Genomic DNA, 53554 nt, shown 5'->3' with positions numbered 1-53554 from the left:
CTGGTTTCTATTGGGCACAACCTCTATAAATATCATAAAAAAAAGTTACGTTTGAAGAAAGCCGCATAATCTGTAGAAATACTGTTTTATGGGGAAAGGGGCTTTGTGCCCATTTTTCAGCGGTTATTCTCTAAAAAGTAAAAATAGGCATGAAAAAGAAGGTGGACAAAATGCTTTTGCATTTTGTCACACCCTCCTCTTTTTCTACTATAACACAATATGCTATGGATGAGAAGGGGAAGTGCTGGTTTACAAAGTAACACTTTTTTAATTGACAGATGTTCGCATTTCCTGTATTATATAAAAAAAGCATATGAGCTATAAAATATAATATATATATACACAAAGGGGTGCATCATGCCGAAAGGAGAAGTTCTTGGGCGTGGTGTGCCCTTTTATGTTTGAAAGGAAGGCGTATTTATGAGGAAAAAGATTGGCTTGCCATTGGGACTGTTGACTTTGCTGGTGATTCTGCTGCTGCCGACGCCGCCGGATCTGTCGACGACGGGGCACCGTATGCTGGCTATTTTGGTGTTCTCGGTCGTGATCTGGATGTTCGAGACGGTTTCTTATCCTGTCTCAGCGGCCATCATCATCTCCCTGATGGCCTTCCTGCTGGGCACGGCGCCGAATATGATGAATCCCGATAAGGTGCTCGGGACCTCTGGCGCGCTGAAGATGGCGATGGCTGGCTTCTCAAGCCCGGCCTTGGCGCTGGTCGGTGCGGCGCTATTCATTTCGGCGGCCATGATGAAGACGGGGCTGGATAAACGGCTGGCCCTGTTCATCCTGTCCAAGATCGGGGCCAAGACCAAGAATGTCCTGGCGGGGGTGATTCTCGTCGGCTTTATCCTGAGTTTTTTCGTGCCGAGCACCACGGCGCGGGTGTCGTGCATGGTGCCGATTGTCATGGGCATCATCGCGGCCTTTGGTGTGCCCCTCAAGAGCCGGTTCTCAGCGGTGATGATGATTGCAATCGCCCAGGCGGACAGCATCTGGAACGTGGGCATCAAGACGGCTGCGGCCCAGAATATGATTGCCTTGGAGTTCATCGAGAAACAGCTCGGGACAACGGTCAGCTGGCTCGATTGGTTTGTGACGGCGGCTCCCTTCGCAGCTATCATGAGCGTGGTGCTCTATTTCCTGCTGCTCAAGCTCGTGCCGCCGGAGATGGATGAGATCGAGGGCGGCCAGGAGACGGTGGCGCGTGAGCTCCGGGAATTAGGGCCGATGACGCTCAGCGAGAAGAAACTGATGGGGATATCTGTTGTCTTGCTGTTCCTGTGGTCGACGGAGAAGATCCTGCATACCTTCGATACGTCATCGACGACGATGGCGGCCATCACCCTGATGATGCTGCCTGGCATCGGCATCATGACGTGGAAGGAGGCCCAGGCCAAGATCGGCTGGGGCACGCTGGTGCTCTTCGGCGTTGGCATCAGCCTGGGGTCGGCGGTGCTGTCGACCAAGGCGGCTGCGTGGATTGCCCATGTGATTGTCAATCTCTTTGGCCTTTACCATACGTCGGCGTTCATGATCATTGCCATCCTGGCGATGTTCCTGATCGTCATCCATCTCGGCTTTGCCAGTGCCACGGCACTGGCGGCTGCCATGATCCCTATCGTCATCTCGGTGCTGCAGGGAGCGGCGGAGCATTCCCAGCTCAATGTCGTCGGCATGACGCTCATCCTGCAGTATGTCATCTGCTTCGGCTTCATCCTGCCAGTCAATGCGCCGCAGAACATGGTGGCGTTCGGCACGGAGACCTTCGAGGCCAAGACCTTCATCAAGACAGGACTGCCGCTGACGGTGATTGCCTACGGCCTGATCATGTTCATGGCGGCGACTTATTGGAAGTGGCTCGGGATAATCCTTTGAGCTGCTGGATAAAAAATGGTGCTTGCGGGCACCATTTTTTTTATTGGCGCTTGTTTCGGCTGGATTTGGCGCAAAATGGAGGAAAAAAAGAAAAAATGAAGAAATCTTTATAGAAATAGAGAGGCGGCAGGCGGGAGAAAGGAACGGGACTATGAAAAAAGAGTTTTATCTGGGCATTGTCATCATCATCATGCTGGCACTGGGCATCGTCGGCTACGGTGCCTGGCTGAATTACAGCGATGAGAATCAGATTGCCAGACGCATGGATAACCGTGCCCTGCAGGTCACGGGGGCCAAGGCCATGGTACGGGAGCTGCATCCCACGCTGGAACTGCCTGCGGTGCGCTTCACCAGTGATACCATGACCGATGCTGTGGCCCGCATCGATGGACGCATCCTGCAGTGGTATGTGGGGAAGAACAAGACCGTGAAGCGGGGCGAGCCGATCCTTTCCCTGGCTAACGAGCAGCTCCCCTTGAAGATCCAGCAGGCTGGCAGTGCCGTGAGCCGGGCAGAGGCACTGCTGGCGCAGGCATATAGTGCCTATCAGCGGCAGGGACGTCTGCTGGCGAAACAGGCGACCTCGCAGGAAAAGTATGAGGCGGCCGAGGCGCAGTATCTGGCGGCAAGGGAAGCCGTACAGGAGGCACAGGCCCAGCGGGAGCAGTATCTGGTCCAGGAGGGATGGCTTACCGTCACCTCGCCAGTGGATGGCGAAGTGATCCTCGTTTACCAGCACGAGGGGGCCTTTGTCCAGGCGGGGACACCTGTGGCCCTGGTGGGCAATTTTGACTGGCTGACGTTCTCGCTGAACCTGGCGGACAGCGATACCCGTCATTTGGTGGTGGGGGAGAATTCCACCTTGAATTTCCCGGACCGCTGGACCATCGGCAAGGCGTATGATACGGAATATGCCGCGGGCAATCAGGGCTGGAACCAGAAGGTCCAGGCCACGCTCAAGGAAATCGTGCCGCCGCTTGATGAGCCGGCTGATGTGCGCCGGGTGGTTTGGACCGTGGACAACCGGACAAGGCTGCTGGAGCCGATGACCTATACTGAGGTGACGATGCAGACCGGCCGTGCCTACCGTTGCCTGACGGTTCCGCTGGCGGCGATGATCGATAATTCCAACAGCAAGGTCTATGTGGTCGATGAGGAGGGCATCATCCATCTGCGGGATGTGGTGACGGGCACCGATGACAACGAGCAGATCGAGATCCTCCGTGGCTTGGAGCCAGGGGAGGTGGTAGTCGTCGAAAGCTTTGAGGGCCTCACCGACGGCACCAAGGTGGAAGTGACGCTGGAAGGAGATGAGGGCAGATGAAGGCGGAGGAGAAGGACAAGGCCGCGGCAGGCAGCGCGATGGAGCGCTGGAGCCACAGCGGCAGCCAGATTTTCAGCCAGGAAGCGCTGGATAAGATGCGCTCGCCTGAGCAGCTCGATACGGTCCTGCCGATAACTACACCGGTGGGTTGGATGGGCCTTGTCTCCGTAGTGGTGATGCTGCTGGCGATCGTCATCTGGTCGATCTTTGGCTCCTTCACGGTGAAGGCCGATGGGATGGGCCTTATCATGGACCCGTCCGGCGTGATGAAGGTGTCAGCGGTCTCGGGGGGCACCCTGGACAAATTATATGTGCGCCCCGGCGAAAAGGTGAAGAAGGGGGAGCTCATCGCACACGTCAACCAGGTCCAGGTCGAAGCGGCCACGCGCATGGCACAATACGGGGCTGAGATGGCTTCCAACAGCCGGGATGCCGTGAACCGCGTCCACGAATTCGATTCCCGCCGTTACCAGAAGGAAGCGGTGGAATATATCTATTCCCCCTACGATGGCATCATCGATGAGATCATGACGGAGGAAGGCAGTGTGGTAGGCAGTGGGACGGCTGTGGTCAGTGTGCGGGTAGACAATGGCCGCGGCGACCTGAAGGGCGTGCTGTACATTCCCGTGGACAAGGGCAAGCGCGTAGCCAGAGGCCAGACCATCCAATTGGTCCCCAATGGGGTGGATGCCTCGCAGACGGGCAGCCTGTTAGGGACTGTGCGGTCGGTGTCGCAGTATCCTGTCACGCCGCAGACCATGCAGAAGACGCTGGGGAATGAGCAGCTGGCCCAGTGGATCATCCAGACCCAGCACAGTGCCGTCATGGAAGTGAGTTTTGATTTAGTGAAGGACCCTGGCTCTGAATCGGGGTATCTATGGACTTCTTCGGTGGGCGAGCATAAGCCGATCACGGCGGGTAGTTTTTGCCGGGGCTCGATCATCATTGAGCGGCGGCCGCCTATCGAAAAAGTTTTCTACAAGCTGAGCCAATGGTTGAGGAACAGGTGAGGGCATGATACAGAGGATCAAGAACATGTTTTCCCATAGCTCCCGGGTCAAAGTCCCCACGGTCCTGCAGATGGAAGCGACGGAATGCGGGGCAGCGGCTTTGGCGATGATACTGGCTCATTATGGGCTCTGGATCCCCCTGGAGAAGCTGCGCGTCGAGTGCGGCGTGAACCGTGATGGCTCCAAGGCCAGCTGCGTGATCCGCGCGGCCCGGAACCGGAACTGTGATGCGGATGGCTATCGCTGGCGGTTGGACGATATCCTGGAGCTCATACCGGAGAAGCCGTTTCCGCTCATCATCCATTGGGAATTCAATCATTTCGTGGTGCTCGAAGGCATCGAGAAGGGCAAGGCCTATCTCAACGATCCGGCGATGGGCCGCCGTACCGTCCCCCTCGACGAATTCCGCACCTCGTATACCGGCGTGGCGCTGTACATCCGTCCCAATGCGGCCTTCCGTCCGGCGGGGCATCGCTACAACGTCTTCAAGGACATCTTCCGCAAGCTCTTGAAGGACCGCTGGGCGGCACTCTTCATCTTCATCCTGGAGCTATGCGCCATCATTCCTGGCCTGGCAGGCCCTGTCATGAGCCAGATCTTCCTGGATGATATCTTGACGCGCAAGCATCCGGACTGGATGATGAATTTCTGCCTGGCGATGACGGTGTCGTTCATCCTGTCGGGCATCATGACCTGGCTGCGGGCCGTGGTGCTCACCCAGTGGCAGCGGAAGCTGACGCTGGCGGATTCGTCCAGCTATTTCTGGCATCTGCTGAAGCTGCCGATGCAGTTCTTCCAGCAGCGCTATGCGGCAGAAGTAGCCGGCCGTGTGGGCTTCAACGAGTCGATTGCCGGTGTCCTGTCGGGGCCGGCAGCTACGGCGGTGTTGGACTTGTTCGTCGCCACCTTCTATCTGCTGTTGCTGCTGCAATACAACGTGACTTTGACCTTGATCGGAGTGGTGTTCAGCTCCGTAGAGATCATCCTGTTTTTTGCCATGCGCCGCCAGCTGACGGACCTCAACATGCGCATCCAGCAGGATGCAGGCAAGGCCTATGGCGTAGCCATGAACGGGCTGCGCATGATCGAGACCATCAAGGCCAATGGCGATGAGGCCGATTTCTTCACCAAGTGGGCCGGCTACCAGACCAAGGTCCTTACGGCCTCCCAGAAGACGGCGCTGTGGGCGATGACGATCAAGCTCCTGCCGACACTGCTTTCGGGCATCAACGGGGCGCTGATCATGACGATCGGCGGCTTCTCGATCATGGAGGGGGCTATGACAGCTGGTATGTTCATGGCGTTCCAGCATCTGATGTCGAGCTTTGAGGCTCCGGTCAATGCGCTGGTGGGGTTAGGCTCTACCCTGCAGACGACCGAGATGCAGATGCAGCGTCTCAACGATGTGCGCCGCTATGAGGTGGATAGCCTGAATTTCCCGCCGGCAGAGGCGGAGCAGAAGAAGACCTGTTCCGTGGAGCGGCTTTCGGGGGATCTTTGCCTGGAGGATGTGAGCTTCGGGTACAGTCCGCTGGAAAAGCCGCTGCTGGAACATTTCGACCTGCATGTCCGTCCCGGCCGCTGGGTGGCTGTCGTGGGGGCATCGGGCAGCGGCAAGTCCACCCTGGCCAAGATCGTCACCGGTCTCTATGAGGAGTGGAGCGGTACCGTGGCCTTTGACGGTGTGCCGCGGCGCAGATTGCCGCGCCGGGTGATACTGGGCTCGCTGTCGGCGGTGGATCAGGATATTTTCCTGATCACAGGCACGGTGGCGGAAAACATCGCGCTGTTTGACAATACGGTCCGCAAAAGCGATATCATTGCTGCGGCCAAGGATGCCTGTATCCATGACGACATACTGAGACTGGAAGGTGGCTATGGGGCCAAGGTGGCCGAGGGCGGGATGAATTTTTCCGGCGGCCAGCGGCAGCGGTTGGAGATCGCCCGGGCTTTGGCGGTCAATCCCTCTCTCCTGGTGCTGGATGAGGCTACCAGTGCCCTCGATCCCATCACGGAGAAGAAGGTCCTGGAGAACATCCGCCATCGCGGCTGTACCTGCCTTATCGTTGCCCACCGGCTGTCCACCATCCGGGATTGCGATGAGATCATTGTCCTTTCCCAGGGCAAGATCGTCGAGCGGGGCGTCCATCGGGAGATGATGAAGCACGATGGGCCCTACCGGCAGCTCATCGAGGAGCGCGAGCAGGAAGACGGGGAAAATGTGGAGGAGTGAGGCCCATGGGAAATAAGGGAAAGCTGCTGGCAGGGCAACGCCTCCTGCTGGAAGACCATAAATGTTTTTTTCAAGTGTTATCGGGAACCGTGGAAGTATATGCCGCCACCAAGATGGGGGCGGAGGGCCCGGCGCCGCTGTCCTTCCGGCAGACGTATCTGCTGGGCCTGGCGGCAGGGGCCGCAGCCTTTCCGCTGTATGACGAGTTCGGGGAAATCGTCATACAGATCTACGCGGTGGAGGATGCAGAGTACCGCATCTGCACGCTGGAGGAGGTGCCCGCAGCTGACTTGTCAGAGCTCATCGAGGCTTGGTTCAAGGGGCTGATACGGATTCCCTGGCTGCGGGCACTGGCGGACAAAGGGGATGACATGCTGCAGCTGTGGCAGCAGGGCGGCATGATGGCAGAGTTCACGGACTGCCGTGAGGTGCTGGCCGCATGCCCAGGAGCATGAACAGGTGCTGTCCATGTTCCTGGGCATGCGGTTCGGTGCCGAGGATAAGCGCTTTTCCTACCGTCTGCGGCTCCGGGAGAAGGCCAGGAAGATGCTGGTGGAAAACGGCATCCGCAGCCTGCTGGACGAAGAGCCGCTGTACCTGGGCGAGGACGAAGCGGCCATGCAGAACAAGCGGCTCATGGATGCGGTGTTTGTGGTGCGGCAGGCTGCCAAGGCGCTGCATATGCCCGCGGACATCATCAGCATCAATGCCGAGAATGCCAAGGGGCTGGATACGGTGGCGATACTGCGCCGGCTCATCCAGAAGGGCAACATGCAGATGCGGCTGGTAAAGCTGCCCGAGGGGTGGCACAAGAAGGATACAGGCGTGTTCCTGGGCTTTTATACGCCGCCGGGCAGCAGTGAGAAGGAGCTGGCTGCGCTGGTGCCGGAGACGCCGGAGTCGTATCGCATCATCCTGCGCCGCCAGCCTCAGGGCATCCCCCTCACCGACGGGGAGCTGGAGCATCTGGCTAGCGATGCGTTCCAGTGCTATGCGGGCTTTCCGGCCAGAGCCTTGAAATTATGGGATCTCATCAAATTCATGTTCCAGCAATGCTGGAAGGCCGATTACCGGACAATCATCCTGTGCAGTCTGGTGGCAGGGCTGATTCCGCTGGGAACGCCGCTCATCACGGAAACCATTTTCCAGGATATCATCCCGATCTATGACCGGCAGGGGCTGGCGACGGTGACCCAGGCCTGGATGGTCACGAGCTTCACCACTGCGTCCCTGGGCATCGTCCGCGCCATCGCAGTCATGCGCATTTCGACGCGCATCGAGATCGCTGCCGAGGCTGCCATGTGGGGCAGGCTCATGCAGCTGCCGGCCAAGTTCTTCCGCCGGTTCACGGTGGGTGAGCTGGCCAGCCGCATGGCGGGCATCGGCATTGCCAAGAATCTGGCTTCCGGCGAGTTCGTGGGCTCGATCCTGAGCTTCATCTTTTCGTTCTGGAGCATCTTCCTCATGTGCTATTACAGCCTGAAATTGACGGCGGCAGCCATTGCCGTCTGGCTGGTTTACAGCCTGTTCGTGGCCTTTGTCCTGCGGCGGGTGCTGTTCTTCCAGCGCAAGATCATCGAGGCTGGGAACAAGTCTGCCGGTACTGTCCAGCAGATCTTTGCGGGACTGCCGAAGTTCCGGGTGCAGGGGGCTGAGGAGCAGGCATATAACCTGTGGTCGAGAACTTTTGGCGAGCATTGGAATTGGAGCTTGAAGCTGCGTTGGCAGAACAACTACACCTCGATCATTTCCAGCATCCAGCCCTTCGTGCTCACGCTGATCCTCTATTGGATCGCTGTCTACGGCATGAATGAGGTCGGCCCGGATGGCACGACGGTCCAGCAGGGCATCGGCTATGCCCAGTTCATGGCCTTCAATGCCGCCTATTCCAGCTTCAACGGAGTGGTGGGCGGTGTGATCGGCTTGATCAGCCAGTATTTTGCCATCCAGCCCCAGATCGAGAACCTGCGGCCCATCTTGGAGGCCGTGCCCGAGAATACCGCGGAGAAAAAGGAGGCGGGCAAGCTGTCCGGCGCTTTCGAGGTCAGCCACCTGTCCTTTGCCTATCCCGAGATCATCCCCGATAAGAAGGGCGGGGTGACGGAAGTGGAGGGCAAGGAGGTCCTTACCGATGTCAGCTTTTCCGTGGCGGCTGGGGAAAACGTAGCGATCGTAGGGCGCTCGGGCAGCGGCAAGAGCACGCTGGTGCGCCTGCTCCTGGGCTTTGAGGTGCCGAACCGGGGCAGCATCACCTTTGACGGCCAGGATCTTTCGGAGCTGTCACTGCCCTCGGTGCGTGTCCAGATGGGGGTGGTCCTGCAGAATGGCCAGCTGATGACCGGGGATATATTCACGAATATCGTGGGAACCCGGCTGCTCACCCAGGAAGATGCCTGGCAGGCTGCTGAGGCCGCAGGCATTGCGGAGGACATCGCGGGAATGCCCATGGGCATGCAGACCGTCATCAGCGAGGGCAGCAGCAATATTTCCGGCGGCCAGCGGCAGCGCCTGCTGATCGCCAGAGCCCTGGTGGGGAAACCCGCGCTGTTGATCTTCGATGAAGCGACCAGCGCTCTGGACAACCGCTCGCAGGCGATTGTCACCAAAAGCCTCGACCAGCTCAAGGCTACCCGCATCATTGTGGCGCATCGCCTTTCCACCATCCGGAATTGTGACCGCATCATTGTCATGGAGGCGGGCCGGGTGGCAGAGACGGGAACCTTTGACGAATTGGTAGCCAAAGGCGGCCTCTTTGCGGAGCTGGTGAAGCGGCAAGTAGCGTAGTGAGGTGAATCTTTCGATGAAGAAATTAGTTATACTAGCTTTATGGGCTGTGATCTGCCATACAGGCATAGCAGCTGCTGAGCAAACTGCAGATGTGGATGCGGCAGAGGGGCCTTTCCCGCTGACCTTGGCGGACAGCATTGCCATGGCGCTGGCGACGAATGAAAGGATCGACGCGGCAGAGGCCGGCAGGGAGGCTGCGGCCTGGAACCTGTCCGGTGTCCGCCGGGCCACAGGGCCGGTGGTGGCCTGGAACGCGGAAGGGCATCGCGGGGCACAGAAGGGGCTGTTCGGCCTTACGGACTATAATTCTTATGCGCACAGCTGGAGCCTCACGATCCCCTTCTATACCGGGGGACGCAACGAAGGGCGCATCGAACAGGGACGCTACCAATTGAACCGGGCCGATCTCAACCTGGAGAACGCGCGGCAGACGGTGCGCTTCAAGACGGCAGAGGCCTATGCGAACCTGCTGTACCGGAAAGACCTGGCCGCCATTGCCCAGCGGGCCGTGGATATGGCGGACCACCAGATGCAATTGATCAAGGCCCAATACGAAGAGGGGGCCGTAGCCCGGGCGGATGTGCTGGCGATGGAGGTACAGCTGGCGAATTACCGGCAGAATCTTGTCACTGCCAAGGGGGCCGTCGATGTGGCCATGGATTCGCTGGCCAGCCTGATCGGCCTGCCGCTGGATGCTGAGATCCAGCCGACGGATATCTTTTCGTATGAGGCCTATCCGCAGGACATGCATGTCTGCGAGGAGTATGCGCTGCAGCATCGGCCGGATTACCTGGCTGCTATCTACGCAGAAAAGGTGGCCAAGGCGCAGATGGATACGGAAAAAGCCGGCTATCGGCCGCAGGTCTCGGGCTCGGTCAAACGCCAGATTTCTTCGGGGAAGGCGCTGTTCGGCACGGAAGGCGGCGGCTGGGATGCTGGCGTGCAGGTGGCCTGGAACATCTTTGACAACGGCGTGACCCAGGCCGGCGTCCAAAAGGCTGCCGCCACGGTCACGCAAAGCCAGGCCGAAACCGAGGCTGCCAGGAAAACAGTCTGTGTGGAGATACGCAATGCCTATATCGAGATGAAGGCGGCCGAAGAAAGCATCGCGGATTCCTCAGCTGCGGTCGAGACGGCTGAGGAATGCTATGAGATCGCCCAAGTGCGGTACGATGAGGGCGTGGACAACCTGCTGGCTCTCAACGATGCGCAGGAAAAGTTCAACCGGGCGCAGTCGAACTACTGCACGGCGCTCTACCAGTATAATCTGCGCCGCGTGACGCTGGAGAAGGCCATGGGCGTACCCGTGCGGATAGATCCAGCCAGGTATGTGGCGGCGGAGCAACAGGGGGCAAGCTCGGCTAAGGCTTTGGCTGAAGCGGAGCTTGCTCCGGCGACAGAGGAGGATGCACCATGACAGCAAAAATCATAGGGATCGCGAACAACAAGAACAGTGAGTATTGGGGGCGCTTGGCTCAGGCAGCTGTCGCGGATGAAGGTGCTTTTACGGAACTGTATGAGCATTTCTTCCCGCGCATCTATCGCCATCTGCTCGGGAAGACCAAGGACAGCTCGTTGACCGATGAATTGGTCAGTGATATTTTCGTGAAGATGTACCAGCATCTGAAGGACTATGATCCGGCGAAGGGAGCGTTTTCGACCTGGCTCTTCCGCATCGCGCAGAATACGATGAACAAGTATTATGGCAGTAAGGCGTATACGGCCCATGTGCCCTGGGCTGAGGAGTTCGATCCTGCCGACCCGGCACAAGAAACGCCGGAAAACCAGTATCTGACGCAGGAGCGCAGTGAGGAGCTGCAGGCAGCCTTGATGCGCTTGACGGAACGGGAACGCAAGATCCTGGAGATGACCTATTGGCTGAACATGAAATCCAATGAGGTAGGAGAAGCATTGGGCTTGGCACCGAGCTCCGTGCGGGTAGCACTCAGGCAGGCACGGGAGAAGCTGCGGAAGCTGTTGTAGTTTGCCGGCGTTATCGGAAAAAACTGCGATTTTTGCTAACACTTTCCGCTGTTCAGGGATATAATGAATAGAACGAAAGCGAAAAGGGAGGTGTTCAGAATGGAAGAGAAACGTTTGACGGCAGAACTGGAGAGCTTCGATTTTTCCCGCTGCCATCCGGTACGGGAGGAGCTGCTGGATCGTCTGTTGGCTATGCACCGCCGGGACAATGCGGGGCAAAAGAAATGGCAGGGCTATATGGACGATGCAGACCTGGATCTGGTCACTGCAGCAGGCACCCCCCATGCGGGAGCAGCGCCGTACAAAAAGCATCTGGAAAAATAAATCAAAAAAAGCAAAAAATATATAACACTTTGCCCGTCTGCAGGATATAAAGAATAAGAGCAGCGCAGAGGCTGCCGATAGAAATTTTACGAGTAAGCAGGACAGAGCAGACGATAAGCATCAGGCCTTGCGCGGTGCATCGTTCCGGAACGGGGAGCGATGCACCGTTTTTTGTGCGGATTGCCGGTAATATTTTGCCATAGCCAGCGCGGAATGATATAATTAGTCCTGTATATTTTTTTATGATGCGGCTGAGCTGCAAACAGGAGGTGTCTTTTTTGACACAATTTGACAAACGAAACATTACCATGATGATGGACTTTTATGAAATGACCATGGCGAATGGTTATTTCCAGGATCATGATAAGGACGTACAGGTGGCCTTCGATGTTTTTTATCGTGCGAATCCCGACAAGGGCGGCTTTGCAATCTTTGCCGGCTTGGAGCAGATTATCGAGTACGTGGAGAACATGGAGTTCTCGAAGGAAGATGTCGAGTATTTCCGCCAGCAGGGGATCTTCTCGGAGGAGTTCCTGCAATATCTGGAGAACTTCCATTTCTCGGGCGATATCTATGCGCTGCCGGAAGGCACGATCATGTATCCGAATGAGCCGTGCATCACGGTGGTGGCACCTCTGATCGACGCGCAGCTCGTCGAGACGGCAATCCTCGCGCAGATCAACCATCAGTCGCTGATCGCGACGAAGGCGCGCCGCATCGTCAAGGCAGCCAACGGCCGGGCCGTGTCGGATTTCGGTGCCCGCCGGGCCCATAACATGGACGCAGCGACCTATGGTGCGCGGGCTGCCTATATCGGCGGTGTCGTCGGCACGGCTACGGTATCGGCTGGCCAGATGTTCAACATCCCGATTTCGGGTACGATGGCCCATAGCTGGGTCATGTTCTATAAGGATGAGTATACGGCCTTCAAGAAATATGCCGAGACGTATCCGGATGCGACGGTGCTGCTGGTCGATACGTATGATGTCATCCATTCGGGTATCCCGAATGCCATCCGTGTGGCCCATGAGGTCTTGGAGCCGATGGGCAAGCGCCTCGTCGGCATCCGCATCGACTCGGGTGACCTGGCGTACCTTTCCAAGCGCGTGCGCAAGATGCTCGACAAGGCCGGCCTTGAGGACTGCAAGATTGTCGTCTCCAACAGCCTGGACGAGTTCACCGTGACGTCGCTGCTGAATCAGGATGCCTGCATCGACAGTTTCGGCATCGGCGAGCGCCTGATCACGGCGAAATCCGAGCCGGTATTCGGCGCGGTCTACAAGCTGGCGGCTGTCGGCGAGAATGGCGAATTCGCACCGCGCATCAAGGTCTCGGAGAATGTCGAGAAGATCACGAACCCGGGACTCAAGGACCTTTACCGTGTCTACGATGCCGATGGCCATGCCGTAGCAGATATGCTCGCGGTCTGCGGTGAGCCCATCGACCTTTCCCAGCCGTTCCGCTATGTCGACCCGGTCAAGCCGTGGAAGAACCGCGTGTTTGAGGGCTGCACCATCAAGAACCTGCGCAAGCTCTACGTGCGTCAGGGCAAGCGCACGGAGGAGCTGCCGACTCTCGATGAGATCCGCAACTATGTCAAGCAGCAGTTGGAGAATGAGATCTGGGAAGAGGAACAGCGCTTTGAGAATCCGCACCGTCATTATCTCGATATGACGCCGGCTTACTACGAGCTCAAGATGGAGCTCTTGTCCAAGACGCGTGAAGAGCACGCCTGACCTCAGCTTCTTCCAAGGGGCGGAAGATGGTGCCATGATTCGGAGGGATTTGCTATGCTTACAGGAACGACCAAAAATCTTGCGGTAATCGGCTGGCCGATTGCACATTCCTTGTCGCCGGTCTTGCAGAATGCAGCCATCGGCAAAGCGGGGGTTGACTATGTCTACACGGCACTGCCGGTACGCCCGGAAGACCTGCCTGCGGCTGTGGCTGGGCTCAAGGCCCTGCAGTTCCGCGGCTGGAATGTCACGATTCCGCACAAGACGGCAATCATGCCGCTGCTGGATGCGATCGACGAGGACGCGCGCATCATCGGGGCGGTCAATACAGTCGTCAACGATAACGGTCATTTGACGGGCTATAATACCGATGTGACCGGCTTCATCCAGGCCCTGGTGGATGCGGGCTTTGCACCGCAGGGCAAGACGGCGGTGCTCTTAGGCGCAGGCGGCGCTGCCCGTGCCGTGGTCTGGGGCCTCCTCAAGGCGGGGGTGCAGGCCATCCATATCGGCGTGCGCAGTCCCGAGAAGGTGCAGCCGCTGGTGGATGAGTTCAGCGCCTATGGAACGCTTACGGTTAGCCATTGGGAAAGTGAGGATTTTGCCGCTAAGCTGTCAGCCGCTGACTTGCTGGTCAATACTACGCCGCTGGGTATGACGCCTCATGTTGACGCCATGCCACCCGTTGACTGGTCAAAAGTCAAAGCTGATGCCTTTGTCTACGATATCATCTATACACCAGCTGAGACGCGTCTGCTGCGTGAGGCACGCGAGTACGGCCATCGTGTGCTCAATGGCGAGGGCATGCTCGCCGGCCAGGGTGCGGCTGCCTTTGTCAGATGGACGGGCGTCACGCCGGATGCCGGGCTGATGAAGGCCAAGCTGCGGGAAGCACTTGCCAAACGATAAACGAATAGCAAAAGGGACTGTGTGAACAGTCCCTTTTTTTTGCCTAGCGTTATAGATAGCTTAGAGATACGGCTTGATATTGAAGCTTGGTTTCCCCACATACCGTGCTACCAAAATCAAAGCATCGCAGCGTTTGATTTTCTTGCCTTTATAGAAATAATCCGCTTCATCCACCAGAAGATTTCCTTTTACAGTTATGCCGGCTGCCGAAAACACCCGATGCATGGTCCTGGCCCCGTCATATATGTCATTTTTGAACGTTCGGTTCAAGAGCGCTTTTATGAATTCTATGTCACCCAACTGATTGTTTGATCCGCCGCTCACCATTTCCAGTTCTTCTATATTGAGCTTCTGCGCCGCTGTCTTTTTCATGGCTGGCACCTTCCTTTCCCCATAGCTACGTAGCCGGATAATACTGCTTGACCATCTTCATGACATCAGCATGGGATAGATTTACTGTTTTGCCGCTGCTGTCGATATACGAGTAGGTGTTATGCGTGTCAGGCGCGCCGTTCATATTCCGTATGCCGTTATAATAGCAGCGCGCTGTGGCACTTTTGCTGCCGGTTGCCGCCATGATGGCCTTTTCGACGAAAGCCTGTGGCACATGCGGCCAGCAGTTTGCATCCGTGATATCCATCGGCTCTTTCTTCTGAGCGCCGCAAATCCACATCCAGGTCAATATCTCGCGGGTCTCCGTATCATTGCCGCCGGAAACCTGGTCGAGCTCATTATCAGTCATTTGCTTCATCAGCCTGTCCATAGTATTACCTCCATTCCGTCCCGCAGAGGATCAGACTTCGATATCGGGGTTGCGCCATGGTTTGGCATTGTCCTTGCACCCATGGGCAATCCAATATTTCAGTTCCTCATGGCGGATATACCGCCCGGTGGTCTTTTCCCGATACAGGTTATCGTCGAAAGCTCCGGTTTCTGCCGTTATCCCGAGCTTGGCGAGCATCTTTTCGCAATCGCTGCCAATCCCGCCAAAGATAGTCGAGCATTCTTTATATATGCCGGGAAAGTGCTTCATGATCAAGGCCACGATTTCCGTAGACTCTTTCCGCGTGCCACCGGAAACTGCGTCCAGCATTTCGTTATCCATTTTTTTCTGTTCCATTTGCTTGTCCATGGTAACACCTCCTGTGTTTTTGCTTTTCTTACTCTTTATACTGCTAAAGCTATAAAAGTGTTTGTGGAAACGGGAAAAATCTTCTGGCAGGCTTTGGTTCGTGGCAAGCAGGATTTTCATGATCTTTATAGAAAATAGGAAGATGTAGTCAATGCCTTGGATGATGAGGAAGTGGACTGGGCGAAAAGTTGACGGATTAGCTGGCAGAATACATGGAGTGAAAAATATGAGTGAGAACAAAGAAATCGAGGAAATCGAGGAAATCGAAGAACGCAAATCGTCAGAGGAAAGCAAGGAAAATACAGGGGACAAATGCCCCCCCCATAAGGACAATAAGGAGAAAACGCCGGCAGTGATACAGCCGGCAGCAAGCCTGGCTGATCAAGAGCCGCAAGAGTATCAAGGGGAAAAGCGAAAGAATGTTGTCATTGTCATGTGCAAATACAGTGTGGTGGTAAAGGGAATCGAGCGTAAGCTCAAGGAACTGGGCTGCAAGGTTTCCATCATCACGCAGGAACATGACACGATTCCCAAAATCGATGAAGAAAGAGAAACACAGCTGTTCATACTCTATTTGCCAACCAAAATCATGGATGATAGGCTCAAATTCAACTGGCTCGAGCATATTTATAACGTGATTTATGAAATGAAGGGCGAAATCCTTGTAATCGGTGACAAGTGGGATCGGGAAGATCTGGCGGGACGGATTTTCGATATGCTCCATGTCGGTTGGCTCGACAGGCCGCTGAAGATGGAAGAACTGGAACTGGCGGTGACGGAAGGGATATTGCCGCGCTCGGGGGATAAGCGCAAAAAGCATATACTCGTCGTGGATGACGATCCGTCTTATGCGAAAATGGTGCGGGAGTGGCTGAAGGATGTTTATCAGGTAAGCATCGTCACCGCTGGAATACAGGCGATTACATTATTAGCCAAGAATACCGTGGACTTGATCCTTTTGGATTATGCTATGCCGGTGGTCGATGGACCACAGGTACTCCAGATGCTGCGGCAGGAAAAGTCTACCCGGGGGATTCCCGTGGTGTTCCTGACGGGAGTCGGCACGAAGGAAGAGGTAGAACGTGTCTTGCAGCTCAAGCCGAATGGCTATGTCCTCAAATCCACCACGCGCGAGAAACTGCTGAACTATTTGCAGACAAAGCTCTGAGCGCGCTGATGGAGGGGAGACTGGGGACTTTATGGAAACCATTATGCAAATCAATGGTGTGGTAAATAACTTTGTCTGGGGACCTCCGGGGCTTACCCTGCTGGTCGGGACAGGGATTTATCTGTCCATTCTGCTTAAACTGCCGCAGATCCGATATTTTTTTCCGGCATTAGCGGAAGTGATGCGGTTCCGGAAGAAACGTGAAGAGGATAAGGCCATTCCTGCTTTTGCGGCAATGGCAACGGCGCTGGCTGCGACGGTGGGGACTGGCAATGTCGCCGGTGTGGCAACAGCGCTTCATCTGGGAGGCCCTGGGGCGCTGGTATGGATGCTCATTTCCGCGTTCTTTGGCATGTGCACGAAATTTGCGGAGGTCACGCTGGCTGTACATTTCCGCAAAAAGGATGAGCATGGCGACTGGCGTGGCGGGCCGATGTATGTCCTGGAGTATGGGCTCGGGGCATGGGGCGGCATATGGAAACCGTTAGGCAAGCTGCTGGCCGTCCTGTTTGCCGTGTTTGTCCTCATGGCTTCGTGGGGGATGGGGGCGGCCGTTCAGGCAAATTCTGTCGCCGAGGTGCTCTTCATGGGCTGGGATGTGGATCACTTGTACAGCGGCGTCATGATGGCCGTGGCGGTAGGGCTGGTCATCATTGGCGGCCTTACGAGCCTGTCCCGGGCAGCTGTGCTTGTCGTTCCCTTTATGATCGTTTTTTATATGGTAAGTGCTGGCATCATACTGGCGGGGCATGCAGCGCAAATACCTGCGGTTATCGCCAATGCATTCCAGATGGCTTTTCAGCCGGAGCCATCTGTCCTGGCAGGAGGCGTGGCGGGCTGGTGTGTGATGGAAGCCATCCAGCGCGGCATTGCCCGTGGTGTCTTTTCCAATGAGGCCGGGATGGGCTCTGCTCCGATGGCTTATGCCACGGCAAGCAGTGCCCATCCGGTTCAGATGGGGTTCTATGGCATTGTGGAAGTGTTTGTAGACACGTTTGTCATTTGCACGATTACGGGCCTGGTCATTCTTGTGACCGGGACGATGACGTATGCACCGGAGCTTACCGGCGCGCAGCTGGCGCTGCGGTCTTTTGAACTGGCGCTGGGAACGGCCGGCAAGTATCTGCTTTCCATCGGCTTGATACTTTTTGCGGTCACGACGATCCTCGGCTGGTATTGGTACGCAGAGACGGCAGTGACGTATCTCTTGGGTGTGCGGTTTAAGTCGGTCGTGAAACTATTGCTGCTGGTGATGATAATCTTTGGCGCTTCAGGCCTGCAGTTATTTGACGCCTCGGGCTATGAATTCCTGAATAATATCTGGAATATCTCGGATACGCTCAACGGCCTTATGGCACTTCCCAATCTGATTGGCCTGCTGCTGCTTTCCCTGACGCTCCGGCGCATCGTCAGGGATTACGATGGGCAAAAGGCAGAGGATATGCCGGCAGAAAAGCCATGCATCAAGGAATGGAAGGGCAAGCTGGTGCTGGCTGCCTGCGCAGTCTTATTGCCATTTGTCATAGCTGCCTGGAAGGGCAGCGGACAGGAGACGGTTCATAGGCAGGATGTTTCCCTGCAAACGGTAATGGAGAGCGGGCAGTTTGTCTTTGGCGTGGATGCTAGTTTTCCGCCGATGAGTTATACGAATGATGATGGTGAGCTGGTCGGATTTGACATCGATTTGGCCCGTGAGATTTGCTCCCGGATGGGCGTTGCGTGTGTGATGCAGCCCATCGCCTGGAACGACAAGGAAGCGGAGCTGGATAGCCGCAGGATAGACTGCATCGCCAGTATGTCGGTGCTCCCGCAGCCGCTGGAAACTATGTGCCTGTCGGAAGCATATGTCAACGATAATCTGGTTTTTGTCGTTCGTGGCGATAGCCGCATTATGTGGATGCGTGATCTCAAAGGAAAGGTATTGGGGGTACAGATTGGTTCCACTACCTTTGATGCCCTTCAGGCGTCGGAACTATACAAGGAGGTCACCGTCGTTCCACTGGCAGATAATATGGCAGTCCTTCAACAGGTAAGGGAGAAAAAGCTTGATGCAGGACTGGTGGATTCGCTGGCCGCCTTTTATTTTATCCGTTCGAGCAAAGACCGTTATTTTATCCTCCCGGACAGCCTTAGCGAAGAGGATTTGGCGATAGGCTTCCGTATAAATGACAAAGAGCTGCGCAATAAAGTGCAAAAAATCCTCAGTGAAATGAAGGCGGATGGCACGTTGGGAAAATTATCCCAAAAGTGGTTTGAAAGCGATATTATGATTGTCCGCTAGCTCTGTCAGGAGGAAGAAAATGGATGCAAAAAAAAGGAAAAAAGCCGATTCTGTCCTGAAGCGGGTAGACGTGACAACGATTATCCTCTTGTTTTTCCTGGCAGTGGTCATGGCTTATTACACGATGCTTCAGTCGGAGATGAAACAGAATATCATCGCCGAACGGGAACTTATTGCTACCAAATCAGCCAATCAGATCAATGCATATCTTTCCACAGGCGTGGATATCATAAGTGTGGCCTCCTACACCATGGATGACATGATCCGCAAAGGGCGCTCCCACGAGGAGATACTTGAATTCCTGCGGAATCAGTCGGCTGCTACCGAGCATATCACCAAGGGAAATTCGGAGGGGATATATGCTGTCGTAGAGGGTGTTTTCCTCGATGGAACCGGCTGGACGCCTTATGTTGGCTATGTCCCGCAGAAACGTCCCTGGTATGACAGTGCAATCGCAAACATCGGACAGGTCGCTGTCGTCGACCCTTATCTTGATGCGAAAACCAATACGATGATGATTACGCTGGCCAAGTCGCTTTGTGATGTGAAAAGTGTAGCGGCGATGGATTTTTCGCTGGGGTACCTGCAGAATATGACGGAGGAACTGGCGGCGAATGGCGATTCGGATATTGAAATTGTCATTGACCGCAACTACCAGGTGGTAGCCCATTCCGACCGTGGGGAAGTGGGGAAAAGCTATCTTAACGAGGAAGACACGTTCGGCCGGGCACTGGTCGATAAGCTGCGCTCTTCGGAGGAAAGATATTTTTCCCTCCGGTATGGCGATGCGGAGTACATCGTTTATACGATGCCCGTGGCCAACAGCTGGCGCTGCCTGTCGGTGTTTGATGCGACCTACACCTTTGCCCAGCTTAGGAGAACCTTGGTCTTGACCATTTTTGTGCTGTTGCTGGTGGTTTCTATCCTATTGTTTATTATGACCCATTATGAGCAGAAGGCCCGGCTGGCCCAGGAGTATAACCAGAAAGCAGAAAATGCAGCCGCAGCTAACGAAGCCAAGTCGGCGTTCCTGTCGAATATGTCGCACGAAATACGCACGCCAATCAATGCGGTGCTTGGGATGAACGAGATGATCCTGCGTGAGAGCAGTGAGCCGAATGTTATCGAGTATTCAGAAAATATCCGTACAGCGGGCAATACTTTGCTGGGGCTTATCAACGATATCCTTGATTTTTCCAAGATCGAGGCGGGAAAGCTGGAAATCCTCCCGGTCGAGTATGATCTTTCCTCCATGCTGAACGATTTGGTGAATATGATCCATACCCGCGCTGACGCCAAGGGACTTACTCTTGTGGTGGATTTCGATCAGGAAACGCCCAAATGCCTCGTCGGCGATGAGGTCCGCGTCAAACAGGTCATCACGAATATCCTGACCAATGCGGTGAAATATACGGAAAAAGGCAGTGTGACGCTTACCGTAAGTTTCGAGCGCATTGCAGATGCGCCGGACAGTGTGCTGCTGGTGGTGGCTGTCAAGGACACTGGCATTGGTATCAAGCCGGAGGACAGGGCAAAACTGTTTTCCAAGTTCGAGCGTATTGAAGAAAGGCGCAACCGCAACATAGAAGGCACAGGGCTTGGCCTGGCCATCACACTGAACCTGCTGGAAAAGATGGGGTCTATCCTGGAAGTGGAAAGCACGTATGGTGTGGGCTCGACGTTTTCCTTCAAGCTGCGGCAGCGCGTGGTCAAGTGGGAGCCGTTGGGCGACTACAAAGCCGCGTATCAGGCACTGCTCAAAGGCCATAAGAAATATCAGGAGAAATTCACGGCACCCGAGGCTGCGGTCCTGATGGTGGATGACAATCCGATGAATCTGACCGTGTTCAAAAGTCTTATCAAGAAGACGAAAATCAAGGTCGATACAGCGGGCAGTGGCGATGAAGGGCTGCTGCTGGCTCAAGCGAAGAAATACGACATAATTTTCCTTGACCATATGATGCCGCACAAGGATGGGATCGAAACCTTGCAGGAACTGAAGCAGCAAGAAGATGGGGCAAACAGGGATACGCCGGTAATTTGCCTTACGGCCAATGCGATTTCTGGTGCAAGAGAGCAATATATCGCGGCTGGTTTCGATGACTATCTGACCAAACCCATTGATGCAGGCCGCTTGGAAGATATGCTGCTTGACTATCTGCCAGAAGGGAAAATTCGGGCGGCAGGAGCAGAAGCGGCCGTGCAGCAGGAAACGCTGGCGATACCGGAAAGCCTGGCCCCGCTCAAGGGACTAGCCTGGCTGGATCTTGCGCTTGGTATAAAAAACAGTGGTTCTGTGGAAGGTTATCTGCCGCTTTTGAAGATTTTCTATGATTCCATTGAGGAAACGGCTGCGGTCATCGAGGGCTTCTATGCCGAGCGCAATCTAAACGACTATACCATCAAGGTGCATGCGCTCAAGAGTTCGGCAAGGATTATCGGAGCCAAGGACTTTGGCGAAGAAGCACAGCTGCTGGAAAATGCGGGCAAGGCCGGGAATATGGACTATATCCGGGCGCGTCATGCGGATTTTCTTGAGACGTATCGGGGGTTCAAGGCGCAGCTCGCGGTGGTCTTTGGCAGTGGACAGCCTGCGCTGGAGGCGGAAAAGCCAGAGGCAGATAAAGAGCTGATGGAAAGTGTTTACGAAGAATTGCGGGCGGCGGCAGAGGAAATGGACTGCGACCGCCTGGAAGATATTTTTACGGAAATGGAGGCGTATTGCATTCCAGCGAAGGAGGAAGAGCTCTATCAGAAACTTAGACAGGCTGCTGCGCATTATGATTATGATACCATTGTGACGCTGCTTGACGAGCAATAAGACGGGAAGAAGATAGGTGATAGCTATGGGATATTGGATTGTAGTAGTGGATGACGATGCAATGGCGCTGACACATGTCAAAAATATCCTGCGTGAGCAGGATATGCGTGTCAGCTGTCTGCGCTCTGGGCGGGATCTGTTGAAATTCATGACGAAAAACGCGCCGGATCTTGTCCTGCTCGATATTCAGATGCCGGAAATGGACGGGTTTGAGACCTATCAGGCCTTGCGGCACATAGAAACGGATGCGGGGCGGGAGCCGACACCTATCATTTTTTTGAGCGGCATGGAGACCAGTGAGGCGGAACAGCGCAGCCTTGAACAGGGTGCCTCTGATTTTATCCGCAAACCTGTCCATAAGGAGATACTTGTCAAGCGTATCTTGAATGCTGTCAGACATACCAAAGATATCGAAAACCTGAAAGAAGAAGCGGCGGTTGACAAGCTGACTGGTTTTTTGAACAAAGCAGCAGGAACGGTCAAGCTGACAAAGCTCTGTGAAGAGCGGGCCGGTATGCTGATGATTTTCGACCTCGACAATTTCAAGCAGGTCAACGACATTTATGGGCATAGCATGGGCGATAAGTTTTTAGCGGCTTTTGCCGATGTGATCCGGCGCAATATCCGGGCACAGGATGTTATCGTAAGGATCGGCGGGGATGAATTCATGGGCTTTTTCGGCAACATGAACGAGCAAAATGCGCTAAACAGCCTGCATCAGCGACTCAATGGCCAATTGCTCAAAGAAGCCGTGAAGCTAACAGGCGATGGTTTTGCAATCCCGCTGAGCATTTCGATAGGCGCGGCCCTGGTGCCGGAACACGGACGCGACTATGAGATGCTGTTCCCGTTGGCAGACAGTGCGCTCTACAAGGTAAAACAAAGTGGCAAGAAAGACTGCAAAATCTATGGCCAGGGTGAAGATATTGCGTTAGCTGGTGACAGTGATATCAAAAAAGAGTTTGCCCACATCACCCAGATTGTCGAGAACTGGCACAGCCGCGGCGGGGCGTTGCTTTTGAATCTCGAACAGTTTGCGCTGTTCTATCGTTTCATCCGCCAATTCTACAAACGCTATGGCGGCCTGGCCGTCAAGCTGATGTTCATCCTGACAGAGGATGATACTGCCGGGGCACATCCCCATAGTCTGCTGGAGTCTGCGGATAAGTTCGGGCTCTGCTTGCAGGATACGCTGCGCAAAAGCGATATGATTCTTCGGAATAAGCCCAATCAGTTCTTTGTGTTCCTGCAGAATCTCTCGGAGGAAGATTTCCCCATCGTGTTCCAACGCATCATGGCGGCGTGGCAAGACGGGGAGCATCATGAGGGGATACGTATCGAACATCTTGCAGAATTCGTCAGCTATGAGAAAGAAAACTATGATAAGTGAAGCATTGGCGGCTGGGCATTCCTGATCGTACAAACGGCACGGGCAAAAGTCCCGTGCCAATTTTTGTTTTTATGGTAAATGAATGGACAAAATCATAGCCGAATTGATACAGGAATATAGAGTGTGAAACACCTCGAACCCCTATGAAATAAGGGGCTTCGAGGTGTTTTTGTGTTATTAGGAAGTCGCATAAGGCGGTGGGGTGAAGGGAGATATTGAAGCATTTACTTTCTTGCTAATTTGAATTATGATATTAGCAGGAAGGGAGTGGTAGCGTGAAAGCATCAGAAAAGCTCGATTTGCTTTTTGAGAGAAATAATGGAATTGTCAAAACGGCTCAGGTTCTGGAAAATGGCATCACAAAAACATCTTTTTACGCCTATGCCAGACAGCGTGGTATAGAGCAGGCAGCACATGGAATCTATGTTTCGCCTGATGCCTGGACAGATAGCATGTATATGCTGCACCTGCGCTGCAGTCAGGCCGTATTCTCTCACGAAAGCGCATTGTTCTTCCATGACCTGACTGACCGGGAACCAAGTCCATATTCGGTCACTGTAAAAACAGGCTATAATCCTGCCAGCCTGAAGGCTGATGGAATCAAAGTCTATACCATCAAAAAAGAACTGCATGATGTAGGACTTATCATGATGGATACGCCCTTTGGCAATGCTGTCCCTGTCTATGATGCAGAACGCACCATCTGCGACCTGATTCGCAGCCGCAGCAGCATTGAAATGCAGACATTTCAAGATGCACTCAAGCAGTATGCAAGGAGCAGGGAGAAAGATTTGCGTAAGCTGATGCGAAATGCAAAGATGTTTCATGTAGAAAAAATTTTACGACAGTACTTGGAGGTACTTTTATGATAAAGACAGCCTGGCAGCTCAAAGACCGGATTCGCAATCTCGCCAGAAGCAAATCAGCAGATGCGCAAGTTTTGATGAGAAACTACATGATGGAGCGATTCTTGGAACGCATTTCAGTTTCAGAGTATCGTGACAAATTCATTCTCAAGGGCGGAATGCTGGTAGCGGCAATGATTGGTCTTGAGTCCCGCGCAACTATGGATATTGACGGCACCATAAAAGGCATCAATGTCAACGTTGAGGATGTAGAGAAAATGATCGCTACTATTGTTTCAGTGCCAATGGATGATGGCGTGGAATTTCAGGTCAAGCGAATCTCGGAGATTATGGATGAAGCTGAATATCCTGGCATACGTGTAAGTATGGAAACAAGGTTTGATGGCGTAAGGACACCGCTTAAAATTGATATCTCAACCGGCGATGCAATTACGCCCCGTGAGGTACGGTACAGATTCAAGCTGATGCTGGAGGAGCGATCCATTGATATTTGGGCGTACAATCTGGAAACTGTTCTGGCAGAGAAGCTGGAAACGGTGGTATCCCGTTCGATAACCAACACGCGAATGAGGGATTTCTACGATTTGCACATGTTAAGCCAGCTTTACGGTCAAACTATTGTTCCAGCTGATCTTAGTGCAGCACTTACTGCAACGGCTCGGAAAAGAAATACGGAGAAATATCTGGCCGATGCGGTTGCTGCTCTTGATGAGATTGAAGCTGATATGAATATGGTGAAACTCTGGGCAGCTTATCAAAAGAAGTTCTCCTATGCTAGTGATGTAACATGGAATTCAATTATGACTTCTGTTCGCAGCCTTTTCAAGCTGGTGCAGAGCGTGAAGCAATGAGATTTATTGTCAATATTACTGCTGTCCACTGCGGTTTATACTGCGATGGACTTATTTTTTTCCCATTTGGATTATAGCGTTGACTAAATGCCGTTGTTGAGTGATAAATTATGGTAAACCTTGGAAGGAGTGAATCGGCATGACTGACAATGTAAAGAAAGATATCACACAACTTAGAATCTCTGGGATGGGCTATGGCAGGTTTTTCCGTCAGCTGGGCATACCGCTTAGTACGGTTAAGTTTTATTGCATCAGAAATAATGTACCGAGCAAAGCACGGGGGCAGGTATGCCTGCAGTGTGGACATGCGATTGAGCCTGGGCAGACCAGTAAAAGAAAGAGATTTTGCTCTGATGGTTGCCGGATAAGGTGGTGGAATCATCATACGCAGCTGATGAAGGCAAACGCCGTATGCGTTCACTGCGGAAAAGAATTTCATGGCAGGTCAGGACGTAAGTATTGTTCGCATCGGTGTTACATTGCAGAAAGGTTTGGTGTTAAAGATGACTCGGAGAATGTTACGGCGTGAAGCCCGCTATCAAGTGATAATGGTGGTGCTAAGGTCATTTCTACGGCAGAGGCTTATAAACAAGCGAGAATACAGAATGGCTGAGACTATGATGATTAAGAAGTATCGGCCGGCTTCAGGGACGCTGTTTTCTGACCTTGTGCTGATTTAATGCCAGTACGCGAACAGTGTAAAATAGCCAGAATAGCTGGATCTGCGGTGGCATTAGCGAATTTTGATAAAAGTAGAAGATTTGGCTGAGAATGAGGGAGTAACTGCTATAAAGCTTACAAAATAGATTCTTCCCCATTCCAAACCTATATGATATGCTTATCAGAAAGAGAGAATATCTGTTGGAGGAGGGGAGCCAATGCGCGACGAGCATTTAGAGAAGAACAACCGCAAGAAGAACGCTGAACATCGCAGGCCGTACAGAGGAGCGAAAGCCGTTGACTTATGGTGCCGCAACCATGGCAGATGCTCGTGGTGCGAGGAGAACCGCCTTTACAGTCGGATAAAGGGCGAGATGTCGCAGAAGGAGCAGGTCGAGGAGTTCTATGCAGACAAGCAGGATACCAACTTGCAGAAAGGGGGAATCGGAAGTTGAGAAAGAAGCAACTTAGGAAAGTGTACGGTGGCCGTCACTACAAGAAGAACCAGGTCTGGAACCTCGTGGACTATCTGGCTAAGGATATAGCTAACGGTGTCCGCCAGTTCCGCCACATGGACAGGTATGGCGTTCCAACCAAGGAGGATGGCTACCCGATGACAGAGGAAGAGTGGAACGCCGTTCGTCAAGTACATCGGTGCATTGTGGGACTGAGGTTTAGGAGGCACAAGCATGGGCAAATCATTGGTTGAATTGCTGGACGATATGGAGAGTGCCAGACTTGCCAACATAAAGGAAGGGCAGAGGAACAACGCCATCGTGAAGAAAATCTTTTCTAGCGTGGGGACGGATGCCTGGCCGGAGAACAGGGAGAATCTGCTGAACGGACTAAACAGCATATATAGACACATGGACTGGGGCAAGAGCATGGGACACGGCATCTTCTCGGCTGAGTTCTTCAAAGAGATTCCTGAGCTTTATGAGTCCTTGCCGCCAGCAAAGCAGCAGGAAATAGACGGCGTGTTCCTTGAACAGCCTGACATTCGGGAACGTATAAAACGAATGGAGTGGACGGTGCTGGACTTTTTGAAGTCTGAGGCGGAAGGATAATAACAACTGCTCGGAGGATTGATGCGGATGTAAAACAGCGTGGTGGTAGAGGAAAATTAAAATTTAGGGATTTGGTTGGCTGTCTGGCAATATGCTGGGCAGTCTTTTTGGTACGGTAATGGTAGAGAACAGCCCTTCTGTGGTGTATAATGATTATTGTAAAATTCTAAGAACGGACAGGAGTTTTTAGTTGAAGGTGCTGAATTTTTACGGCGGTGCAGGTATCGGTAAGAGCACCATCGCCGCAGATATTTTTTCAAAGCTGAAGCGCAAGGGGCATAAAACGGAGCTGGTAGGTGAATATGCAAAGTGGCTCTGGTACCAGAATGCTACGGACATAGTGCAAGACCAGCTGTATCTCTTTGCCGAGCAGGTGCATAGGCTGAAGACGCTGGAGCGGTATGGCGTGGAGTATGCGGTCTGTGATTCGCCCCTGCCGCTGAACATCATCTACAACAATACGCCGGATGAGCTCTTTGACCAGCTGGTGATGCACGAGCATGCCAAGTTTGACAACGTTGAGTATCTGCTCCACAGGAATGACGAATTCATCAGCATTGATGGACGGAAGTAAACCAATCTGGAGCTGGCTAAGATGAAGGATGAGGAAATCAAGGCCGTCCTGGATGGAGCGGGTATTGGATATGCGGTCATATCGCCGTGGGAGACAGACAAGGTGCTGCTTGATTTGAAGATGAAGTGAGAATAGGATCATCTGGAGGGAAATCTTGTCTGATGCGTATTTACGTTGATGCTGACGCCTGCCCTGTAGTGAAAGAAACGGAGCAGGTAGCGAAAAAATATGGCGTAGCCGTTACGCTCCTATGCGACACCAATCATGTGCTGCATTCGGCTTATAGCGAAGTCGGGGTAATCGATGCCGGAGCGGATGCGGTAGACCTTGCTCTTGTCAATCTGTGTCGGACAGGTGATGTTGTGGTAACCCAGGACTACGGCGTGGCGGCGATGGCGCTGGGAAAGGGGGCCTACGCCATACATCAGAATGGCTGGCAGTATACTGTTGAAAACATCGACCGCCTGCTGATGGAGCGTCATATGGCGAAAAAAGCCAGACGAGCAAAGAAGAAAGTGCATCTGAAAGGCCCAGATAAACGCACCAGGGCAGATAATGAGAAGTTTGCAGATGGGCTGGCTCATCTGTTGGAGATGGCGAGGAATAGCGATGGATTGGTTTAAACTGGAAATATACATACCAGAATCACATTTTTCTATGTTGCAAAGTGCGTTGCAATCCGTTGATGCCGGGCATATTGGCAATTACGACAGTTGCTTGTCTTACTCGCGTGTCAAGGGTACATGGAGACCGCTTCAGGGAGCCAGCCCGTATAATGGAACTGAAGGCACAGTGAGTGAGGCAGAGGAGCTCAAGGTAGAGGTCAATGTCAGCAGCGACAAGCTGAACAGCACCTTACGGGCTATAAGAACTGTCCATCCCTATGAAGAACCAGTCATAAATGTCATCCCACTATGTGCGCCTAGGGAGGAAGTGTTGATGGAAGAAATGAAAGAAAATCAGGAGCAGCGGCGATTGCTCGGTGCCAAGTATCGCAGGGCAATACCGCAAAGTGGAGAAGTATGGCACCACTTCAAGAATAACGAGTATAAGATTGTGGCGTGTCCTGTCATGCACACAGAGTCGCAGGAGATTTACTGCGTGTATCAGGCACTCTATGGCAGTTATGGTATATACTGTCGGCCACTGGATATGTTCATGAGCGAGGTTGACCACGAGAAATACCCGCAGGCAGGGCAAAAATATCGGTTTGAGAAAAAATGATTGTACCATGATGGAGGTGCCAGACAATGAGCAAGATTGATGAACTGGCGAGAATTATGGCCACCAGTTCCAATATGGTATTCTTTGGCGGTGCCGGTATGTCCACCGAGTCAGGCATACCAGACTTTCGCAGTGCTGACGGTATATACAACCAAAAACTTAACCGAAAGTTCAGCCCGGAAGAGATGGTATCGCACACCTTTCTGTGTGACCACCCACATGATTTTTTTTACTTTTTCTTTGCCAAGATGGTATTCCTTGATGCCAAGCCCAATGCAGGGCATTATGCTTTGGCTGATCTGGAAAGCAAAGGAAAGCTGCTGGCAGTGGTCACTCAAAATATAGATGGCCTCCATCAAAGCGCTGGCTGTGAAAGTGTGTGCGAACTGCATGGCTCAATTATGCACTGGCATTGTATGGACTGCGGCAAGCAATATGCACTGGAATATGCCCTGCAAAACCAGCCGGTTCCTATTTGTAAAGACTGCAGCGGCATCGTGCGGCCAGATGTGGTTTTATATGAAGAAGCACTCAATGAACTGGTAATCGAAGCCGCTGTGCGGGCAATTCGCAAGGCTGATACGCTTATTGTAGGCGGCACTTCGTTGGCTGTGTATCCAGCGGCAGGCCTATTGGATTATTTTCGGGGCGATAATCTGGTGATTATCAATAAAACTGCTACCAAGGCAGATATGAGTGCTAATCTGGTCATTCGGGAACCAATAGGCAAGGTGCTGAGTGCAGCGGTTAGGAAAAACGGAGGTGCGGTATGACCGTAATCAGAACTGAGTTAGGAGACATTACAGCAAAGCATTACGCCGATGCAATTGTTAATGCTGCCAATGAGAGCCTGCTTGGCGGCGGTGGTGTTGATGGAGCTATCCATCGGGCGGCAGGCCCGGAGCTTCTAGCAGAGTGCCGAATGCTCAATGGCTGCAAAACGGGACAGGCAAAAATCACCAAGGCATACAGGTTGCCATGTAACTATGTAATTTATACAGTAGGGCCGGTATGGCATGGTGGTACTCATAGTGAGGCAGAACTGCTGACCAGTTGCTATCGGCATTCGCTGGAGCTGGCCATGGAGTATGGTATCCGTAGCGTGGCTTTTCCATCAATTTCAACAGGGGTATATTCGTATCCCGTACAACAGGCAGCGGAAATTGCAGTACAGACGGTTAGGGCAGTCGTAGAGGAACATCCGGAGGCATTTGACGAAATTCTGTGGGTATTATTCGATGAGCGAACAAAACTGGTGTATGCAGGAGAATTGCAAAAATGTTAAACATTGAGACTTGTATAGGGAGAGAGGGGGCGCGGGCAAAGTCCCGTGCCAATTTTCTTGTATTCCCTTCTTATTTTATGGTAGAATGATTAGTATGTGAGTTCGTAGAGGTTGCAATCAGATAAGGTATGCTCTGGGACATTGTCCCGAGGATACTGCAAAAGGCTCGGAACTTAGTCGTAGCAAGGCTTCTCGGTACTCGCACACGAATACACTTTTTTGAACCCCCCTTGGGCGTTTCCAAAGGGAAAAGTGTGTTTGTATCAAAATTATTCAACAAATGGAGGTTTTTGTTTGACAGCGATTACCTATGAATTGATTCGCAAAGATGAAAAGACGGGGGCGCGTGCGGGTATCATCCATACGCCGCATGGCAGTTTCCCTACACCGATATTCATGCCGGTCGGCACACAGGCGTCGGTCAAGGGCGTAAGCCCCGACGAGCTCAAGGATCTGGGAGCCGGCATTATCCTATCGAATACGTATCACTTGTTCCTGCGTCCGGGCATGGAGCTTGTCAAAGAGGCCGGCGGCCTGCACAAGTTCATGCATTGGGACCGCGCGATCCTGACCGATAGCGGCGGGTTCCAGGTGTTCTCGCTTGGCGATCTGCGCAAGATTACCGAGGAGGGCGTGACGTTCCGTTCGCATATTGACGGCTCAAAGAAATTCCTGTCGCCAGAGGTATCGATGCAGGTGCAGATGTGCCTGGGCTCCGATATCGTCATGGCTTTTGATGAGTGCGTGCCGTATCCGGCCGACCATACCTATGCGTTAAAATCCAGTGAGCGCACGCTGCGCTGGGCTGAGCGCTGTAAGAAGACGATGACGGCACTGAACCAGGGCCTCTTCGGCATCGTGCAGGGCGGTATGTACAAAGACCTGCGCAAATGGCATGCCCAGGCACTTGTTGACATGGACTTCCCAGGCTATGCGGTCGGCGGTCTTTCCGTCGGCGAGCCGCCCGAGCTCATGTACGAGATGCTTGACTATTCGACGTCGCTTCTGCCGGAGAACAAGCCGCGTTACCTCATGGGCGTCGGCACGCCGGATCATCTCGTCGAGGGTGTCATGCGCGGCATCGATATGTTCGACTGCGTCTACCCGACGCGCGTCGCCCGCAATGGCATGGCGATGACCTGGACGGGACGCCTCGTCATGAAGAATGCCCAGTTCACCCATGACCACAATGTCATGGAGGAGGGCTGCGGCTGCTATGCGTGCCGCAATGGCTACACGCGTGCGTATATCCGCCATCTGGTGCGCGCTGGCGAGATCTTCGGCCTGCGGCTCCTGTCGCTGCATAATCTCTACTTCCTGGAAGAGTTTGTGCGCCGCATGCGCCAGTCCATCATCGATGGGAAATTCACGGAGTTCCGTACGGACTTCCTGAATAACTATAACAAGAAATAAAGAGGAGTTGATTTTATGAGTCCAGAAATGGCAGCTGCCCTCGGCACTTGGGGGCCAATCATCATCATGGTAGCGATTTTCTATTTTTTGCTGTACCGTCCGCAGAAGAATGCGCAGAAACGCCGCATGAGCATGCTGGACAGTCTCAAGACGGGCAACCGCGTCATGACGATTGGCGGTATCTACGGCACGATTGTCGCCATCGACGATACGAAGGTCGAGCTGAAGATCGCCGAGCATACGGTCATCGAGGTCGCCCGCTCGTCCATCAACGCCAACCTCACGCAGGATAAGCAGGCCTGACGATGACGGCTGTGATAAAGGCGGCCAAGAAAGCCCTGCGGGCGCAGATGACCGCGCGGCGCAAGGCCTTGACGCCGGAGTGCCGCGCGGCGGCAAGCCAGCAGATGCTCCAGAAGCTCTATGCGCTGCCGGTTTACCAGCGGGCGGAAACGGTGTTCCTTTATGCCTCGATGCCCGATGAGGTGCAGCTCTATGACCTTATGGAGCGGGCATTGGCCGCTGGCAAGACCGTCTGCCTGCCGCTTATCACGGGCAAGGGGACGATGGCGGCTGTGCGCCTGCCGTCAATGGCGGCACTCGTGACAGGTCAATTCGGTATTTTGACCGTTGACAAGTCAAAGCGGGAGCTGGTGGCGGCAGAATGCATCGATCTTATCATCGTGCCCGGTGCTGCTTTTGACCGGTCAGGGCACCGTCTGGGCCTTGGCGCTGGTTTTTATGACCGGTTCATGACCGAAAAAGCGCCGCAGGCGTACCGCTGCGCGCTGGCGTTTGCCTGCCAGCTGGCAGCAAAGGTGCCTGTGGAGCCGCATGATGCGCTCGTGCAGCACATCATCACGGAAAAGGAGAGCTTTACCATTACGCAAAGGTAAGTGATTGTTATGGAAATCAAGATTGGCCTGGCTAAAACGGCCAAATACGCCATGGAGGTCTGCGGCGATTCCTGTGATATCGCTGAGCGTCCGCATGGCGGCATATCCGCCATCATCGCCGATGGGCAGGGCAATGGGCTGGCCGCACATCATACGAGCGGCTGGGTCGTCAATAAGGCGGTGCAGCTGATTACCGATGGCGCGCGCGACGGTGCTGTGGCCCGCGCGGTACATGACTATCTCTATGCGATGAAGGACAAGAAGGTGTCGTGCACACTGACGGTCGTCAGTGCGGATCTTGACACCGAGACGGCAGTCATCAGCCGCAATTCGAACTGTCCGGTCATCGTCAGGACGGAAGACTACGAATCGGTCTATGATGAACCGGTCGAACCGATCGGCGTCAACCGGCATATGAAGCCGCTGATGTACGAAATCCCGCTGGAGGCGGGCATGCTCATCGTCTCGTATACCGATGGCATTGCCCATGCGGGCCGCAAGCGTACAGGGCATGCGGCTGACTTTGACAAAATAATGGAAATCGTCCGCAAGAATAAGGCAGAAGATGCAGCGTTCATCGCCAAGAGCATCATGGACTATGCATTGACGCTGGATGCGGACAAGGCTTCGGATGATATGACCGTTCTCGTTCTCGGGGTAACGGAGGGCTCGTCCAATCCGCCCCGCATCGAGCAGATAGAGGTCACGTATCCCTATTGATAAGGAGGGGATTCCCATGAAGATCGCAATCGTTGGTGTCTGTGCCTCGGGCAAGACTACGCTTGTCGCGGGGCTTCGCGCCGCTGGCTATGATGCCTACAACGTCGCGCAGGAACATTCCTGCATCCACAATTTCTGGGCCAAGCGCCAGCCGGATATCGTCGTCATGATCGATGCGACGATGCCGGCAATCCGCAAGCGACGGCAGGTCTTCTGGGATGAATCACGGCTGGTCACACAGCATAAGCGCCTGGCAGATGCCAGAGCGCACGCTGATCTCTACATCCAGACCGATTCGCTGACTGTCAAGCAGGTACGCGATAAGGTCATAGCCTTCATCGAGGCCAAGGAAGCAGGTAAGTCTGCGTGATTTACCGTGCCTGCTTTTTAGATAAAAGTAAATCTGGGAGCGATGCTCCCGCAAGAAAGGGTTGAATCCGTTGAGAAAAGACAATCTCATCAAATTGATTGTCTGCGTCGTTGCTATTATCGGCATTTTCGTCGCCTGCGTCAAACCACTGGCATTCTCTATCCGCCAGGGCCTTGACCTGCAGGGCGGCACGCATGTCGTACTCGAGGCAGAGGACACAGATATCGCAAAGGTCAACGATGACGCCATGAACCGCGTCGTCACTATCATGGAAAAACGCGTCAATGCGCTGGGCCTTACTGAGCCAATCATCCAGCGCGAGGGAAGCCGCCGCGTCATCATCGAGCTGCCGGGTGTCAAAGACCCGGATGCCGCGATCAAAACGATCGGTAAGACGGCAATGCTCGAATTCAAAGATGAGGAAGGCAATACCGTTTTGACGGGTACTGACCTTAAAGATGCGCAGGCAGCTACGAACCAGAACAGCGGCCAGCATGTCGTAAACCTCGAATTCTCCGATGAGGGTGCGAAGAAGTTCGCAGATCTCACGACAAAAAATGTCGGCCGTACGATTGCCATCCTGCTCGATGGCGAGGTGCTGACGGCGCCGAACGTCCGTGAGCCGATTCTCGGCGGCAAGGCCGAAATCTCCGGCCAGAAGACGCTCGAGGAGGCACAGCAGCTCGCTGTCGTCCTCAGAAGCGGCGCGCTGCCGGTCAAGGTCAACATCATCGAGACGCGCACGGTCGGCCCGTCCCTTGGTCAGGATTCCAAGGACAAGTCCACGTTTGCGTTTGCCGTTGGCATTGGCGCTGTCCTCGTATTCATGATCCTGTTCTACCGTCTGTCGGGCTTCATTGCTGACGTAGCGCTGATGGCTTACACGGTCATGCTGCTTGGTCTTTTGTATCTGCTCGATGCTACGCTGACGCTTCCTGGTGTCGCCGGTATCATCCTGTCGATCGGTATGGCCGTTGATGCGAATGTCCTGATTTTCGAGCACTTCAAAGAGGAGTACCAGATTCAGGGCAAGACGTTGCGCCTGTCGATGGACGCTGGCTTCAAGCGTGCGTTCACGACAATCTTTGACTCCAATATCACGACCATCATCGCGGCCGGTGTCCTGTTCTTCCTCGGCACGGGCACGATCCGCGGCTTTGCCATCACGCTGGGGCTTGGTACGATCCTGTCGATGTTTACGGCCATCACCTTGTCACAGTACATGCTCAAGCTCATGATCAATTCGAAAATCGCAGAGTCTCCGAGCGCTTATGGCGCCAATGGCTATATGCTTTGGAAAAAGGAGGATCTGAAACATGAATAAGCTCAATCTGGCTGGACACAGAAATCTGTTCTTCCTCCTTTCGGCCATCATCATTGCCGCTGGTATTGCCTGCATGTGCATCCGCGGCTTCAACTTCGGCATTGACTTCACGGGCGGTACGATTATCGACCTTAAATTCGAAAAGCCGGTAACGATTGCCGAGGTTCGCTCGAGCCTGGCTAAATACAACCTCGAGGGCTCGACGATCCAGCTTTCGGGAGAAAACGGCGCAGCGACCGATGCAACGATGGGCGAGAATGTCATGATCCGCACGGTTGACCTCGAGGAAAACCAGCGCAAAGATGTCATGGCAACGCTCAAGTCCGATGTCGCTGACTATCAGGTACTGCGTGAGGAAAAAGTCGGTGCTACGATTGGCGGCGAGCTTATCACCAATGCGGTGCTTGCACTTGTCGTTTCGTGGGCACTGATTATCCTCTATGTCGCCTATCGTTTCGAATGGCGTTTCGGTGTGGCAGCAGTCCTGGCACTCGTACATGATATCCTTATCGTGCTCGCGGTATTCTCGTTTACGCAGCGCCAGATCGATTCGTCCTTTATCGCGGCGCTCTTGACGGTTGTCGGTTACTCGATCAACGATACCATCGTCATCTTCGACCGCATCCGCGAGAATCTCAAGCTGCACTTCCGCCGTGGCGGCAACATCGATACGCTTGTCAACACGTCGGTTTTCCAGACGCTGACGCGTTCGCTCTACACGGTCTTCACGGTCATGTTCACGACGTTTGCGCTCTACTTCTTCGGCGGCGACACGACGAAGGACTTCGCCTTTGCCCTGCTCGTCGGCTTCGGCTGTGGCTGCTATTCGTCCATCTTCATCGCCAGCCCGCTCTGGATTGTCTTCCGCAACTGGGGCGAGAAAAAACATAAGACAAAAGTGGTAACGGAATAAATACATGAAAAGGCGCCTAGAACTCACACGGGTTCTAGGCGTCTTTTTGTCTGCTGCGGAACCAGTATGCCTTAGCGTGTCGTATCTGCTGCGCTGGGATGACAGCGGGTTGACAGGTCAGAAGTTGACTTGTCAATGGGGTACGGCAGGTTGACAAGTCAATCTGCCGTATTTTTGTATTATTTTTGTGCACATGTGGGCTAAAGTGTTCTATTTTCTAGAAAAATATGGATAAAAGCGCTAAAATAGGCTAATATATATTCTGGGAGTTGTATACAATGTTGAAAGAATGGAAACTTTATGATACGGTGCCGGAGTCGGCGGCGTTTGCCCGGCAATTGGGCATTACGGAAATGGCTGCCGGGATTTTGTGGCATCGTGGTCTTACGGATATAGATTCCGCCGAGCGCTTCCTGCATCCGGAGAAGCAGCCCTTTCATGATCCGTTTTTGCTGAAGGATATGGATAAGGCCGTGGCGCGCATCAAGCAGGCGATCGAGGGCGAGGAGCGCATCATGGTCTATGGCGACTACGATGTGGACGGCATGTCGGCGACGTCGCTGCTCGTGCATAATCTGAAGGCGCTCGGGGCGAAAGTGTCGTTCCACATCCCTGACCGCGTGAAGGAAGGGTATGGGTTCAACCTGCCAGCGCTGCAGCAGATTGCCGCCAAGGGCGTGACGCTGCTGGTCTCTGTGGACTGCGGCATTGCCTCGGTGGACGATGTGGCGGCGATGAAGGGAAAACTCGATATCATCGTGACCGACCATCATCTGCCGGGGGACACGCTGCCCGATGCGCTGGCTGTCGTCAATCCGCATCGTGCTGACTGTGCGTATCCCGACAAGGAGCTTTGCGGTGCCGGCGTGGCCTTCAAGCTTTGCCAGGCCCTATGGCGCGAGCTTGAGGACGAGGATTATGCGCAGGATTTGGAGCTTGTGGCGCTTGGCACCGTGGCGGACATCGTGCCGCTTACGGGCGAGAATCGCCGCATCGTCAAGGAAGGTCTTGCGGCCATGCAGGATTCTGCGTTTGCCGGTGTCCGGGCATTGGTCCGTGTCGCAGGCATCCAGGACAAGGCAATAAATGCCGGTCATGTCGGGTTCCAGCTTGCGCCGCGGCTCAATGCGGCGGGCAGAATCGGCTCGGGAGAAAAAGGGGTTCGGCTGCTGCTTGCCGAAAATAAAGAGGAAGCGGAGAATCTGGCCATGGAGCTGGATATGCTCAACAGCCAGCGGCAGGCCATCGAGCAGGAGATCCTGAAGCTGGCGGAAGACCAGCTGGCGGGCAAAGATCCTGCGAACCTGCCAGCCATCGTCGTGGCCGGGGAGAACTGGAATCCCGGCGTCATCGGCATCGTGGCTTCGCGTTTGGTGGACCGCTACTATAAACCGGCCATCGTGCTGAGCATCCAGGAGGATGGTGTCTGCAAGGGGTCCTGCCGCAGCATCGAGGGGCTGCATATGTATGAGGCGCTGAAAAAATGCAGCAGCCACATCATCCAGTTCGGCGGGCACGCGCAGGCGGCGGGCCTTTCCGTGGCGCAGCCGGAGCTTGACGCTTTCCGCGAGGCCTTTGAGCAGGTGGCGGCCGCGACGCTTTCGGAGGATGACTATATCCCGAAGGTCAAGGTGGAGTTCGAGCTGGCACCAGAGGATATCACCTTCGAGCTGGTCGATGAGCTGGCACTCTTCGAGCCTTATGGCATGGGCAATCCCAAGCCGCTGTTCGGCTGCCGCGGCATCCGTGCCATGGGGGCGGCGGCTATCGGCAGCCAGAAGCAGCATCTGCGGTTCCAGGTGGGCAGGACGTCGGCGCCGATCAATGCTCTGTACTGGAACAAGAGCGAGTATGCAGGGATTGTCAATGCGGAGGCCATCGATATGGTTTACAGCCCGGCTGTCAATGAGTGGCAGGGGCGCCGCAGTCTCCAGTGCATGGTGGATACGCTGGGGCCCGCTGATGGGGAGAAGGTATTCCCCGAGCGCGAGCAGCTGGTCGAGATATACCGCTTCCTGTATGCCATCCAGCAGCAGGAGGAGAGCATCCCCTATACGGCAGCGGAACTCACGCTGAGCTTCTGCCAGCGGGGTCATCATATCTCCCTGTATACCATGAGCACGGGACTGCGTATTTTCCAGGAGCTGGGTCTCCTGCGTCTTGATTTAGAGGAAAACCGCTACTATCTGCCCAAAGCAACGGGGCGGATGGAGCTTGAGCATTCACCGACGTATCGTCGTCATCGCTGAGGAGGGGAAAGAAATGAACGATAAAGACAAAGCACCAGTGTCCATTGAATCCATTATCGCAGCGGTGAAGGAGTATGAGCCGAATGCGGATACGGCGCTCATCCAGCGTGCCTATGACTTGGCATCGGCCGCACATGAGGGGCAGACGCGCGTTTCGGGCGAGGCCTACATCATCCATCCGCTGCATGTGGCACAGATCCTGACGGAGCTGCACATCGACGATGTGACGATCAGCGCGGCACTCTTGCACGATGTGGTCGAGGATACCATCTATACCAAGGAGCAGATCGCGGAGATGTTTGGCGAGGAAGTCGCCATGATCGTCGATGGCGTCACGAAGCTCGGCCGCATCCAGTACAAATCCAAGGAAGAAGTGCAGCTTGAGAACTATCGCAAGATGTTCCTGGCGATGGCCAACGACATCCGCGTCATCATGGTCAAGCTGGCGGACCGCCTGCACAATATGCGCACGCTGAAATTCATGCGTGCCGACAAGCAGAAGCGCATTGCCAAGGAGACCATCGAGATCTACGCGCCGCTGGCGAACCGTCTCGGTATCTCGAATATCAAGTGGGAGCTGGAGGATCTCTGCCTGCGCTATCTGGAGCCGGAGATTTATTACGACCTGGTCGAAAACGTCAAGCAGAAACGCAAAGAGCGGCAGACGTTCATCGATACTGCGATCGGGCAGATTGCCGGGAAACTCGATGAGGCGCATATCAAGGCGGACATCAATGGCCGGGCCAAGCACTTCTACAGCATCTACAAGAAGATGAAGCGCGACCACAAGGACATCAGCGAGATCTATGACCTCTCGGCTGTCCGCGTCCTCGTCGATACGGTCAAGGACTGCTATGGCGTGCTCGGCGTTATCCATGCGATGTGGAAGCCAATCCCGGGCCGGTTCAAGGACTATATCGCCATGCCGAAATCCAATGGTTATCAGTCCTTGCATACGACGGTCATGACCCGCGGCTATCCGCTCGAAATCCAGATCCGTACGTTCCAGATGCATCAGGTATCGGAGTATGGTGTCGCGGCGCACTGGAAGTACAAGGAGTCGGGCAAGGGGGCTACGGCTGGTAATGCCATGGACCAGAAGATGAACTGGCTGCGGCAGATGGTGAATCTCCAGCAGGAGCTTTCCGACCCGAAGGAGTATTTCGAGGCACTCAAGGTCGATATCTTCTCGGATGAGGTCTTCGTGTTCACGCCGAAGGGCGATGTCGTCGACCTGCCGAAGGGATCGATCCCGATTGACTTTGCCTACCGCATCCACACCGAGGTCGGCCATCACTGCGTCGGCGCCAAGGTCAATGGCAAGCTCGTGCCGCTGGAGCATAAGCTCAAGAACGGCGATATCGTCTCGGTCATCACGAACAAGGCCAACAACGGCCCGAGCCGCGACTGGCTGAACATCGTGGCATCTTCAGAGACGCGCAGCAAGATCCGCTCGTGGTTCAAGAAGGAAAAGCGCGAGGAGAATATCGAGCGCGGCTTGGAGCTCATAAAGGACGAGGCCAAGCATCTTGGCTATCCGCCCAAGGTGCTCATGAAAGAGGGGCGCCTGCTGGAGGTGGCCAAGAAGTTCAACATCCTCAGCGAGGATGACTTGCTGGCAACGCTGGGCTTCGGCGGCGTACCGCTGCACGGCATCATGACCAAGCTCATCGAGCTGCACAAGAAAGAGGTCAAGGAGAACACGCCGCCGGACATCTCGCAGATGATCGCCAAGCTCAAGCAGCCGCAGCAGAACGGCAAGACGGCCAAATCCAGTCATGGCGTGCTCGTTGAGGGCGAAAGCGGGGTCATGGTCCGCCTGGCCCGCTGCTGCAATCCGATTCCGGGCGATCCGATTGTCGGTTTTGTCACGCGCGGCCGTGGCGTATCGGTGCATCGCACGGATTGTCCCAATCTGCTGCAGGATACGGACTTTTCGCGGCTTATTGACGTCAGCTGGGATATCGGCCTCGATAAGCAGTATACGGTGGAGCTCGAGATCGTCTGCAACGACCGCCGCGGTATCCTGACGAATGTGCTGGCTGTGCCGACGGAGATGAAAATCAACATCCACAGCATCAATGCTAATCCGAACCGCAGCAACAAGACATCGACTATCGTACTGGGGCTTGACGTGCGCAATTCGACGCAGGTCAGCCAGCTCGTGACGAAACTGCGCCGGCTCAAGGATGTCTATAGCGTTACGCGCTCGATGGGGCGCAGCCAGAGTGGCAATTGATATTTTCTGTGAAATTGGGCAGTTTGCTGGTAATTCGTTTGATATTTAATGTTTGTTACGGTATAATGTTAGTATTTGAATGAATTACGACATAGGCTGATCATAAATGAGAGCAATGTAAGGAGTTGAGATTATGGCACAAACTTTTACGATGGAAGACCTCAAGGCGCGTTTGCAGGCACGGCAGCATAAGATGACGCCGCAGCGCCAGACGGTCCTGCAGATTTTCCTCGATCATCCGGGCGAGCATCTGTCGGCCGAGGATGTCCATGGCATCCTGCGGGACAGGAAGTCTGAGATTGGCCTCGCGACGGTCTACCGGAGCCTGGAGCTGCTATCGGATTTGGGTATCCTGCAGAAGATGGAGTTCGGCGATGGCTGCAGCCGCTACGAGGTGAATGCTACGAATCCGTCGGAGCATCATCATCACCATCTGATCTGCACGAAATGCGGCAAGGTCACGGAGTTTGAGGATGACCTGCTCGAAGACCTTGAATATGATATCGAGCAGAAGATGGGATTCCATGTCGAGAACCATCAGGTGAAGTTCTACGGCATCTGCAAGGAGTGTCAGTAAGCTCTTGAAGGTCAGATCGTTTACGCTCAACACCAGGAAGGAAATCATTTCCAAGATAACGCGCGAAGTCCTGAGCCTGTTCAAGGTTGAGGTGATAGGGCGGCGCGGTGTCTATGATTACGAGCAGCTATCGGTTGTCAACAAACGCCTGCCGCAGGCAGCGGAGGCCGTCGAGGGCGAGCGTGTGCATATGCAGACGACACTGCTGCTGTTCCGGGCGGATGGCAGCTGTCTTGCCTATAGCCGTACGGCTGTAGGCAAGCGCGATGAATTGGAACGGGCCGCTGTCAACCGCACGATAAAGCTCAATCTCTACCATATCTTTGTGGAAGAGCTCGGAATGCCCCAGGCACCCTGGGGCATTCTGCATGGAGTCCGGCCGACGAAGATCGTCCATCGCTGGATCTCCTACGGCATGGAGGAGGAGGCTATCGTCAAGCGGCTGATGACGGACTTTGCCTGCAGTGAGCAGAAGGCCCGCCTCATCACGCCGATGGCTTTCCGCCAGCTGCCGTTTTTGAAGACCTCGGATGAGAAGACCATCAGCATCTATGTCGGCATCCCGTTCTGCCTGACGCGCTGCCTCTATTGCTCGTTCCCGGCGAATATCCTGCCGGGGGAAAAGCAGCTCGATGCATTTATGGCAGTGCTGCGCAAAGACCTCGAGGCGGCGCGCGACGCGGTGACGCAGTATGGCTTTATCGTCCAGAACATCTACATCGGCGGTGGTACGCCGACGGCACTGCCGGACCGCTATTTTGCGGATATGCTGCAGATGGTATATAATGCTTTCTATGGGCCCCAGGTCGTCGAGTTCACCGTCGAGGCGGGGCGGCCCGACAGCATCACGCCGGCCAAGATTCAGGCGATGGCGGGCCATCATGTCACGCGCGTCAGTGTCAATCCGCAGACGATGCAGCAGCGCACGCTGAAGCTCATCGGCCGTCAGCACACGCCGGAGGCTGTTGTCGATATGTATAAGGCCTTGCGGGCGGCCGGGATTCCCGAGATCAATATGGATCTCATCCTGGGGCTGCCGGGCGAGACGGCGGACGATGTGCGCGATACGATGGAAAAGGTCACGGCGCTGGCGCCGGACGACATTACGCTGCACGCTTTGGCGCTCAAACGCGGCTCGCGCTTGAAGCTCATCATGGAGGAACGTCACGTCGACCTCCCCGGCGATGCGGAGACGCGCAGGATGTCGGAAGTCGCGATGTCATTTATCGAAAAACATGGCTATGTGCCATATTATCTATACCGTCAGGGCTATATGGCCGGCGACCTCGAGAATGTAGGCTGCTGCCGTCCTGGCGCCGAAGGTATGTATAACATCCAGATCATGGAGGAGCACCAGACGATTCTTGGAATCGGCGGTTCGGCGACTACCAAGGTGGTCGATTTTGCGCGCAAGCGCATGAAGTCGTCGTTCAATGCCAAGGATTTGGTGACGTATCTGCGTGATGTGGATATCTATATCGAAAAACGCAGGCAGCTTCTCGAAGAGGCCTACGGAAAACAGGGGGAAACCAACGAATGTTAACCAATGCCCCGCGGGGAACCAAGGATATTCTGCCCGATACAGTCGGCGAATGGAATTATGTTGAACAGAAGATTCGCGAGCTCTGCAGCCGCTATGGATTCGAGGAAATCCGTACGCCGGTCTTCGAGCATACCGAGCTTTTCCATCGCGGCATCGGCGAGGGCACCGATGTCGTCGATAAGGAAATGTACACGTTCAAGGATCGTGGCGACCGCAGCATCACGCTGCGTCCGGAGAATACGGCTTCGGCTGTGCGCGCGTATCTGCAGAACAAGCTCTACGGCGATTCTTCGCTCGTGAAGCTCTTCTACATCGGCTCGATGTTCCGCTACGATCGTCCGCAGGCCGGCCGCATGCGTGAGTTCCATCAGTTCGGCGTCGAGGCGCTCGGCGAAGAGAACCCGATGGTTGATGCAGAGGTCATCATGGTCGCCATCGATTTCTTGCGTTCTTTGGGCCTTAAAGACCTTAAGCTGAGCCTCAACTCGGTCGGCTGCCCACACTGCCGTCCGAAATACCGCGAGGTCCTGCAGGACTACTTCCGCGATAAGCTCGACGACCTCTGCGACGACTGCAAAGACCGCTTCGAGCGCAGCCCGCTCAGAATCCTCGACTGCAAGGCCGATGCGGATAAGCCGTATATGGCCGATACGCCGAAAATCACGGACTGCCTCTGCGACGAGTGCCAGGAGCATTTCCACAAGGTTCAGCAGTATCTTACCGATGCCGGCATCGAGTTCGAGCTCGATCCGCGCCTCGTCCGTGGCCTTGACTACTATACGAAGACCGCGTTTGAAATCAAATACGCGCCGCTGGGCGCGCAGAGTGCTGTCGCTGGCGGCGGCCGCTACGATGGCCTCATCGAGGAAATCGGCGGCAAGCCGACGCCGGCCGTTGGTTTTGCCACGGGCCTTGAGCGCGTCCTTTTGGCCCTCGAGAAGCAGAACCTGCTGCCGGAGATGGACAAGAAGACGGACGCCTATGTAGTAGCGCTTGGCGATGCGGCTCAGGGGCCGGCGTTCAAGCTGCTGACGCAGCTGCGCCAGGCTGGACTCAAAGCTGGTATGGATTATGCGGGCCGCAGTATGAAGGCCCAGATGAAACAGGCAAACAAGGCCAATGCCCGCTTTGCGCTGATCATCGGTGAAGACGAAGTCAAAGAATCCTGCGTGATGCTCAAAGATATGGAAAAGAGCGAGCAGCAGAAGGTTTCTTTTGATACAATAATAGAAAAGCTATGTGCTGAGGTGAAAGGTTAATGGAAACATTACAAGGCATGAAGCGCACGCATCACTGCGGTGCACTTCGCAAAACCGACGTTGACCAGGAAGTCGTCCTGTGCGGCTGGGTCTCCCGTCGTCGTGACCATGGTGGTCTGATTTTCGTTGACATGCGTGACCGTTCCGGTTTTGTGCAGGTCGTATTCGATGAAGCTTCCATGAATGAAGGCACGTTCCACAAGGCTGAGTCCCTGCGTAACGAGTTCTGCATCGCTGTCCGCGGTAAAATCCGCGCCCGCAGCGAAGAGACCATCAATCCGAATATGGAGACTGGTGAAGTTGAGGTCGTTTGCGCTGAGCTGCGTATCCTCAATGAGGCGAAAACGCCGCCGTTCTACATCCAGGATGGTGTCGATGTCGATGAGAAGATTCGCCTCAAGTATCGTTATCTGGATCTTCGTCGTCCGGAGATGCAGAAGAACATCATGCTGCGTCACCGCGTCACGAAAATCATGCGTGACTTCTTTGACCGCAACGGCTTCCTCGAGATCGAGACGCCGATGCTCTGCAAGAGCACGCCGGAAGGCGCTCGCGACTTCCTCGTTCCGAGCCGCGTAAATCCGGGCGAGTTCTACGCTCTGCCGCAGTCCCCGCAGATCTTCAAGCAGATCCTGCAGGTCGCTGGCTTCGAGAAGTATTTCCAGATTGTCCGCTGCTTCCGCGATGAGGACCTCCGTGCTGACCGTCAGCCGGAGTTCACGCAGCTCGATATCGAGATGTCCTTCATGGATCAGGATCAGATCCTGGGCCTGATGGAAGAGCTCGCCAAAGAGATGTTCGAGAAGGCTATCGGTGCGAAGATCGAGACGCCGTTTGAGCGCATGGACTGGGATACGGCTATGGACAAATACGGTTCCGATAAGCCGGATCTCCGCTTCGATATGCCGCTCATGGATATCTCCGAGTTCGTCAAAGGTTCGGACTTCAAGGTATTCAACGCCGTTATCGAAAACGGCGGCATGGTCAAGTGCATCAAGGTTGACGGTTATGCTGACATTCCGCGCCGCCGCCTCGATGATCTCGTCAAGTTCGTCCAGATCTATGGCGCGAAGGGCCTTGCCTGGATCCAGTACAGCGAAGAGGGCATCAAGAGCCCGTTCAAGAAATTCTACAGCGATGAGACGTTTGCCAAGATCGCTGAGGCTACGGGCGCTAAGACGGGCGACCTGCTGCTGGTCGTTGCCGACAAGCGCCTCGTTGTCGATACGGCTCTGGGCCAGCTCCGTCTTGAGATGGGTAAAGAGCGCAACCTCATCGATCCGGATGCCCTGCGCTTCCTTTGGGTCGTCGACTTCCCGATGTACGAGTGGAGCGACGAGGAGAAACGCTGGAAGGCTATGCACCATCCGTTCACGGCACCGCGTGACGAGGATATCCAGTATCTGCAGTCCGACCCGGGCCGCGTAAAAGCTAAGGCTTACGATATGGTCCTCAACGGCGTCGAAGTCGGTGGCGGTTCGCTGCGTATCTACAACGCAGAGCTGCAGGAGAAGGTATTCGAGTCTCTCGGCCTTACCTATGAGCAGGCACATGAGAAGTTCGGCTTCATGATGGATGCGTTCCAGTATGGTACGCCGCCACATGGTGGCCTGGCATTCGGTCTTGACCGTCTCGTCATGCTCATGGCAAAACGCGATTCCATCCGCGATGTCATCGCGTTCCCGAAAAACCAGAGTGCCCGCGACGTCATGTCGGCTGCACCGTCGCCGGTTGAGGAGAAACAGCTCCGCGAGCTCTCCATCCGCACGGCTGTCAAGAAAAAAGAGAATAAGCAGGAGCAGTAAGCTCCGCGCTTGACCACCTTGTGTGGTAAAGCACCCCTCTATGTTCACGCAACATAGAGGGGTGCTTTTTTTATGCCCGGATTAGATTCTCACGGTATTTTCAGATTCTTTTTAATGAATACTAATTCTCATTTATTATAGTTCTATAGGGAATGATTATAGTTAGGATTATGTGAGGAGACGATTATGCTAGAGCAACCTTGGTTTCAGCTCCGTCCCGATGAAGATCTCGTGTGTCCTGTCCGGCCCGCGGGAATACCCTGGCGGGAATATCCGCCGATGATGACGGGCCGGGATTTTGCTCGGCTACAGGATCGTGTCGGCTGTTATGAAGGAAAACGCGGCTTGGAGTTTTGCGATTTCCTGTTTGCGCCCACGTTTATGGTGGGCAAGAAAATGATTGCCTTGTTCCGGTCGTTGGCTCCGGCGGTGGAGACAAAGTCTTTGACGCTTTTGCCGGCTGCCCCGCGTGGCAAGAGTTTAACCTATTGGATTCCTTATTTACCGTCTGCCGATTGTCTGGAAATACGCGGGGATGGATATCGGATCCATCCGGAATGCCTGCAGGGTCGGCAGGTGGCCAGGTATGAGGGGAAACATGTCGTGTATTGGTTCTTTTCCCTGGCGGCCGCTGAGCAGATATTGGCACGGGGACCGATGGGCGTTCATTTTGTCAAAGTGCCGTCAGCAAAGGAGGCAGAAGTGTGTGGAGCATAGCGTATGAATCACTATATATGGAGGGGATTCCTTGTCAGAGAATCCTGTCGTTGGAACTTTGGCATGCGCCCAATGCGTTGGGAACCGTCAAAGTGACAGGGGAAACAACTGCTGCAGCAATGGAGCATTTCATTCCCCGTGCCGATAAGCAGATCGTAAGCCTTTGGGCAGAGGATAGCAGCGGAGAAAGGAAGCGGTTTTTCTGCGGGTATCTGGTTGGGCTGGATTATGAATGCAACGGTGATTATGCTGTCGTCACGTGCACGCTCAACGATATGTGCTGCGCGCTGGATATCAAGCGGCAGGATCAGACGTATCAGGACTTGACGAAGACCTATCGGGAGGTTTTGCAGCGTGCTTATGCGCAGGCTGGGGTAGAAGCGAATCTGAGCTTTGGCGTGCCCGATAAGCCTATCGGTAAATTCCTGGCGCAGATGCAGGAGACGGCCTGGGCGTATTCGAAGCGACTAGCCTCGCATTTCCATACAGCCGTCTTCACGCGGCTGCGTGAGGAAAAGCCATCCCTGTCCGTGGGGCTGCCGGCTGGCGGGAAGAGCATCAAACTGGACGCGGCGGCAGCCGTCTATCAGCAGGATAACTGCAGCTACCTGCGTTATCGGCTGAATCAAGGGCAGGCGGGGCAGAAGGCGCTGATGCAGGATTTTGCGCGTATCACCTGCGAAGCGGATGTGTATGCATGCCTGGGTGATACGGCGGAATTCCGGGGGAAAACGTATGTCATCAGCCGGGTATATGGCACACTGCGCGATGGGCTTTTGCATATGACTTATGAACTGGCTGATCCGCGTGGACTGCGTTTGCCGCTGCGCCAGCATCCATCCTGTGGCGGAAGGATAAGCAAGGGTAAGGTACAGGCGGTGGAACGCGACCGTATCCAGGTATGGTTCGAGGGGATGGATGACAGCTATGACTCTGGCAGCAGCACATGGTTTCCGTATTCGACGGGCTATTCCTCGGAAGATGGCAGCGGCTGGTATGTCATGCCCGAGCCGCAGGATGAGGTCCGCATCCTGTTCCCCTCGCATGACGAAGCGGCGGCCTTTGGTGCCAGTGCTGTCAACCAAGCGCCGGCACCAGCTGAACGCAATAAATATTTCCGGGCGCCAGGCGGCAACAATGTGCTGATGGATGAAGATGGCATCACGCTGGACTGCACCTCCGCAGACAGTTTTATCCGCATTTCGCAGAGCAAGGGCGTACAAGTCTACTCAACCCGGCCCGTAATCGTTTCCTCACAGGGCGATATTGATATTGAGGGCAAGGAAGGCGTCGTAGTGAAGGCCGATGACAGTATCACGATGCAGGTGGCGGACTCGAACATCCATATGGATGCCCACGAAATCGGCATGGGCGCCAAGGCCATCGAAATAGGAGGCAAGGCATGAAAATTATCCATCAATGCCTGCAAGTCAAAGGCATCAAACTAAAACGGCTGCAGGAAATGAGCATCCATCATCGCCCTAATTGCCATGCTTTCGTCAAGCTGGCAGCTGAGGTGGACAAAGAAGAAATGCTGCGGTTTATGCCGCAGTCGGCAGAGACTTTAGTGACGATTGCGGCAGCTGGCGTAGACGGCCGAGAAAAGACGCTGTTCTGTGGCTATATCCTGCGCATACATATGGAGGAAACGGCAGAGTATTGCCTGGCGAAAATGCTGCTGGCTGACACCTCATATCTGCTGGATCTGCAGAAAGAGCGGAAGTCCTTTCAGGATTTGACGCAGACGTATGGTGCAATCCTGCGGGCAGCCTGTCAGCAAAATGGCATGGACACCAAGGCGGAAATCCGCATGAATGTGCCCGATAAGGCAATTGGCGAATTCGTGCTGCAGCTGGATGAAACTGATTGGCAGTTTGCGCGGCGGATGGCGTCACGCTTTGGCGTGCCTGTATTCACAGACTGTGCGGCAGAAAAACCCGGATTGTCAATCGGACTGCCAACGCAGGCGAAAGAAGAAAAAATCCCGGCATGGGTGGAGACTTCTCGGCGCTATCAAGAGGCGAGGTGGCAGCTATGGCAGGAAAATTCCCTCGTGGCCGGCAGACAGCCGATAGCTGAAGACTTTGTCTCGCTTCGGGTCGAGACGGACAATTACCTGCCGCTGGGAACGGCTGTGTCCTGGAAGGGAAAATCCTATCGCATTGCTGCGGTATCAGGCCGATTGCTAGACGGTATGCTGCATATGCGCTACCGGCTGGCTAGAGAAAAGAGCCTGCTGGCAGCCAGACAGAAGAACCCGACCTGTGCCGGAATGGTTTTGACCGGTCAGGTAAAGGATGTCCGGCAGGATAAAGTGAAAGTACATTTCCTTGAAGTCGATGCGGCCTATGAGGAAGCGGCAAACAAGTGGTTCCCATACGCGACGACCTATTCCTCCAGCGATGGCAGCGGCTGGTATGTGATGCCAAGTGAGGGCGACTATGTCCGCGTATTCTTCCCCACGCAGGAGGAGAAGGATGCCTTCTGCATCAGCACCATAAACGCCGCACCGCCAGCCAATACCCGCAACAAAACCCTGCGCGCTCCAGGTGGCAAGGAACTGCTGCTGACCGACAATAGCGTGCATCTGATTACGAAACATCAAGATACATTCATTGACATGTCAGGGAGTGGGATTCACATTGTTACAGCGAACAAAATCAAAGTTACAGCTGATAAATACGTGATACTGGAAGGAAATAAAATCGAAATGCTGGCCAAAGATAAAATCAGCCTTAAAGCAGGTGATGTGCAATTGGATATATTGCCGAAAGATATCAAATTGCTAGCTGAGAATGTCATTATGGGAGGTGACTGAAAATGTCGTCAAAGGGAAATTATATGTCCATGGCTACGCAATATACTTATTGTGATTGCGGCACGGCAAAACAAAAAGTATTTTTAGAGCAATCGCATGGCGTCATCAATCAGAAAGATCAACAACCTGTGTTGAATGCCAATGATCATAAATATCCAGAAAATATCAAAGGATATGGGCGATGCAAAGCGGATGCCCAAGAGGTAAGACGGTTATTGCAACAGCACGGTAATGTCACGATAGATACGGACAAGTATGCTGGCAGGACATGCTACCCCATACTGAATGAAGCATGGCAGGATGGCGATACTCATTTCACAGTCGAGGGAGCACCGGCGCTGCTTGATACAAGTACCCTGGTCTGTGCCAGAGGAGGACGAATAAGGTTCATAAAACCTGGTTCGGATGCGGATGCATTGCCTGACAGTATTGATGCATCGTATAGTGCATTTGACGGAATAAATAGCGAATTAGAAAAAGCTGAAGCAGTGATAGCAAATTACTTGCCGAAAGATGGTCATTTCATGATAGGAGACAAAAAAGATGGATTTTATGCGGAAGCAACCCTGAATCCTGTCGATGCAGAGCACCGCGAGACAGAAGGATCTTTGGGAACGAAAGGAATAGAACTAAATCATGGAAATTCTACGCAAGGAAAAGTGGGAGTTGAAGTTGGTTACAGTAAAGGTGATTTTAACATTGCTGCAGGTACAGAAGCTGAAATAGGAAAATTAAAGTCAAGTGGGGAAAGTACGAAACATGAACCGTCGGAAGTTAAAATGTATACTAAATTTGAGAAGGAGGAAAGAAGCATAAAGCTTTCAGCAAGTAAAGATGGCGTAGAATTAGAAGGAGAATCTGGTGAATATAAGTTGAAAGTTAAAGGAAATAAAAAAGGGTATGATGTTTCGGGAAGTCACAGTGAAAAAAGATAAGAAGAGTGTGTGGATAAAATGAAAAAACTGATGTTTATATTATTAGTAGTTATGGCACTGTTTGTGCCTGGCTGCTCAGGAAACAATAAGTCTCAAGAAATAACTACATCATCAAATGAACAGATTCAAAAAGATGGATGGCGCTCCATAGAGTTGCCGCAAAAAGATGGGGAAAAGCTATACATTGATTTGCCGTTTAATCTGGAAGATCGTGGTGATTTCAAAATAAATAATGAAATAAATAATGATATAAAAAGTGCGAAATGGTATAGGCATGAAGATGATAAAATAAACGTGAGTGTTGATTGGGCTTTGGTCGGTAACGATGATTTTAAAATAAATTTTGATATAAAAACGTTTATGGTGGATTTTGATGATGCTGAACAACTTAATGCAAAAATGAAGATATTGGAAGATAAATATATAAATGGCAGAAAAGTAACTTATGCTAAAATTGTTATAGATGAAGATAATAATCCGCAAATTATTGAATGTATAGGAATCGATGGCGGCAATGAATATTGGACAATCATGTATACATATATAGAGGGAAACAGGGGAATGGAAAAAATGGTAAAAAGGTCTATGGAATCAATAGCGATACGTTAAAATGTATTCATCGTTATAATCATAAATATTGTGGATATGATAGTGATATGGAAATTGAGCCATTTATAGCAGAATGCATAGGGATACATTCTGGTAATATGGGGGGTAACTGAAAATGTCGTCAAAGGGAAATTATATGTCCATGGCTACGCAATATACTTATTGTGATTGCATCACGGCAAAACAAAAAGTATTTTTAGAGCATTCACATGGCGTCATCAATCAGAAAGATCGACAACCTGCGTTGGATGCTAATGATCATAAATATCCAGAAAATATCAAAGGATATGGGCGATGTAAAGCGGATGCCCAAGAGGTAAGAAGGTTATTGCAACAGCACGGTAATGTCACGATAGATACGGACAAGTATGCCGGCAGGACATGCTACCTCATACTGAATGAAGCATGGCAGGATGGAGAAACTCTGTATGAAAAAGATTTTTTTTATGTATATATTGATGCTACTTATAGTAGGGACTACAGGATGTTTCGGAGATAATGATACAAATGTGGCTTCTGGTAGTAAGATAAATTCAACTGAAAAATCTTGGCAAACAATATCGATACCTCAAGATAATGAAGGTAAATTCTATGTAGATTTACCATTTTCGTTAAATGAACATGGCGAGTTTAAGTCCGATAAATACACAAACAATAATTATTGGTATCGATATGAATCTAAACGAATTTTTGTAAGCTTAGATCATATAGCGGTGATGGATAAATATACGAAAATAAATTTCGATGTAAAAACTTTTTCGGCTGATTTTGAAGATTCTGATAGAATGAATCTCAAACTAGAAAAAACAGAAGAAAAAGAGGTTGATGGAAAAAAAGCAACATATGCAAAAATAAAAATAATTGATGATGAACCATACATAATAGAAGGATTAGGTGTCCAGTCCGGGAGTGAATATTGGACGATTGTATATTCGTATAAGGAAGGAGATAAAGAAATGGAAGATATTGTAAAAAAATCCATAAAAACAATAGCAATACGTTAAGATGTATTCATCATTATAATCATAAATGTTGCGGGTATGATACGATACCAATCCATTAAAGGAGACATCTATGGAAACAGTAACTTTAAGTGATCTTCATATTGCTGGCTTTATATCGTCAAAGGTAATTGACTTATCTATACAGACTCAAGTGGGGAACCATGGACGGGTTGAGATTCGTTTGGAAATAGCGGAGACCGAAGATTTGAAGCCGCTTTTGTCCTATCAAAATCAAGAAGTAAAAATATATGCAGGTAGGAAGTCGATATTTGCAGGGGTGGTAACAGAAATAAATCTTTACGAATGCAGTGGTAGGAGAGAAGTAGCTTTGGAGTTATATTCCGTTTCGAAAAAAATGGATATCAAAAAGAAAAGCAGAACTTTTCAATCGGTAAATAAGACATTAGGCGATGTTGCGCGTAAGATTGCAACTGAATATAATGCCGAAATAAAAGTAGAGGAAGAGGTGCAGGTATCACGCATGCTGTATCAGCATGGCGAGACAGATTGGGCGTTCTTACGCAGGTTATGTGAGAGCCTCGGCAAAAGTATTTGTTGTGATAGTGGTGCGGCCACAATCCGGATTGGTTTAGGCTTTGTTCCCTTTGAGGAATACCAGCATGACTCGTCGGAGAATTTACATGGCATTTGTTTGTCATATTTAGATGTGATGCGTCGACAAGAAAATACCAGGCCAAAAACTTTTGTGGAAGAGTTTTCAGGCGTAAAACTCAAGACATATGATTTGCAGCCAAGTGCAGGCTATAGCGTTATGTTGAAAAATTATAAACAAATCATATGGGCAAGCAAGATAAGTGCTAGGGGAGACGTTTTAGAAAATGAACTGATGATTCGTCACAAAGAGGGCTTATATCCTAAAGTAGAACAACAGAGGAAAAACTGGAATAGACCTTGCTATCTTCCAGGGAAAGTAATGGCTGTGAAGGGGCAACAGGTGAAAGTGAGATTTGATTGCGATGAACATCAAGATGTGCAGGATGCTCGTTGGATTGATCATGAAAATACAGTGAATAACTATATGTATTCTATGCCGGATATAGGAGACAAGATATATGTTTATTTTGAAGAATGCGGTGAATTATTGGCATTAGGAAGCCATAGAAGTACATTGGGTGGGAATCCTGATTATCATACACCGGAAAATAGGAATCTTACATCAGAAAATCAAATGATACAGTTCCAACCTGACAGTACTGTTTGTGTGGCTGGTCGTACTGGTGACAATTCTTCGCGTATCGTTGGGGATGTACAAAATGGTGTAGATATTGTATCGACGGAAAATATCGTCATTCATAGTGGTAGGTCGATATGTCTTGATGCACAGGCGGGAAATGTTACGGATGAGGCATATAAATTGATGGAGGGATTCAATAAAGGCTATTCGCAATATTTGCATGATGATGGAGCGCCGTTGAAGCGACAATACTTAGTAACATCACAAAGTATGATGGGGAAGGATATGACATACTTGTGTGAGACGAGTCCATTGTATGAATATCCGGTTAAGTCTGCAAGTGTGAATGTATTGCAGAAGAAAAAATGAGGGCGGCGGTGCTATGTCGGAATTATTGATTAAATCAGATAAAATATTGAAGTTTATTGTTCAAGATACGCAGATGGTAATAAGTGCTGAGGCTAAGACAATAGTATCACAAGCGGAAATAATAAATCAGGAAGGATACGATCATCCGAGATATGTGAATAGCGCAAAAACATCTGAAGAATTGCAGGCAGAACAAACAAAAGCTGACCTAAGGGCATTAGCAAAATCAGTTTTTTTTATCGGTTCGTTTGTACCTTTTGTGCCGATTAAAGTTATATGTACAGCTGGAATGATAGGAATGGATCTTTATGAAGCAAAAGAAGCTGCTGAAAAAGGTGATGACGATGCAAGGAATTGGAGCATTTGTATGGCTGCCGTAGACACTGTTCCGCTGATGAAGGTAGGTGTGAAATTTTTACGTACAACTCGTGTTGCAAGCGCGATAGGAAAGGTGGAGACAGCAAAAAATTTAGCTTCGCATAAAACGGCTGTAGCTGCGCGTTTGATAAGGTTTAAAACCAGTGGAAGAATCTTAAAAGTCCCCCAGGGAGCAAAGGAAATAGCAATGCAGGGGGTAAATGGTGGGAGAAATTTGATTGCAGGCTTGGACAAAACGCATCCGCGTTTGATGAAAGGCTTGCGTGCAGGTAGAAAATATGCAGTAGGTGCAGGAAAGGGATCACTGAAAATATGGAATAGCAAACCTGCTGCGGCGGCAAGAATTGGTGCAACAGGAGTTGTTGATTACCGTTATAACGAACGCCGCTATCGTCAACAACAAAGAGAGGCAGCGCAAAAGGCTATAGAAAATAGTACTAGTTTGCAAAAGTGATTAAGGAATGAAAAATTTTACAATCAAGGAATTTTATAAAAACAGGTATTTACCATTAGAAGAAAATTTATTGTTGTCCTTTAATGAATATTGTATAGAAAACCAACAGAAATTAGAAACAGAATATATAGAGTGGTTCTACCAGTTCGTTCATACATTATATGTTTCGCTGGAAAGACCTGTGGCAAGGATACATTGTACGATGCCATACACAGATTTTCTGTGCGGAAATGCGAATATAAATATAAGTGCATTCGATAGGCA

General features: G+C 52.8%; 51 protein-coding genes (1 of these 51 running past the window's edge). 48 read left to right on the top strand and 3 right to left on the bottom strand.

The genetic code is table 11. From position 1 onward, the window contains the following. The first annotated feature begins 420 nt into the window (after positions 1–420). The 11 genes from BM181_RS07630 (at position 421) to BM181_RS07580 (ending at position 14184) form a co-directional block, all read left to right on the top strand. Positions 421–1878 carry a DASS family sodium-coupled anion symporter gene (locus tag BM181_RS07630; protein ID WP_075443553.1) on the top strand — a complete coding sequence of 486 codons (1458 nt, stop codon included), beginning with the start codon at positions 421–423 and terminating at the stop codon, positions 1876–1878. 151 nt (positions 1879–2029) lie between these two features. Continuing rightward, positions 2030–3202: an efflux RND transporter periplasmic adaptor subunit gene (locus BM181_RS07625; RefSeq protein WP_075443551.1), complete on the top strand. Its 1173-nt coding sequence runs from the start codon at positions 2030–2032 to the stop codon at positions 3200–3202. Continuing rightward, the gene (locus BM181_RS07620) at positions 3199–4212 is read left to right on the top strand and encodes an HlyD family efflux transporter periplasmic adaptor subunit (RefSeq protein ID WP_075443549.1); all 1014 of its coding nucleotides are present in this window, start codon (positions 3199–3201) and stop codon (positions 4210–4212) included. Before BM181_RS07625 ends, BM181_RS07620 begins: the two co-directional genes overlap by 4 nt. 4 nt (positions 4213–4216) lie before the next feature. Then, positions 4217–6445, top strand: coding sequence for an NHLP family bacteriocin export ABC transporter peptidase/permease/ATPase subunit (locus BM181_RS07615; protein ID WP_218150107.1), 2229 nt, complete (start codon positions 4217–4219; stop codon positions 6443–6445). A gap of 5 nt (positions 6446–6450) precedes the next feature. Further along, entirely contained in the window at positions 6451–6900 is a 450-nt protein-coding gene (locus BM181_RS07610) for a hypothetical protein (protein ID WP_075443547.1), read from the top strand. 13 nt (positions 6901–6913) lie between these two features. Then, positions 6914–9229 (top strand): NHLP bacteriocin export ABC transporter permease/ATPase subunit, encoded by a 2316-nt coding sequence (locus tag BM181_RS07605; protein ID WP_256211323.1) that lies wholly within the window; start codon positions 6914–6916, stop codon positions 9227–9229. A 16-nt stretch (positions 9230–9245) separates the two neighbouring features. Next, positions 9246–10649: a TolC family protein gene (locus BM181_RS07600; RefSeq protein WP_075443543.1), complete on the top strand. Its 1404-nt coding sequence runs from the start codon at positions 9246–9248 to the stop codon at positions 10647–10649. Beyond that, positions 10646–11215 (top strand): RNA polymerase sigma factor, encoded by a 570-nt coding sequence (locus tag BM181_RS07595; RefSeq protein WP_075443541.1) that lies wholly within the window; start codon positions 10646–10648, stop codon positions 11213–11215. Before BM181_RS07600 ends, BM181_RS07595 begins: the two co-directional genes overlap by 4 nt. 99 nt (positions 11216–11314) lie before the next feature. Further along, positions 11315–11539, top strand: a complete 225-nt coding sequence (locus tag BM181_RS07590; protein ID WP_075443539.1) for a hypothetical protein — start codon at positions 11315–11317, stop codon at positions 11537–11539. A 278-nt stretch (positions 11540–11817) separates the two neighbouring features. After that, positions 11818–13275, top strand: a complete 1458-nt coding sequence (locus BM181_RS07585) for a nicotinate phosphoribosyltransferase (protein ID WP_075443537.1) — start codon at positions 11818–11820, stop codon at positions 13273–13275. A 54-nt stretch (positions 13276–13329) separates the two neighbouring features. Further along, the gene (locus tag BM181_RS07580) at positions 13330–14184 is read left to right on the top strand and encodes a shikimate dehydrogenase (RefSeq protein WP_075443535.1); all 855 of its coding nucleotides are present in this window, start codon (positions 13330–13332) and stop codon (positions 14182–14184) included. 60 nt (positions 14185–14244) lie between these two features. Here BM181_RS07580 and BM181_RS07575 read toward each other — a convergent pair whose 3' ends face one another. Genes BM181_RS07575 through BM181_RS07565 form a run of 3 tightly spaced genes read right to left on the bottom strand, consistent with a single transcriptional unit; the run spans position 14245 to position 15316 of the window. Then, a complete protein-coding gene (locus BM181_RS07575; RefSeq protein WP_075443533.1) occupies positions 14245–14556 on the bottom strand; it encodes a hypothetical protein in 312 nt (103 codons plus the stop codon). A gap of 25 nt (positions 14557–14581) precedes the next feature. Continuing rightward, the gene (locus BM181_RS07570) at positions 14582–14947 is read right to left on the bottom strand and encodes a bacteriocin (protein WP_075443523.1); all 366 of its coding nucleotides are present in this window, start codon (positions 14945–14947) and stop codon (positions 14582–14584) included. 30 nt (positions 14948–14977) lie between these two features. Next, entirely contained in the window at positions 14978–15316 is a 339-nt protein-coding gene (locus BM181_RS07565; protein ID WP_075443521.1) for a hypothetical protein, read from the bottom strand. 226 nt (positions 15317–15542) lie between these two features. On the opposite strand from BM181_RS07565, the gene BM181_RS07560 reads away from it, so the two are divergent. The 37 genes from BM181_RS07560 to BM181_RS07375 form a co-directional block, all read left to right on the top strand. Beyond that, positions 15543–16484 (top strand): response regulator, encoded by a 942-nt coding sequence (locus tag BM181_RS07560; RefSeq protein WP_075443519.1) that lies wholly within the window; start codon positions 15543–15545, stop codon positions 16482–16484. A 31-nt stretch (positions 16485–16515) separates the two neighbouring features. Then, complete coding sequence (locus BM181_RS07555; RefSeq protein WP_075443518.1) at positions 16516–18765, top strand: amino acid carrier protein; 2250 nt, start codon at positions 16516–16518, stop codon at positions 18763–18765. A 19-nt stretch (positions 18766–18784) separates the two neighbouring features. Further along, positions 18785–21586, top strand: coding sequence for a hybrid sensor histidine kinase/response regulator (locus tag BM181_RS07550; RefSeq protein ID WP_075443517.1), 2802 nt, complete (start codon positions 18785–18787; stop codon positions 21584–21586). Positions 21587–21611: 25 nt separating this feature from the next. Beyond that, a complete protein-coding gene (locus tag BM181_RS07545) occupies positions 21612–22976 on the top strand; it encodes a GGDEF domain-containing response regulator (protein ID WP_075443515.1) in 1365 nt (454 codons plus the stop codon). Between the two features lie 275 nt (positions 22977–23251). After that, positions 23252–23845, top strand: a complete 594-nt coding sequence (locus tag BM181_RS07540; RefSeq protein ID WP_075443513.1) for a type IV toxin-antitoxin system AbiEi family antitoxin domain-containing protein — start codon at positions 23252–23254, stop codon at positions 23843–23845. Continuing rightward, on the top strand, positions 23842–24693 hold the full coding sequence (locus BM181_RS07535) for a nucleotidyl transferase AbiEii/AbiGii toxin family protein (RefSeq protein WP_075443511.1): 852 nt from the start codon (positions 23842–23844) through the stop codon (positions 24691–24693). Before BM181_RS07540 ends, BM181_RS07535 begins: the two co-directional genes overlap by 4 nt. Positions 24694–25130: 437 nt before the next feature. Then, positions 25131–25373 (top strand): SHOCT domain-containing protein, encoded by a 243-nt coding sequence (locus BM181_RS15765; protein ID WP_371263017.1) that lies wholly within the window; start codon positions 25131–25133, stop codon positions 25371–25373. 198 nt (positions 25374–25571) lie between these two features. Beyond that, positions 25572–25808: a hypothetical protein gene (locus tag BM181_RS07525; RefSeq protein WP_075443508.1), complete on the top strand. Its 237-nt coding sequence runs from the start codon at positions 25572–25574 to the stop codon at positions 25806–25808. After that, positions 25805–26062 carry a hypothetical protein gene (locus BM181_RS07520; RefSeq protein ID WP_075443506.1) on the top strand — a complete coding sequence of 86 codons (258 nt, stop codon included), beginning with the start codon at positions 25805–25807 and terminating at the stop codon, positions 26060–26062. The genes BM181_RS07525 and BM181_RS07520 overlap by 4 nt, the downstream gene beginning before the upstream one ends. Further along, positions 26043–26420 carry a hypothetical protein gene (locus tag BM181_RS07515; RefSeq protein WP_075443504.1) on the top strand — a complete coding sequence of 126 codons (378 nt, stop codon included), beginning with the start codon at positions 26043–26045 and terminating at the stop codon, positions 26418–26420. Before BM181_RS07520 ends, BM181_RS07515 begins: the two co-directional genes overlap by 20 nt. 190 nt (positions 26421–26610) lie before the next feature. Then, the gene (locus tag BM181_RS07510; RefSeq protein ID WP_256211322.1) at positions 26611–26994 is read left to right on the top strand and encodes a hypothetical protein; all 384 of its coding nucleotides are present in this window, start codon (positions 26611–26613) and stop codon (positions 26992–26994) included. 161 nt (positions 26995–27155) lie between these two features. Next, complete coding sequence (locus tag BM181_RS07505) at positions 27156–27617, top strand: YaiI/YqxD family protein (RefSeq protein WP_075443502.1); 462 nt, start codon at positions 27156–27158, stop codon at positions 27615–27617. Positions 27618–27933: 316 nt separating this feature from the next. Beyond that, entirely contained in the window at positions 27934–28218 is a 285-nt protein-coding gene (locus BM181_RS07500; RefSeq protein WP_075443563.1) for a DUF1653 domain-containing protein, read from the top strand. A gap of 26 nt (positions 28219–28244) precedes the next feature. After that, positions 28245–28991: an NAD-dependent protein deacylase gene (locus BM181_RS07495; protein ID WP_075443500.1), complete on the top strand. Its 747-nt coding sequence runs from the start codon at positions 28245–28247 to the stop codon at positions 28989–28991. Continuing rightward, on the top strand, positions 28988–29503 hold the full coding sequence (locus BM181_RS07490) for an O-acetyl-ADP-ribose deacetylase (RefSeq protein WP_075443498.1): 516 nt from the start codon (positions 28988–28990) through the stop codon (positions 29501–29503). Before BM181_RS07495 ends, BM181_RS07490 begins: the two co-directional genes overlap by 4 nt. A 294-nt stretch (positions 29504–29797) precedes the next feature. Next, on the top strand, positions 29798–30916 hold the full coding sequence (tgt, locus tag BM181_RS07485; RefSeq protein ID WP_075443496.1) for a tRNA guanosine(34) transglycosylase Tgt: 1119 nt from the start codon (positions 29798–29800) through the stop codon (positions 30914–30916). A 15-nt stretch (positions 30917–30931) separates the two neighbouring features. Next, a complete protein-coding gene (gene yajC, locus BM181_RS07480) occupies positions 30932–31219 on the top strand; it encodes a preprotein translocase subunit YajC (protein WP_075428180.1) in 288 nt (95 codons plus the stop codon). A 2-nt stretch (positions 31220–31221) separates the two neighbouring features. Further along, a complete protein-coding gene (locus BM181_RS07475; RefSeq protein WP_075443494.1) occupies positions 31222–31812 on the top strand; it encodes a 5-formyltetrahydrofolate cyclo-ligase in 591 nt (196 codons plus the stop codon). A 9-nt stretch (positions 31813–31821) separates the two neighbouring features. Then, complete coding sequence (locus BM181_RS07470; protein ID WP_075443492.1) at positions 31822–32532, top strand: PP2C family protein-serine/threonine phosphatase; 711 nt, start codon at positions 31822–31824, stop codon at positions 32530–32532. 16 nt (positions 32533–32548) lie between these two features. Then, on the top strand, positions 32549–32902 hold the full coding sequence (locus BM181_RS07465; RefSeq protein WP_075443490.1) for a hypothetical protein: 354 nt from the start codon (positions 32549–32551) through the stop codon (positions 32900–32902). 88 nt (positions 32903–32990) lie between these two features. After that, a complete protein-coding gene (gene secD / locus BM181_RS07460; protein ID WP_173372360.1) occupies positions 32991–34226 on the top strand; it encodes a protein translocase subunit SecD in 1236 nt (411 codons plus the stop codon). Next, the gene (gene secF / locus BM181_RS07455) at positions 34219–35139 is read left to right on the top strand and encodes a protein translocase subunit SecF (RefSeq protein WP_075443488.1); all 921 of its coding nucleotides are present in this window, start codon (positions 34219–34221) and stop codon (positions 35137–35139) included. The genes secD and secF overlap by 8 nt, the downstream gene beginning before the upstream one ends. 278 nt (positions 35140–35417) lie before the next feature. After that, on the top strand, positions 35418–37388 hold the full coding sequence (recJ, locus tag BM181_RS07450) for a single-stranded-DNA-specific exonuclease RecJ (protein WP_075443486.1): 1971 nt from the start codon (positions 35418–35420) through the stop codon (positions 37386–37388). A gap of 13 nt (positions 37389–37401) precedes the next feature. Then, complete coding sequence (locus BM181_RS07445) at positions 37402–39627, top strand: RelA/SpoT family protein (RefSeq protein ID WP_075443484.1); 2226 nt, start codon at positions 37402–37404, stop codon at positions 39625–39627. Between the two features lie 133 nt (positions 39628–39760). Beyond that, positions 39761–40204 (top strand): Fur family transcriptional regulator, encoded by a 444-nt coding sequence (locus BM181_RS07440; RefSeq protein WP_075428173.1) that lies wholly within the window; start codon positions 39761–39763, stop codon positions 40202–40204. 4 nt (positions 40205–40208) lie between these two features. After that, the gene (gene hemZ / locus BM181_RS07435; protein WP_075443482.1) at positions 40209–41747 is read left to right on the top strand and encodes a coproporphyrinogen dehydrogenase HemZ; all 1539 of its coding nucleotides are present in this window, start codon (positions 40209–40211) and stop codon (positions 41745–41747) included. Next, positions 41741–43006, top strand: a complete 1266-nt coding sequence (hisS, locus tag BM181_RS07430) for a histidine--tRNA ligase (protein WP_075443480.1) — start codon at positions 41741–41743, stop codon at positions 43004–43006. Before hemZ ends, hisS begins: the two co-directional genes overlap by 7 nt. Beyond that, complete coding sequence (gene aspS, locus BM181_RS07425; protein WP_033169348.1) at positions 43006–44811, top strand: aspartate--tRNA ligase; 1806 nt, start codon at positions 43006–43008, stop codon at positions 44809–44811. The genes hisS and aspS overlap by 1 nt, the downstream gene beginning before the upstream one ends. Positions 44812–44997: 186 nt before the next feature. After that, the gene (locus BM181_RS07420) at positions 44998–45528 is read left to right on the top strand and encodes a hypothetical protein (RefSeq protein ID WP_075443478.1); all 531 of its coding nucleotides are present in this window, start codon (positions 44998–45000) and stop codon (positions 45526–45528) included. Beyond that, positions 45516–46934 (top strand): hypothetical protein, encoded by a 1419-nt coding sequence (locus tag BM181_RS07415; protein WP_143092140.1) that lies wholly within the window; start codon positions 45516–45518, stop codon positions 46932–46934. The genes BM181_RS07420 and BM181_RS07415 overlap by 13 nt, the downstream gene beginning before the upstream one ends. Beyond that, positions 46931–48346 carry a contractile injection system protein, VgrG/Pvc8 family gene (locus BM181_RS07410; protein WP_075443474.1) on the top strand — a complete coding sequence of 472 codons (1416 nt, stop codon included), beginning with the start codon at positions 46931–46933 and terminating at the stop codon, positions 48344–48346. Before BM181_RS07415 ends, BM181_RS07410 begins: the two co-directional genes overlap by 4 nt. Positions 48347–48348: 2 nt before the next feature. After that, on the top strand, positions 48349–49281 hold the full coding sequence (locus tag BM181_RS07405) for a DUF4280 domain-containing protein (RefSeq protein ID WP_075443472.1): 933 nt from the start codon (positions 48349–48351) through the stop codon (positions 49279–49281). An 18-nt stretch (positions 49282–49299) separates the two neighbouring features. Further along, positions 49300–49890 (top strand): hypothetical protein, encoded by a 591-nt coding sequence (locus BM181_RS07400; RefSeq protein WP_075443470.1) that lies wholly within the window; start codon positions 49300–49302, stop codon positions 49888–49890. 428 nt (positions 49891–50318) lie between these two features. Continuing rightward, positions 50319–50894, top strand: a complete 576-nt coding sequence (locus BM181_RS07390; protein WP_082336222.1) for a hypothetical protein — start codon at positions 50319–50321, stop codon at positions 50892–50894. 70 nt (positions 50895–50964) lie between these two features. Next, a complete protein-coding gene (locus BM181_RS07385) occupies positions 50965–52458 on the top strand; it encodes a contractile injection system protein, VgrG/Pvc8 family (RefSeq protein WP_075443464.1) in 1494 nt (497 codons plus the stop codon). A gap of 13 nt (positions 52459–52471) precedes the next feature. Next, positions 52472–53290, top strand: a complete 819-nt coding sequence (locus BM181_RS07380; protein ID WP_075443462.1) for a hypothetical protein — start codon at positions 52472–52474, stop codon at positions 53288–53290. A 7-nt stretch (positions 53291–53297) separates the two neighbouring features. Further along, positions 53298–53554, top strand: partial view of a pentapeptide repeat-containing protein gene (locus BM181_RS07375; RefSeq protein ID WP_075443460.1) — the start only. Its footprint extends 802 nt past the window's final position; the window shows 257 of its 1059 coding nt (coding positions 1–257); it begins with the start codon at positions 53298–53300; its stop codon lies beyond the right edge, outside the window.

It is taken from the genome of Pseudoselenomonas ruminantium (genome assembly GCF_900113715.1).
Taxonomy (GTDB): Bacteria; Bacillota; Negativicutes; order Selenomonadales; family Selenomonadaceae; genus Selenomonas_A; species Selenomonas_A caprae.
This window is presented reverse-complemented; position numbering and strand designations above follow the sequence as displayed.

Bases quoted from the DNA above. Each gene is read 5' to 3' on its own strand.
- BM181_RS07605 (WP_256211323.1), top strand. From the start codon at position 6,914: ATGTTCCTGGGCATGCGGTTCGGTGCCGAGGATAAGCGCTTTTCCTAC.
- BM181_RS07630 (WP_075443553.1), top strand. From the start codon at position 421: ATGAGGAAAAAGATTGGCTTGCCATTGGGACTGTTGACTTTGCTGGTG.
- BM181_RS15765 (WP_371263017.1), top strand. From the start codon at position 25,131: ATGGCAGGTCAGGACGTAAGTATTGTTCGCATCGGTGTTACATTGCAG.
- BM181_RS07620 (WP_075443549.1), top strand. From the start codon at position 3,199: ATGAAGGCGGAGGAGAAGGACAAGGCCGCGGCAGGCAGCGCGATGGAG.
- BM181_RS07495 (WP_075443500.1), top strand. From the start codon at position 28,245: ATGAGCAAGATTGATGAACTGGCGAGAATTATGGCCACCAGTTCCAAT.
- BM181_RS07380 (WP_075443462.1), top strand. From the start codon at position 52,472: ATGTCGGAATTATTGATTAAATCAGATAAAATATTGAAGTTTATTGTT.
- BM181_RS07420 (WP_075443478.1), top strand. From the start codon at position 44,998: ATGCTAGAGCAACCTTGGTTTCAGCTCCGTCCCGATGAAGATCTCGTG.
- BM181_RS07525 (WP_075443508.1), top strand. From the start codon at position 25,572: ATGCGCGACGAGCATTTAGAGAAGAACAACCGCAAGAAGAACGCTGAA.
- BM181_RS07545 (WP_075443515.1), top strand. From the start codon at position 21,612: ATGGGATATTGGATTGTAGTAGTGGATGACGATGCAATGGCGCTGACA.
- BM181_RS07490 (WP_075443498.1), top strand. From the start codon at position 28,988: ATGACCGTAATCAGAACTGAGTTAGGAGACATTACAGCAAAGCATTAC.
- secF (WP_075443488.1), top strand. From the start codon at position 34,219: ATGAATAAGCTCAATCTGGCTGGACACAGAAATCTGTTCTTCCTCCTT.
- yajC (WP_075428180.1), top strand. From the start codon at position 30,932: ATGAGTCCAGAAATGGCAGCTGCCCTCGGCACTTGGGGGCCAATCATC.
- BM181_RS07615 (WP_218150107.1), top strand. From the start codon at position 4,217: ATGATACAGAGGATCAAGAACATGTTTTCCCATAGCTCCCGGGTCAAA.
- BM181_RS07445 (WP_075443484.1), top strand. From the start codon at position 37,402: ATGAACGATAAAGACAAAGCACCAGTGTCCATTGAATCCATTATCGCA.
- BM181_RS07625 (WP_075443551.1), top strand. From the start codon at position 2,030: ATGAAAAAAGAGTTTTATCTGGGCATTGTCATCATCATCATGCTGGCA.
- BM181_RS07580 (WP_075443535.1), top strand. From the start codon at position 13,330: ATGCTTACAGGAACGACCAAAAATCTTGCGGTAATCGGCTGGCCGATT.
- aspS (WP_033169348.1), top strand. From the start codon at position 43,006: ATGGAAACATTACAAGGCATGAAGCGCACGCATCACTGCGGTGCACTT.
- BM181_RS07570 (WP_075443523.1), bottom strand. From the start codon at position 14,947: ATGGACAGGCTGATGAAGCAAATGACTGATAATGAGCTCGACCAGGTT.
- BM181_RS07390 (WP_082336222.1), top strand. From the start codon at position 50,319: ATGAAAAAGATTTTTTTTATGTATATATTGATGCTACTTATAGTAGGG.
- BM181_RS07465 (WP_075443490.1), top strand. From the start codon at position 32,549: ATGAAGATCGCAATCGTTGGTGTCTGTGCCTCGGGCAAGACTACGCTT.
- BM181_RS07400 (WP_075443470.1), top strand. From the start codon at position 49,300: ATGAAAAAACTGATGTTTATATTATTAGTAGTTATGGCACTGTTTGTG.
- BM181_RS07410 (WP_075443474.1), top strand. From the start codon at position 46,931: ATGAAAATTATCCATCAATGCCTGCAAGTCAAAGGCATCAAACTAAAA.
- recJ (WP_075443486.1), top strand. From the start codon at position 35,418: ATGTTGAAAGAATGGAAACTTTATGATACGGTGCCGGAGTCGGCGGCG.
- BM181_RS07575 (WP_075443533.1), bottom strand. From the start codon at position 14,556: ATGAAAAAGACAGCGGCGCAGAAGCTCAATATAGAAGAACTGGAAATG.
- BM181_RS07600 (WP_075443543.1), top strand. From the start codon at position 9,246: ATGAAGAAATTAGTTATACTAGCTTTATGGGCTGTGATCTGCCATACA.
- BM181_RS07515 (WP_075443504.1), top strand. From the start codon at position 26,043: ATGGGCAAATCATTGGTTGAATTGCTGGACGATATGGAGAGTGCCAGA.
- BM181_RS07560 (WP_075443519.1), top strand. From the start codon at position 15,543: ATGAGTGAGAACAAAGAAATCGAGGAAATCGAGGAAATCGAAGAACGC.
- BM181_RS07590 (WP_075443539.1), top strand. From the start codon at position 11,315: ATGGAAGAGAAACGTTTGACGGCAGAACTGGAGAGCTTCGATTTTTCC.
- BM181_RS07595 (WP_075443541.1), top strand. From the start codon at position 10,646: ATGACAGCAAAAATCATAGGGATCGCGAACAACAAGAACAGTGAGTAT.
- BM181_RS07470 (WP_075443492.1), top strand. From the start codon at position 31,822: ATGGAAATCAAGATTGGCCTGGCTAAAACGGCCAAATACGCCATGGAG.
- BM181_RS07610 (WP_075443547.1), top strand. From the start codon at position 6,451: ATGGGAAATAAGGGAAAGCTGCTGGCAGGGCAACGCCTCCTGCTGGAA.
- BM181_RS07500 (WP_075443563.1), top strand. From the start codon at position 27,934: ATGGAAGAAATGAAAGAAAATCAGGAGCAGCGGCGATTGCTCGGTGCC.
- BM181_RS07550 (WP_075443517.1), top strand. From the start codon at position 18,785: ATGGATGCAAAAAAAAGGAAAAAAGCCGATTCTGTCCTGAAGCGGGTA.
- BM181_RS07440 (WP_075428173.1), top strand. From the start codon at position 39,761: ATGGCACAAACTTTTACGATGGAAGACCTCAAGGCGCGTTTGCAGGCA.
- BM181_RS07505 (WP_075443502.1), top strand. From the start codon at position 27,156: ATGCGTATTTACGTTGATGCTGACGCCTGCCCTGTAGTGAAAGAAACG.
- BM181_RS07555 (WP_075443518.1), top strand. From the start codon at position 16,516: ATGGAAACCATTATGCAAATCAATGGTGTGGTAAATAACTTTGTCTGG.
- BM181_RS07385 (WP_075443464.1), top strand. From the start codon at position 50,965: ATGGAAACAGTAACTTTAAGTGATCTTCATATTGCTGGCTTTATATCG.
- BM181_RS07405 (WP_075443472.1), top strand. From the start codon at position 48,349: ATGTCGTCAAAGGGAAATTATATGTCCATGGCTACGCAATATACTTAT.
- BM181_RS07565 (WP_075443521.1), bottom strand. From the start codon at position 15,316: ATGGACAAGCAAATGGAACAGAAAAAAATGGATAACGAAATGCTGGAC.
- BM181_RS07535 (WP_075443511.1), top strand. From the start codon at position 23,842: ATGATAAAGACAGCCTGGCAGCTCAAAGACCGGATTCGCAATCTCGCC.
- hisS (WP_075443480.1), top strand. From the start codon at position 41,741: ATGTTAACCAATGCCCCGCGGGGAACCAAGGATATTCTGCCCGATACA.
- BM181_RS07475 (WP_075443494.1), top strand. From the start codon at position 31,222: ATGACGGCTGTGATAAAGGCGGCCAAGAAAGCCCTGCGGGCGCAGATG.